The organism is Streptomyces sp. NPDC091292, assembly GCF_044757265.1.
Lineage (GTDB): Bacteria > Actinomycetota > Actinomycetes > Streptomycetales > Streptomycetaceae > Streptomyces.
The window spans coordinates 341,059-398,207 of record NZ_JBIVUQ010000008.1; the positions used below are offsets into that span (position 1 = coordinate 341,059).

At 71.1% G+C, this 57,149-nt stretch carries 49 protein-coding genes and 1 tRNA gene (1 of these 50 running past the window's edge); 19 read left to right on the forward strand and 31 right to left on the reverse strand.

The window, feature by feature from the left end; translation table 11 throughout:
- Window positions 1–1,175 carry the 5' portion of an MFS transporter gene (locus tag ACIQNU_RS23800; RefSeq protein ID WP_401369724.1) on the reverse strand. Its footprint begins 85 nt before the window's first position, so 1,175 of the gene's 1,260 nt are visible here — the first part of the coding sequence; the start codon lies at window positions 1,173–1,175; the stop codon falls past the left edge of the window.
- A gap of 224 nt (window positions 1,176–1,399) precedes the next feature.
- On the opposite strand from ACIQNU_RS23800, the gene ACIQNU_RS23805 reads away from it, so the two are divergent.
- Window positions 1,400–2,392 (forward strand): LacI family DNA-binding transcriptional regulator, encoded by a 993-nt coding sequence (locus ACIQNU_RS23805; protein WP_401369727.1) that lies wholly within the window; start codon window positions 1,400–1,402, stop codon window positions 2,390–2,392.
- Window positions 2,393–2,459: 67 nt separating this feature from the next.
- Here the strand turns inward: ACIQNU_RS23805 and prcA are convergent, their stop codons facing one another.
- From prcA to arc, 6 genes are all read right to left on the reverse strand, one after another.
- Complete coding sequence (gene prcA, locus ACIQNU_RS23810; RefSeq protein WP_401369729.1) at window positions 2,460–3,275, reverse strand: proteasome subunit alpha; 816 nt, start codon at window positions 3,273–3,275, stop codon at window positions 2,460–2,462.
- Between the two features lie 67 nt (window positions 3,276–3,342).
- The gene (gene prcB / locus ACIQNU_RS23815) at window positions 3,343–4,185 is read right to left on the reverse strand and encodes a proteasome subunit beta (RefSeq protein ID WP_401369732.1); all 843 of its coding nucleotides are present in this window, start codon (window positions 4,183–4,185) and stop codon (window positions 3,343–3,345) included.
- Window positions 4,137–4,811, reverse strand: a complete 675-nt coding sequence (locus ACIQNU_RS23820; protein ID WP_401369733.1) for an endonuclease VII domain-containing protein — start codon at window positions 4,809–4,811, stop codon at window positions 4,137–4,139. Before ACIQNU_RS23820 ends, prcB begins: the two co-directional genes overlap by 49 nt.
- The gene (locus ACIQNU_RS23825; RefSeq protein ID WP_401369735.1) at window positions 4,765–4,983 is read right to left on the reverse strand and encodes a ubiquitin-like protein Pup; all 219 of its coding nucleotides are present in this window, start codon (window positions 4,981–4,983) and stop codon (window positions 4,765–4,767) included. Before ACIQNU_RS23825 ends, ACIQNU_RS23820 begins: the two co-directional genes overlap by 47 nt.
- Before the next feature lie 145 nt (window positions 4,984–5,128).
- Window positions 5,129–6,640 carry a depupylase/deamidase Dop gene (gene dop, locus ACIQNU_RS23830; protein WP_401369738.1) on the reverse strand — a complete coding sequence of 504 codons (1,512 nt, stop codon included), beginning with the start codon at window positions 6,638–6,640 and terminating at the stop codon, window positions 5,129–5,131.
- 242 nt (window positions 6,641–6,882) lie between these two features.
- A complete protein-coding gene (gene arc / locus ACIQNU_RS23835; RefSeq protein ID WP_401369740.1) occupies window positions 6,883–8,649 on the reverse strand; it encodes a proteasome ATPase in 1,767 nt (588 codons plus the stop codon).
- Window positions 8,650–9,094: 445 nt separating this feature from the next.
- Between arc and ACIQNU_RS23840 the strand changes: the two genes are divergently transcribed.
- Entirely contained in the window at window positions 9,095–9,403 is a 309-nt protein-coding gene (locus ACIQNU_RS23840) for a ferredoxin (RefSeq protein ID WP_401369743.1), read from the forward strand.
- A 93-nt stretch (window positions 9,404–9,496) separates the two neighbouring features.
- Here ACIQNU_RS23840 and ACIQNU_RS23845 read toward each other — a convergent pair whose 3' ends face one another.
- From ACIQNU_RS23845 to ACIQNU_RS23855, 3 genes are all read right to left on the reverse strand, one after another.
- On the reverse strand, window positions 9,497–10,075 hold the full coding sequence (locus ACIQNU_RS23845) for a hypothetical protein (RefSeq protein ID WP_401369746.1): 579 nt from the start codon (window positions 10,073–10,075) through the stop codon (window positions 9,497–9,499).
- 168 nt (window positions 10,076–10,243) lie between these two features.
- Complete coding sequence (locus ACIQNU_RS23850; protein WP_401369749.1) at window positions 10,244–11,149, reverse strand: tRNA (adenine-N1)-methyltransferase; 906 nt, start codon at window positions 11,147–11,149, stop codon at window positions 10,244–10,246.
- Window positions 11,150–11,228: 79 nt separating this feature from the next.
- On the reverse strand, window positions 11,229–12,872 hold the full coding sequence (locus tag ACIQNU_RS23855; RefSeq protein ID WP_401369752.1) for a site-2 protease family protein: 1,644 nt from the start codon (window positions 12,870–12,872) through the stop codon (window positions 11,229–11,231).
- A 109-nt stretch (window positions 12,873–12,981) separates the two neighbouring features.
- Between ACIQNU_RS23855 and ACIQNU_RS23860 the strand changes: the two genes are divergently transcribed.
- Both ACIQNU_RS23860 and ACIQNU_RS23865 read left to right on the forward strand, forming a co-directional pair.
- The gene (locus tag ACIQNU_RS23860; RefSeq protein WP_401369755.1) at window positions 12,982–13,929 is read left to right on the forward strand and encodes a RecB family exonuclease; all 948 of its coding nucleotides are present in this window, start codon (window positions 12,982–12,984) and stop codon (window positions 13,927–13,929) included.
- A 176-nt stretch (window positions 13,930–14,105) separates the two neighbouring features.
- Window positions 14,106–14,777 carry a response regulator gene (locus ACIQNU_RS23865; RefSeq protein ID WP_401369758.1) on the forward strand — a complete coding sequence of 224 codons (672 nt, stop codon included), beginning with the start codon at window positions 14,106–14,108 and terminating at the stop codon, window positions 14,775–14,777.
- A gap of 81 nt (window positions 14,778–14,858) precedes the next feature.
- On the opposite strand, the gene ACIQNU_RS23870 is transcribed toward ACIQNU_RS23865, so the two are convergent.
- From ACIQNU_RS23870 to metH, 4 genes are all read right to left on the reverse strand, one after another.
- Window positions 14,859–16,439, reverse strand: coding sequence for an ABC transporter substrate-binding protein (locus tag ACIQNU_RS23870; protein ID WP_401369761.1), 1,581 nt, complete (start codon window positions 16,437–16,439; stop codon window positions 14,859–14,861).
- 37 nt (window positions 16,440–16,476) lie between these two features.
- The gene (locus tag ACIQNU_RS23875) at window positions 16,477–18,081 is read right to left on the reverse strand and encodes an ABC transporter substrate-binding protein (protein ID WP_401369764.1); all 1,605 of its coding nucleotides are present in this window, start codon (window positions 18,079–18,081) and stop codon (window positions 16,477–16,479) included.
- A gap of 438 nt (window positions 18,082–18,519) precedes the next feature.
- Window positions 18,520–19,218, reverse strand: coding sequence for an HAD family hydrolase (locus ACIQNU_RS23880; RefSeq protein WP_401369767.1), 699 nt, complete (start codon window positions 19,216–19,218; stop codon window positions 18,520–18,522).
- A 201-nt stretch (window positions 19,219–19,419) separates the two neighbouring features.
- Window positions 19,420–23,013 carry a methionine synthase gene (metH, locus tag ACIQNU_RS23885; RefSeq protein WP_401369770.1) on the reverse strand — a complete coding sequence of 1,198 codons (3,594 nt, stop codon included), beginning with the start codon at window positions 23,011–23,013 and terminating at the stop codon, window positions 19,420–19,422.
- A gap of 314 nt (window positions 23,014–23,327) precedes the next feature.
- Between metH and ACIQNU_RS23890 the strand changes: the two genes are divergently transcribed.
- The 6 genes from ACIQNU_RS23890 to ACIQNU_RS23915 all read left to right on the forward strand — a co-directional run bounded on the left by ACIQNU_RS23890 (window position 23,328) and on the right by ACIQNU_RS23915 (window position 30,632).
- Window positions 23,328–24,095, forward strand: a complete 768-nt coding sequence (locus ACIQNU_RS23890) for an IclR family transcriptional regulator (RefSeq protein WP_401369773.1) — start codon at window positions 23,328–23,330, stop codon at window positions 24,093–24,095.
- 89 nt (window positions 24,096–24,184) lie between these two features.
- On the forward strand, window positions 24,185–25,270 hold the full coding sequence (locus ACIQNU_RS23895) for an MIP/aquaporin family protein (RefSeq protein ID WP_401369776.1): 1,086 nt from the start codon (window positions 24,185–24,187) through the stop codon (window positions 25,268–25,270).
- A gap of 54 nt (window positions 25,271–25,324) precedes the next feature.
- On the forward strand, window positions 25,325–26,908 hold the full coding sequence (gene glpK / locus ACIQNU_RS23900) for a glycerol kinase GlpK (protein WP_401369779.1): 1,584 nt from the start codon (window positions 25,325–25,327) through the stop codon (window positions 26,906–26,908).
- A gap of 50 nt (window positions 26,909–26,958) precedes the next feature.
- The gene (locus tag ACIQNU_RS23905) at window positions 26,959–28,587 is read left to right on the forward strand and encodes an FAD-dependent oxidoreductase (protein ID WP_401369781.1); all 1,629 of its coding nucleotides are present in this window, start codon (window positions 26,959–26,961) and stop codon (window positions 28,585–28,587) included.
- A gap of 111 nt (window positions 28,588–28,698) precedes the next feature.
- Window positions 28,699–29,370: a FadR/GntR family transcriptional regulator gene (locus ACIQNU_RS23910; protein ID WP_401369784.1), complete on the forward strand. Its 672-nt coding sequence runs from the start codon at window positions 28,699–28,701 to the stop codon at window positions 29,368–29,370.
- Window positions 29,371–29,552: 182 nt separating this feature from the next.
- The gene (locus ACIQNU_RS23915; RefSeq protein ID WP_401369788.1) at window positions 29,553–30,632 is read left to right on the forward strand and encodes a PAC2 family protein; all 1,080 of its coding nucleotides are present in this window, start codon (window positions 29,553–29,555) and stop codon (window positions 30,630–30,632) included.
- A 21-nt stretch (window positions 30,633–30,653) separates the two neighbouring features.
- Here the strand turns inward: ACIQNU_RS23915 and ACIQNU_RS23920 are convergent, their stop codons facing one another.
- From ACIQNU_RS23920 to ACIQNU_RS23940, 5 genes are all read right to left on the reverse strand, one after another.
- A complete protein-coding gene (locus ACIQNU_RS23920) occupies window positions 30,654–31,634 on the reverse strand; it encodes an SMP-30/gluconolactonase/LRE family protein (RefSeq protein ID WP_401369791.1) in 981 nt (326 codons plus the stop codon).
- A gap of 95 nt (window positions 31,635–31,729) precedes the next feature.
- Window positions 31,730–32,959, reverse strand: a complete 1,230-nt coding sequence (gene mshC, locus ACIQNU_RS23925) for a cysteine--1-D-myo-inosityl 2-amino-2-deoxy-alpha-D-glucopyranoside ligase (RefSeq protein ID WP_401369794.1) — start codon at window positions 32,957–32,959, stop codon at window positions 31,730–31,732.
- A 130-nt stretch (window positions 32,960–33,089) separates the two neighbouring features.
- Window positions 33,090–33,908, reverse strand: coding sequence for an SCO1664 family protein (locus ACIQNU_RS23930; RefSeq protein ID WP_401369797.1), 819 nt, complete (start codon window positions 33,906–33,908; stop codon window positions 33,090–33,092).
- The gene (locus ACIQNU_RS23935; protein WP_401369799.1) at window positions 33,872–34,462 is read right to left on the reverse strand and encodes a DUF3090 domain-containing protein; all 591 of its coding nucleotides are present in this window, start codon (window positions 34,460–34,462) and stop codon (window positions 33,872–33,874) included. The genes ACIQNU_RS23930 and ACIQNU_RS23935 overlap by 37 nt, the downstream gene beginning before the upstream one ends.
- A 101-nt stretch (window positions 34,463–34,563) precedes the next feature.
- On the reverse strand, window positions 34,564–35,259 hold the full coding sequence (locus tag ACIQNU_RS23940) for a histidine phosphatase family protein (RefSeq protein ID WP_401369802.1): 696 nt from the start codon (window positions 35,257–35,259) through the stop codon (window positions 34,564–34,566).
- A 62-nt stretch (window positions 35,260–35,321) separates the two neighbouring features.
- On the opposite strand from ACIQNU_RS23940, the gene corA reads away from it, so the two are divergent.
- A complete protein-coding gene (gene corA / locus ACIQNU_RS23945) occupies window positions 35,322–36,320 on the forward strand; it encodes a magnesium/cobalt transporter CorA (protein ID WP_401369804.1) in 999 nt (332 codons plus the stop codon).
- Between the two features lie 50 nt (window positions 36,321–36,370).
- On the opposite strand, the gene ACIQNU_RS23950 is transcribed toward corA, so the two are convergent.
- Window positions 36,371–37,159 carry a ferritin-like domain-containing protein gene (locus tag ACIQNU_RS23950; protein ID WP_401369807.1) on the reverse strand — a complete coding sequence of 263 codons (789 nt, stop codon included), beginning with the start codon at window positions 37,157–37,159 and terminating at the stop codon, window positions 36,371–36,373.
- 253 nt (window positions 37,160–37,412) lie between these two features.
- Window positions 37,413–38,468, reverse strand: coding sequence for an LLM class F420-dependent oxidoreductase (locus tag ACIQNU_RS23955; RefSeq protein WP_401369810.1), 1,056 nt, complete (start codon window positions 38,466–38,468; stop codon window positions 37,413–37,415).
- A gap of 173 nt (window positions 38,469–38,641) precedes the next feature.
- On the opposite strand from ACIQNU_RS23955, the gene ACIQNU_RS23960 reads away from it, so the two are divergent.
- Together ACIQNU_RS23960 and ACIQNU_RS23965 are read left to right on the forward strand one after the other, a co-directional pair.
- Window positions 38,642–39,625, forward strand: a complete 984-nt coding sequence (locus ACIQNU_RS23960) for an aldo/keto reductase (RefSeq protein WP_401369813.1) — start codon at window positions 38,642–38,644, stop codon at window positions 39,623–39,625.
- Window positions 39,622–41,979 carry a helix-hairpin-helix domain-containing protein gene (locus ACIQNU_RS23965; protein ID WP_401369816.1) on the forward strand — a complete coding sequence of 786 codons (2,358 nt, stop codon included), beginning with the start codon at window positions 39,622–39,624 and terminating at the stop codon, window positions 41,977–41,979. Before ACIQNU_RS23960 ends, ACIQNU_RS23965 begins: the two co-directional genes overlap by 4 nt.
- A 98-nt stretch (window positions 41,980–42,077) precedes the next feature.
- Here ACIQNU_RS23965 and ACIQNU_RS23970 read toward each other — a convergent pair whose 3' ends face one another.
- The gene (locus tag ACIQNU_RS23970) at window positions 42,078–42,836 is read right to left on the reverse strand and encodes a hypothetical protein (protein ID WP_401369819.1); all 759 of its coding nucleotides are present in this window, start codon (window positions 42,834–42,836) and stop codon (window positions 42,078–42,080) included.
- 47 nt (window positions 42,837–42,883) lie between these two features.
- On the opposite strand from ACIQNU_RS23970, the gene ACIQNU_RS23975 reads away from it, so the two are divergent.
- Window positions 42,884–43,072: a DUF5703 family protein gene (locus ACIQNU_RS23975; RefSeq protein WP_401369822.1), complete on the forward strand. Its 189-nt coding sequence runs from the start codon at window positions 42,884–42,886 to the stop codon at window positions 43,070–43,072.
- Window positions 43,073–43,180: 108 nt separating this feature from the next.
- Here ACIQNU_RS23975 and ACIQNU_RS23980 read toward each other — a convergent pair whose 3' ends face one another.
- The 3 genes from ACIQNU_RS23980 to ACIQNU_RS23990 all read right to left on the reverse strand — a co-directional run bounded on the left by ACIQNU_RS23980 (window position 43,181) and on the right by ACIQNU_RS23990 (window position 45,883).
- Window positions 43,181–43,987, reverse strand: coding sequence for a chaplin family protein (locus ACIQNU_RS23980; RefSeq protein WP_401369824.1), 807 nt, complete (start codon window positions 43,985–43,987; stop codon window positions 43,181–43,183).
- Window positions 43,988–44,141: 154 nt separating this feature from the next.
- Window positions 44,142–44,375 carry a chaplin gene (locus ACIQNU_RS23985; protein ID WP_401369827.1) on the reverse strand — a complete coding sequence of 78 codons (234 nt, stop codon included), beginning with the start codon at window positions 44,373–44,375 and terminating at the stop codon, window positions 44,142–44,144.
- A 161-nt stretch (window positions 44,376–44,536) separates the two neighbouring features.
- Window positions 44,537–45,883: a M20/M25/M40 family metallo-hydrolase gene (locus tag ACIQNU_RS23990; RefSeq protein WP_401369829.1), complete on the reverse strand. Its 1,347-nt coding sequence runs from the start codon at window positions 45,881–45,883 to the stop codon at window positions 44,537–44,539.
- 182 nt (window positions 45,884–46,065) lie between these two features.
- Here ACIQNU_RS23990 and ACIQNU_RS23995 point away from each other — a divergent pair.
- Window positions 46,066–46,150: transfer RNA gene (locus tag ACIQNU_RS23995), tRNA-Leu, on the forward strand.
- Window positions 46,151–46,346: 196 nt separating this feature from the next.
- Here the strand turns inward: ACIQNU_RS23995 and ACIQNU_RS24000 are convergent.
- The 5 genes from ACIQNU_RS24000 to ACIQNU_RS24020 form a co-directional block, all read right to left on the reverse strand.
- Window positions 46,347–46,841, reverse strand: a complete 495-nt coding sequence (locus tag ACIQNU_RS24000) for a hypothetical protein (protein WP_401369831.1) — start codon at window positions 46,839–46,841, stop codon at window positions 46,347–46,349.
- A gap of 87 nt (window positions 46,842–46,928) precedes the next feature.
- A complete protein-coding gene (locus tag ACIQNU_RS24005) occupies window positions 46,929–48,164 on the reverse strand; it encodes an MDR family MFS transporter (RefSeq protein WP_401369960.1) in 1,236 nt (411 codons plus the stop codon).
- Entirely contained in the window at window positions 48,157–49,911 is a 1,755-nt protein-coding gene (locus ACIQNU_RS24010; RefSeq protein WP_401369834.1) for an ABC transporter permease subunit, read from the reverse strand. Before ACIQNU_RS24010 ends, ACIQNU_RS24005 begins: the two co-directional genes overlap by 8 nt.
- A 9-nt stretch (window positions 49,912–49,920) precedes the next feature.
- A complete protein-coding gene (locus ACIQNU_RS24015) occupies window positions 49,921–51,420 on the reverse strand; it encodes an ABC transporter substrate-binding protein (RefSeq protein WP_401369836.1) in 1,500 nt (499 codons plus the stop codon).
- Window positions 51,421–51,519: 99 nt separating this feature from the next.
- Entirely contained in the window at window positions 51,520–52,071 is a 552-nt protein-coding gene (locus tag ACIQNU_RS24020; protein ID WP_401369839.1) for a GNAT family N-acetyltransferase, read from the reverse strand.
- A gap of 162 nt (window positions 52,072–52,233) precedes the next feature.
- Here ACIQNU_RS24020 and ACIQNU_RS24025 point away from each other — a divergent pair, with 162 nt between their 5' ends.
- Window positions 52,234–53,061, forward strand: coding sequence for an alpha/beta fold hydrolase (locus ACIQNU_RS24025; protein ID WP_401369842.1), 828 nt, complete (start codon window positions 52,234–52,236; stop codon window positions 53,059–53,061).
- A 131-nt stretch (window positions 53,062–53,192) separates the two neighbouring features.
- Here ACIQNU_RS24025 and ACIQNU_RS24030 read toward each other — a convergent pair whose 3' ends face one another.
- Window positions 53,193–53,711, reverse strand: a complete 519-nt coding sequence (locus tag ACIQNU_RS24030) for an SMI1/KNR4 family protein (RefSeq protein WP_401369844.1) — start codon at window positions 53,709–53,711, stop codon at window positions 53,193–53,195.
- Window positions 53,712–54,109: 398 nt separating this feature from the next.
- Between ACIQNU_RS24030 and ACIQNU_RS24035 the strand changes: the two genes are divergently transcribed.
- From ACIQNU_RS24035 to ACIQNU_RS24045, 3 genes are read left to right on the forward strand one after another with little or no spacing between them, the layout of a single operon-like run.
- A complete protein-coding gene (locus ACIQNU_RS24035) occupies window positions 54,110–55,342 on the forward strand; it encodes an acyltransferase family protein (RefSeq protein WP_401369847.1) in 1,233 nt (410 codons plus the stop codon).
- A 49-nt stretch (window positions 55,343–55,391) separates the two neighbouring features.
- Window positions 55,392–56,093 (forward strand): class I SAM-dependent methyltransferase, encoded by a 702-nt coding sequence (locus ACIQNU_RS24040; protein ID WP_401369850.1) that lies wholly within the window; start codon window positions 55,392–55,394, stop codon window positions 56,091–56,093.
- Window positions 56,090–56,977 (forward strand): class I SAM-dependent methyltransferase, encoded by an 888-nt coding sequence (locus tag ACIQNU_RS24045; RefSeq protein WP_401369963.1) that lies wholly within the window; start codon window positions 56,090–56,092, stop codon window positions 56,975–56,977. The genes ACIQNU_RS24040 and ACIQNU_RS24045 overlap by 4 nt, the downstream gene beginning before the upstream one ends.
- Window positions 56,978–57,149 lie beyond the last annotated feature (172 nt).

Here is a 57,149-nt window from a genome sequence, read left to right on the forward strand (position 1 = left end):
CCGGTAGCTGCGAGGACCCGTCCGGTGGCCAGCAGAACGACCAGCGCGCCGCACCCCGCGAGGCCCGGAACGGCGAAGGCCCAGCGGGGGCCGCCCCACTCCACGACGGGCCCCGCGGCGGCCGTGCCGACCGACGCGCCGACCGTGAACATCGTCACCAGCCAGGAGAACGCCTCGGTGACCGTGCCGCGCGGCGCGTGCCGGTCGACGACGACGAACGCGCAGGCGATCGACGGCGCCAGGAACACGCCCGCGAGGGCCATCAGGCCCAGCATGGCGACCTCTCCCGGCATCACCACGAGCGGCACGTAACAGACCGCCAGAAGAGCCACCAGGACCCGCAGCCGCCGTTCGGGCGTTCCTGACCACTGCCGCCCCCCGTAGACCAGTCCACCGACGAGGGCGCCGAGGCCGATCGCCGCCATCATCCGGCCGTACGCGGCGTCACCGCCGTGCCCGTCCGCATAGGAGAGCGCGGCGACCGTGATGGAGCCGAGGGCCGTGCCGACGCACAGGAAGGCGGCGAGCAGCGCCAGCAGGCCCGGGGAGCGCAGGGCGCCCAGCCAGTGGGCCTCGCGGGGTGCCGAGCGCCACGCGCGCGAGGGCCGCGACACGACCACGGAGAGGGCGCCCACGACGCCGATCGCGTTGATCACCAGCAGGGCCGCCTGCGCGGACCACAAAGACACGCAGAGGGTCACCAGGAGCGGCCCGACGGTGAACATGACCTCCTGGGCGACGGCATCCATGGCGTACGCCGTGTGGACCCGGTCCTCACGCCGCAGCACGCTCGGCCACAGCGCCCGCAGACCGCCTTCCAGCGGCGGCGTGAAGAGGCCCGCGACACCCACCGCCAGATAGGACAGCGGAAGCGCCGAAGTGCCCGTGAAGGCGAACGCGACCATGCCGAGAGCCGAGACCAGCGCCGCGGGCAGTTGGACGCGCGGCTGCCCGTACAGGTCGACCAGGCGGCCGAGCACAGGCTGTCCCACGGCGTTCGACACGCCATACACCGCGGCCAGCACCCCGGCCAGGCTGAACGTGCCGCCCTCCGCACGGATGAACAGCACGATCGCGATCGGCGCCGTGGCGTTGGGAAGCCGGCCCACCAGGGTGCCGGTGAGCAGCCGCGCCGCGTAGCGCGTTCTGAGGATCTCCGCGTATCCCGCGGCCATGGGCGTGCCTGCCTTCGATCGGCCCTGCGTGGTGTTCCCGTGCTTCCCGTGTTCCCGGGGAGCACGGGAAGCAGTGTTACGTATAACTTCCGGGGTCATACGTACCATGGCCCCAGTCCGCCGGTCCACCTCACGGACGGATTCCAGCACTGCGGAGGGCACACGTGACGACCTCGGGGACGGCCTCGAAGGGGGCGGCGGCCGGCGGGAGCGGAGGCCGGGCGGTGACCAGCCGGGACGTGGCACGGGCCGCCGGAGTCTCACAGGCCGCCGTGTCGCTGGTCCTGGGCGACAAATGGCGCGGCCGGGTCGCCGAAGCCACCGCCCAACGAGTACGCACGGCCGCACGCGACCTCGGCTACCGGCCCAATCTCGCCGCCCGCAACCTACGGCTCGGCAGGACCCGCACCGCGCTGCTCGTCGTACCGGCACTGACCAACGAGTTCTTCGCCCGCGTCTACACCGGCGCGTCACGGGTCGCCGCCGAGCACGGCCTCGGCGTGGTCCTGTACCCCTCCCCCGAGGGCGTGGGGCCCGCCCGCGACCCGTTCGACTCGGCACGCGCCGCGCTCGACGGTGTCATCGCCTCATCCATGGCCTCGGACGCGCTCGCCACGATCCACGGCGACGAACTACCCCTCGTCATGCTCGACTCCGACCCGGCAGGCAGCCCCGGCGCGGCCGTCGTCAACCTCGACATCGCCGACGGCATGCGCCAGGTGACGGAACACCTGCTGACCCTCGGCCACCGCAACCTGCTGCACCTGGCATCCGCAGTGCCGTCCTGGACCTTCGACGAACGCGCCCGCGCCCTGACGGACACCACCCGCGGCACGGGCGTGTCGGTACGCAAGGTGGCGGCGCCCCTGACCGTGGAAGCCGCCCGGATGGCCACCGAGACGGCCCTCACCTCGGGCGGACCCCGGCCGACGGCGCTGGTCACCGACGACGACATGCTCGCCGCCGGCGCCTGCAAAGCCGCGCGCCGACTCGGGCTGCGAGTGCCGGAGGATCTGTCGGTCACCGGATTCGACGACCTCACCCTGGCGTCCGCGGTGGAACCGGAACTCACCACGGTCCGACTGCCCGCCGAAAATTTCGGCGAGCACGGCATGCGGGCCCTGCTGTCCGTACTCGACGGCCAGCGCCCCCCGCCCGTCGCCCTGCCGGTGACCCTGGTCGTACGCGGCTCCACGGCCCCACCACCGCCCCACTGAGCCCGGGAATGACCGAGCCCCGGCCGACAGAAGCCGACCGGGGCTCGGGAGGAACAGGGGGTACGCGCTAGTCGCCGTCGGAGCCGGACACCGAACCGGAACCGGAACCGGAGTCCTTACCCGAACCCGAGTCCGCGTCGTCGTCCGCCGCCGAGGACTCCTCGACCGCCGGAACAGCCGCCCCGTTCGCCTCCAGAAGACGCGAGAGCTGCGGGCCGACGATGCGCTTGAACTTCCGCTTCTGCGGGCGCGTACGGTCCAGGACGGCCACCTCAAGGCGCTCCGCGGGGATCTCCCGCTCACTCCCGTTGGTGTCCCGCGACAAGGCCTGCACGGCGAGCTTCAGCGCCGCCGACAGCGACATGCCGTCCTCGTGGCGCTGGTCCAGATACGTGCTGATCTGCTCCGCGTTCCCGCCGACCGCGACCGAACCGTGCTCATCGACGATCGAGCCGTCGTGCGGCAGCCGGTAGATCTGGTCACCCTCGGGACCGTCCCCGACCTCGGCGACGACCAACTCCACCTCGTACGGCTTCTCGGCGGAGCTGGAGAAAATGGTGCCGAGCGTCTGGGCGTAGACATTGGCCAGGCCGCGCGCCGTCACATCGTCACGGTCGTAGGTGTAGCCCCGCAGGTCGGCGTAGCGGACGCCGCCGATACGGAGGTTCTCGTACTCGTTGTACTTGCCGGCCGCGGCGAAACCGATGCGGTCGTAGATCTCGCTGAACTTGTGCAGCGCGCGGGACGGATTCTCACCGACGAACACGATGCCGTCGGTGTACTGGAGGACGACCAGGCTGCGGCCCCGGGCGATGCCCTTGCGCGCATACTCCGCCCGGTCGGCCATGGCCTGCTGGGGTGAGACATAGAACGGCGTCGACACCGGCTGTCCGTCCCTTTCTGTCAGTCGCGATTACGGTTTCGGGCCAGGGGGCCGGGAAGGCCAGGCGTCAGAGCAGCGCCGCGCGCGGGCCGTCGGGCTGCTCCAGGCGCCGTTCCAGAATCGAACGGGCGATCGCGGAGGACTCCTCCTCCGTCACCCTGCGGAAACCGTCGTCGGTGATCACGGTCACGATCGGATAGATCCGGCGGGCCACATCGGGACCACCGGTCGCCGAGTCCTCGTCCGCCGCGTCATAGAGCGCCTGGACGACGAGCGTCGTCGCCTGGTCCTCGGTCAGGTCCTCGCGATAGAGCTTCTTCATCGACCCACGCGCGAAGATCGAGCCGGAGCCGGTGGCCGCGAAGCCGTGCTCCTCGGACCGGCCGCCCGTCACGTCGTACGAGAAGATGCGGCCCTTGCCGCGGTCCACGTCATAGCCCGCGAACAGCGGGACCACGGCGAGACCCTGCATGGCCATACCGAGGTTGGAACGGATCATCGTGGACAGGCGGTTCGCCTTGCCCTCCAGGGAGAGCTGGGCGCCCTCCACCTTCTCGAAGTGCTCCAGCTCCAGCTGGAACAGCTTGACCATCTCCACGGCGAGACCGGCGGTGCCCGCGATACCCACCGCGGAGTACTCGTCCGCCGGGAAGACCTTCTCGATGTCGCGCTGGGCGATCATGTTGCCCATGGTCGCCCGCCGGTCGCCGGCGAGCACCACGCCACCCGGGAAGGTGGTCGCGACGATCGTCGTGCCGTGCGGCGCCTCGACGGCCCCCTTCACGGGCAACGCCCGCCCGCCCGGGAGCATTTCGGGCTGATGCGTGGAGAGAAAGTCCACGAAGGACGACGACCCTGGCGTCAGGAAGGCAGCCGGTAGACGCCCGGTGCTACGAGTGTTGGCTTCCACGCGTTTCCTTCCACGTATGCCGCAGCCCGCCTTATGGCCTCGGGCTGATCCTTGAACTGTCCCAGCGCAGCGTTACAGCTGAAGCACAGTACGCCACGGACCCTACCCGTCTTATGGCAGTGATCCACATGCGCGGCCGGAGCCGACAAACATATGCAGCAGACGCCACCTTGGGAAGCGATCAACCCATCGCGCTCCGCTTCGGTGATGCCGTACTGACGCTTCAGATGCCCCGCCCGCCCCTTGGTCGCCCGGCAAGCCTTGCAACTCGTCGACAAACCGTCGGAAGCGGAGGCGTTGCGATGCCACTCGCCGTGCGGCTTGACCTCTTTGCAGCTCCGGCAGAACTTGTGCCCTTCCGGGGTCTTCACCCGCGGTCGGACGTTCTTCCCCTTCGCCACCTGCCGGGCCTGGTGGTACTCCGCCCAGCACTCCCGGCAGTAGGCCTGAAGTCCATCGCGGGCCGCCTTGTTACTGGCGAACGCCGCCCGCGGCTTGGACTGCTTGCACCGCGAGCAACGCTTCGCCTCCTGCTCCACCACCGAACCCCCCGAACCTTCGAAACGAAGGAAAAACGACCTACTGACCACCCTTCTGAACGAAGGAACGCACGAAATCCTCGGCATTCTCCTCGAGGACATCGTCAATTTCGTCAAGAACCGAGTCGACGTCGTCGCTCAGCTTCTCCTGGCGTTCCTTGAGGTCGTCCGAGGCCTGCGCGTCCTGCGCCTGCTCCTCGACGTCCTCCGTCGTCCGCGTGGCCTTCTGCTGTCCGCCGCCGGTGTCCTTGGTCGCCATCACCCTCACCCCGCTCGGTTCGCCCGCTCAGTTCGATCGGTCAAGATCAGACCCTACAAGCAGGGTCCGACATCGGCCCCTGCGTTCCTACAACGTCCGGGGGCCACCACGATGATTCCCGGACGGGGCACCTTTCAGCCGCCGGTCAGCCTCCGGATAGAACCTTGACCAGATCCTCCGCCGTGCGGCACCGGTCGAGCAGCTCCTTCACGTGATTACGCGTTCCGCGAAGCGGCTCCAGCGTGGGCACCCGCTGGAGCGAGTCACGGCCCGGCAGATCGAAGATCACCGAGTCCCAGGAGGCCGCGGCCACGTCGTCCGCGTACTGCTCCAGGCACCGGCCGCGGAAGTACGCGCGGGTGTCCTCCGGAGGCTTCGTACGGGCCCGCTCGACGTCGGGCTCGTCCAGCAGCCGCTGCATCCTGCCGCGCGCCACGAGCCGGTTGTACAGGCCCTTCTCGGCCCGTACGTCGGCGTACTGGAGGTCGACCAGGTGCAGCCGGGCGGCGTCCCAGTCGAGGTCGTCACGGCGCCGGTAGCCCTCCATGAGTTCCCGTTTGGCGACCCAGTCCAGCTCCCCTGCCAGGCTCATCGGGTCGTTCTCCAGGCGGTTGAGGACGTCCTCCCAGCGGGTGAGGACGTCCTTGGTCTGGTCGTCGGCGTCCGCGCCGTACCGCTCCTCGACGTACTTCCTGGACAGCTCGAAGTACTCCATCTGGAGCTGTACGGCCGTCAGAGTGCGTCCGCTGCGGAGGGTGACGAGATGCTGGAGGGTGGGGTCGTGGGAGACCTGGTGGAGTGTGCGCACCGGCTGGTCGACCGCCAGGTCGACCGCGATGAAGCCGTCCTCGATCATGGACAGGACGAGTGAGGTGGTGCCCAGTTTGAGGTAGGTGGAGATTTCCGAGAGGTTGGCGTCGCCGATGATCACATGGAGGCGCCGATACCGCTCGGCGTCGGCGTGCGGCTCGTCCCGGGTGTTGATGATGGGCCGTTTGAGTGTGGTCTCCAGGCCGACCTCGACTTCGAAGTAGTCGGCGCGCTGGCTGAGCTGGAATCCGTGCTCGTGGCCGTCCTGGCCGATGCCGACGCGTCCGGCGCCGGTGACGACCTGGCGGGAGACGAAGAACGGTGTGAGGTGGCGCACGATGTCCGAGAACGCGGTTTCGCGCTTCATCAGGTAGTTCTCGTGCGTGCCGTAGGACGCGCCTTTGTTGTCGGTGTTGTTCTTGTAGAGGTGGATCGGCTGGGCGCCGGGCAGCTGGGCGGCCCGTTCGGCGGCCTCGGCCATGATCCGTTCGCCGGCCTTGTCCCAGAGGACGGCGTCCCGCGGATTGGTGACCTCGGGGGAGCTGTATTCGGGGTGGGCGTGGTCGACGTAGAGACGCGCACCGTTGGTGAGGATGACATTGGCGAGGCCGATGTCCTCGTCGGTGAGCTGGCTGGAGTCGGCGGCCTCGCGCGCGAGGTCGAAGCCTCGTGCGTCCCGCAGCGGGTTCTCCTCCTCGAAATCCCAGCGGGCGCGGCGCGCCCGGTGCATCGCCGCCGCGTAGGCGTTGACGATCTGGGACGAGGTGAGCATGGCATTGGCGTTGGGGTGGCCGGGGACGGAGATCCCGTACTCCGTCTCAATGCCCATTACTCGCCGTACGGTCATGCGGCCCTCCTTGCCCGGCGGCGCCCCCAGGCGGGGGCGGCGCTCAAGTACCGCTGGTGCTCCGGTGCGTGTGCGGTGCCCGTCCCCGCACTGCGCGACCCGGCGGTACGAAAGAGCCTAGAACGCCTTTGCGCTGGTGGGGAGATCATTTGCGTCATTGCTGGTCGGTGTCAGCCGATCGCACCCCCGCAAAGCAGTCGGCTGCGGGTACCCGTGAAGGAGACCCGCAGCCGTCCTGGCTTTTACAGGTACTGACCGGTATTCGCCACTGTGTCGATGGAGCGTCCGGTGTCGGCGCCCTGCTTTCCGGTGACAAGGGTGCGGATGTACACGATCCGCTCGCCCTTCTTTCCGGAGATCCGGGCCCAGTCGTCCGGGTTGGTGGTGTTCGGCAGGTCCTCGTTCTCCTTGAACTCGTCCACGCAGGCCTGGAGGAGGTGGGAGACCCTGAGGCCCTTCTGGTTCTGTTCGAGGAATGCCTTGATGGCTGCTTTCTTGGCGCGGCCGACAATGTTCTCGATCATGGCGCCGGAGTTGAAGTCCTTGAAGTAGAGGACTTCCTTGTCGCCGTTGGCGTACGTCACTTCGAGGAAGCGGTTTTCCTCGGTTTCGGCGTACATCTGCTCGACGGCTGTCTGAATCATGCCCTGGACGGTGACCGAGCGGTCGCCGCCGTGCTCGCCGAGGTCGTCCGCGTGGAGCGGGAGGCGTTCGGTGAGGTATTTGGCGAAGATGTCCTTCGCGGCCTCGGCGTCGGGCCGCTCGATCTTGATCTTCACGTCGAGCCGGCCGGGCCGCAGGATGGCGGGGTCGATCATGTCCTCGCGGTTCGAGGCGCCGATCACGACCACGTTTTCCAGGCCTTCCACGCCGTCGATCTCGGCGAGGAGCTGGGGGACGATGGTGTTCTCCACGTCCGAGCTGACGCCGGAGCCGCGGGTGCGGAAGAGGGATTCCATCTCGTCGAAGAAGACGATGACAGGGGTGCCCTCGCTGGCCTTCTCCCGGGCGCGCTGGAAGACGAGCCGGATCTGGCGCTCGGTCTCACCGACGTACTTGTTGAGGAGTTCGGGGCCCTTGATGTTGAGGAAGAAACTCTTTCCCGAGGCCTGTCCTGTGACCTCGGCGACCTTCTTCGCGAGGGAGTTGGCGACGGCCTTGGCGATGAGTGTCTTGCCACAGCCGGGAGGGCCGTAGAGCAGGACGCCCTTCGGGGGCCTCAGTTCGTGCTCCTTGAACAGGTCGGGGTAGAGGTAGGGCAGCTCGACCGCGTCCCGGATCAGTTCGATCTGGTTGCCCAGGCCGCCGATCTGTTCGTAGCCGATGTCCGGGACCTCTTCGAGGACCAGTTCCTCGACCTCGCTCTTGGGCACGACTTCGTAGACGTAGCCGGAGCGGGGTTCGAGCAGGAGGGCGTCGCCGGGGCGGATGGTGATGTCGAGGAGGGGTTCGGCGAGCCTGACGACCCGCTCCTCGTCGGTGTGGCCTACGACCAGGGCGCGCTCGCCGTCCTCCAGGATCTCCTTGAGGGTGACGATGTCGCCGTGCCGCTCGTACTCCATGGCCTCGACCACGTTGAGCGCTTCGTTGAGCATCACTTCCTGGCCGCGCCGCAGCTCGTCGAGGTCGACGCTGGGGCTGACGTTCACCCGGAGCTTCCTGCCTCCGGTGAAGATGTCGGCGGTGCCGTCTTCGTTCGCTTCCAGGAAGACGCCGAAGCCCGCGGGTGGCTGTGCCAGCCGGTCGACTTCTTCCTTGAGGGCCACGATCTGGTCGCGGGCCTCACGGAGCGTGTTCGCCAGTCTCTCGTTCTGAGCGGAGACGCCCGCCAGATTCGTCTGCAACTCGACGATTCGCTCTTCGAGAATCCTCGTGTGCCGCGGAGAGTCGGCGAGCTTGCGTCGCAGGACGGCGATCTCCTGCTCAAGATAGGCAATCTGACCGGCGGGGTCGTCGGACCCCCGACCCGGGCGGATGCCGCGGTTCATGTCGTCGTCGTGGGCTGCCACGGTCCTCACCTCCTCCAAGGGGAGCTGGACGCTTCCAGACCCTACCTGGGTGGGTGTCGATTGAAACCCCTAGATCACAAAGACGGTCGGGGTGTGTCCGATCTTCACCCTTGCGCTCTCCCTCACGCCAGTGGAATACCCATCCAACAACATCGGAAAGCGGGCCGGTATGCCCACGAACTGTTCAACACCCATCAGAGGACGGCCGACTTGTGCTCAAGGAGCACGGTTCGACCGGCCGGCCGGGGGCCCGGGGCGATCTTCCGCCCCGCGCGCGGGGCGCTTGTCCGCCGTGCGTTCCGGCCGACTCAGGGCGCGCGGGCGGCGACGCAGGGTGACCGTTACGGGTGCCTGGGGGATCCCGAGGTCGCCGCCGTCGCGAGTCGGGGGGCGGTTGTATCGTCGAACCGTCCAACACACGCGGGATACGGCAGGAGATACGACCGTGCAGCACGACGACCGGTCCGGCAGCCAGGGCAGTGACGATCTGGAGGTCTGGATCGACCAGGACCTGTGCACGGGCGACGGGATCTGTGTGCAGTACGCGCCGGAGGTCTTCGAGCTGGACATCGACGGTCTGGCGTATGTGAAGAGCGCGGAGGACGAGCTGCTCCAGACGCCGGGGGCCACGGCGCCGGTTCCGCTGCCGCTGCTGCGTGATGTCGCGGACTCCGCGAAGGAGTGTCCTGGCGACTGCATCCATGTCCGGCGCGCTTCGGACAAGGTCGAGGTTTACGGGCCCGACGCGGCGTAACCGCACGCTGCACGAAGCGTCACCATACGAACACGCCACGTCACGAAGGGCCGTCGGGTACGGCGGTCTCCCGGCCGGTCCGCCCGACCCGCCTCAGACGCTGCGGGCCTCGGACGGTGTCGAGCGGACGAACGCGCCGTTCTTCCACTGCCACTTGACCTTCTCCTGCTCGTCGGGGCAGCAGTTGGGCACCTCGGGCGACGAGTAGCCGAGGAGGGTGGCGGTGACGGCGCCGGAGCGGACGGTGAAGTCGGTGACGTTGTACCGGTCCTTCGGGTCGACCAGGGTGGCGACGACGCGGGGCGGTGCGGTGGTGTCGGTGCCGCGGGTGATCACGTAGAGGCCGCTGGGCGGGGTGCCCATGCCGGCGTCGCAGCGGACCACGGCGACGGTTTCGGGGCGGCCGTCCCCGTCGAGGTCACCGGACGCCTTCTCCAGGACGACGGGTTCCACCGGGCCGCAGTCGAGCGGGAAGGTGACGTCTGCCGGGTCGGGTGCCGGTCCCGTGGCGGCTCTGGAGTGGGTCTTCGGGCCGTTCTGGGCGGCGGTGGCGGCGTCGGGCTGGAGGAAGGACGTGCCCGCGACGACGGCGGCCAGGGCGGCGGCCGTGGCGACCCAGTGGATGGGGCCTGTCTGCGTGTGCGCGAGTTCCGGAACAACGGATTGCTGCACGAGGAGTGTCTCCTGTGAGGGCTGTGCCGGTGGGGGTGGCCAGCATCGTGCCACACGTCACGGCGTCGCGGAACGCCGGGGGCCACCGCGCCCTTCAAGGAGACGGAAGTGCGGGTGAGTTCCCCATGGGAACCGGGAACTCACCCGCACCACCCAGCCGTTGACCGGTTACGTCGTCGGTACGCCGCCGTCGGCGTTGGGACCGGAGTAGTCCTCCCCGTAGGCGCCCTTCGCCGGGCGGCGGCGGCGCATCGGGGGTTCGACACCGTCGGCGAGGCGGCGGGCGGTGAGGAGGAAGCCGGTGTGGCCGATCATGCGGTGGTCGGGGCGGACGGCGAGGCCTTCGATGTGCCAGTTGCGGACCATCGATTCCCACGCGGTCGGCTCGTTGAAGCCGCCGATCTCGCGGATGGATTCGACGGTGCGGGCGAGCTGCGTGGTCGTGGCGACGTAGCAGCAGAGGATGCCGCCGGGCACCAGCGCCTTGGAGACGGCCTCCAGGCACTCCCAGGGGGCGAGCATGTCCAGGATGACGCGGTCGATCTCGGTGTCGGACAGGTTGTCCTGGAGGTCGCCGACGGTGAGCTGCCAGGCGGGGTGGGGGGAGCCGAAGTAGCGCTCCACGTTCTGCCGGGCGATGTCCGCGAAGTCCTCACGGCGCTCGTAGGAGTGCAGCATGCCCTGGTCGCCGACGGCCCGGAGCAGGAAGCTGCTCAGGGAGCCGGAGCCGACGCCCGCCTCGACGACGCGCGCGCCGGGGAAGATGTCGGCGAACGAGAGGATCTGCCCCGCGTCCTTGGGGTAGACCACGGCGGCGCCGCGGGGCATGGACAGGACATAGTCGGGGAGCAGGGGGCGCAGTGCCAGATAGGCGACGTTTCCCGTGGTGCGGACAACGCTGCCCTCGGGAGCGCCGATCAGCTCGTCGTGCGGGAAGGAACCCTTGTGGGTGTGGAAATTCTTCCCTGCTTCGAGCGTGAACGTGTAGTGGCGGCCCTTGGGGTCGGTCAGCTGAACCTGGTCCCCGACCTTGAAGGGCCCGCGGCGGCGGGCGGCACCGGTCGGTTCGGACATGTGACCAGCCTACCGGGCGTCACAGGGCCGGAGGACCACGGCCGGACGTCCCGGGCGCGGGGCGGGTGGGGCGGGTGGGTCAGTTGGGGCGGGCCATCGCCTTGACGAAGGCGCGCTCGACGTCGGCCGCCGACAGGACCCCGTAGATCTCCCCGGACTCCTCCACGACGAGGTATTCGGTGGCGGGGGTCGCGCGCAGGACGTCGAGAAGTTCCTCGCCCGCGAGTTCGGCGGAGACCCGCATGCCGTCGGTGAGGTCCTGTGCGAGGCCGCTGACGGCGACCCAGGGGCGGCGGTGTTCGGGGACGCCGACGATGGCGGCCTCGCGCACCACGGCGAGGGGTTCGCCGTCGGGCGCGACGACGACGAGGGCGCGGGCGCCCGCGTCGTTGGCGCGGCGCAGGGCCTCCGAGAGCGGTGTGCTGGTCTCGACGGGGACCGCGCGGCGGGTCAGTGTGCGGGCCCGCAGGTCGGGCAGGTGTTCGCGCAGTCGTGCCATGCGGAGGCTGTTGCCGGCGCCGGTCCAGATGATCGCGGCGAGGATCGCGGCGAGCAGGGCGTCCGTGACGGTGTCCATGCCGCCCATGTTCTGGCTGGTGGGGCCGAGGGCGCCGGACTGGGTGAGCAGGGGAAGGCCGATGAGGACGGAGACGGCGAGCGCGCGGCCGACCCAGGCGGCGGCGACGGTGCCGCTCATGGGCCTGCCGGTGATCTTCCAGACGACGGCCCGCAGCATCCGGCCGCCGTCCAGGGGCAGGCCGGGGAGCAGGTTGAAGGCGGCCACGATCAGGTTGGAGATCATCAGCCCGGCGAGCAGCACTCCGGGGACCGTGCCGGGTTCGACGGCCTGCATGGAGGCGTAGAACACTCCGGCGAGTACGAGGGAGAGCAGCGGTCCGACGAAGGCGAGGACGAATTCGCGGCCGGGTGTCTCGGCCTCCTTCTCGATCTCCGAGACCCCGCCGAAGAACTGGAGCTGGATGCGGCGTACGGGGAGCTTGAAGCGGAGGGCGGCGACGGTGTGGGCGAGTTCGTGGATGAGGACGGAGCCGTAGAACGCGACGGCGAAGAACAGGGCGACGAGATAGCGGGCGGCGCCCAATTCGGGCAGGACGCGGTCGAGCTGGCCGCCGAACACCCAGGTGATCAGGGCGGCGACGAGGAACCAGCTCGGGGCGACGTACACGGGGACGCCGAAGGGGCGGCCCATGAGGATGCCGCCGCCGGGTTCGCGGGCCCGCTGGGGCTTGCCCTGGTCCTGCCCCGGCCCCTGTCCGAGCCCGGGGCCCTGGTGGTGCTGTCCCCGGCCCGAACCGTGTCCCTGGCCGTGTCCCTGGTTCTGGGGTCCGTCGTGGTGGTCGGTGTGCGCCACGGGGTAGCCGGGCGCCCTGTCGCGTGGGTCGGCCGGACGGTGGGCGTGCTCGTGCCCGTCGCCCTGCGCCCGGGTGTGGTCGGGCCGGGCCGCCGCGTCCGGTCCGGCCGTTTCGGGCTTCTTGTGCAGGTCGGGCGGGCCCGGGGCCGGGTCCGGAGGTGTGGACGGTGTCGTCCGTTCCGGGGCCGGGGGCTCGGGCGTGCCGGGGGGCGGGCCGTCGGCCGGGTTGTGCTCCGGGCGGTCCGTGGTCGGCGTGTCGTCCGGGTCGCCGGGGCGCGGGCGGACCTCGCGGTGGTCGTCCGCGTCGCTGCTGCCCGGTTGCGGCTGCCCGCTCCCGCCGCTCTCGTTCACGATGTCCCCTCGTTCGATGCGTCCCTCACTCCCGATCATGCAGGGCGGGAGGGTCTGCCGTCGATGGTATGCGTCGGGGTGTCAGTGACGGGCCGTAGGGTCTGTCTCCATGGAAACCAGCATCGGCGATCCGGGGACCCCCGCGCGCCCGGCGTCGTTGTCGCCTTCGCGCGCGAGCGACTTCATGCAGTGCCCGCTGCTGTACCGGTTCCGGGTGATCGACAGGCTGCCGGAGAAGCCGAGCCCGGCGGCGACGCGGGGCACGCTGGTGCACGCGGTCCTGGAGCGCCTTTTCGACGCGCCGGCCGCCGAGCGGACCGCCCCGCGCGCGAAGGCGCTGATCCCGGGCCAGTGGGACCGGCTGCGGGAGGCGAGGCCGGAGCTGGCGGAGCTGTTCGCCGACGCCCCGGAGCAGGCGGACGGCGCGGATACGGAGGCACCGGGTGCCGGTAAGACAGGCGAGGCGGGCGAGTCGGGCGCCGTGCGTCTGGAGCGCTGGCTCGCGGAGGCCGGTCAACTCGTCGAGCGCTGGTTCACTCTGGAGGACCCGACCCGGCTGGAGCCCGCCGAGCGTGAGCTGTTCGTGGAGACCGAGCTGCCGTCGGGTCTGCGGCTGCGCGGCATCATCGACCGGGTGGACGTGGCGCCGACGGGCGAGGTCCGCATCGTCGACTACAAGACGGGCAAGGCCCCCCGCCCGGAGTACGCGGACGGCGCCCTGTTCCAGATGAAGTTCTACGCCCTGGTGGTCTGGCGGCTGAAGGGCGTCGTCCCGCGCCGGCTCCAGCTCGTCTATCTGGGCAGCGGCGACGTCCTGACGTACGACCCGGTGGTGGCGGATCTGGAGCGGGTCGAGCGGAAGCTGCACGCCCTGTGGGACGCGATCCGGGAGGCCACCGACACCGGGGAGTGGCGGCCCCGGCAGACCAAGCTGTGCGGCTGGTGCGACCACCGGGACCGCTGTCCGGAATTCGGCGGCACTCCCCCGCCGTATCCCCTGCCGGTCAGGGCGCCCGAGTCGGCCGGCACCGAGCAGGGCAGAATGGGGCCGGACTAGGGCCTCTCGTTTGGATCATGCCGGGCTCGCGGGCCCTGGCACCGCACCTCGCCGCGTTGTCGTCGGTCGCCAGGGCGCCGCCCTGACTCCCTCCTCCGCCTTGCGATGCACGGCACCAGACCCCGCTCCCTGATCCGACCTGATCCAAACGAAAGACCCTAGCGAAGGAGATCTACGTGGCCATCCGCGTCCTACTGGTCGACGACCAGCCGCTGCTGCGCACCGGCTTCCGGATGATTCTGGAGGCGGAGGCGGACCTGGCGGTCGTCGGCGAGGCCGGAGACGGCCTCCAAGCTCTCGACCAGGTGCGGGCGCTCCAGCCCGATGTGGTCCTCATGGACATCCGTATGCCGCGTATGGACGGCGTCGAGGCGACCCGGCAGATCACCGGGCCCGGCAAGGACGGTCCGGCGAAGGTTCTGGTGCTGACCACGTTCGATCTCGACGAGTACGTGGTGGAGGCGCTGCGGGCGGGCGCGAGCGGCTTTCTGCTCAAGGACGCGCCGGCCAATGAGCTGGTCCAGGCGATCCGGGTGGTGGCCGCGGGCGAGGCGATGCTCGCGCCGAGCATCACGCGGCGGCTGCTCGACAAGTACGCCGACCATCTGCCGTCGGGCGACGACCCGGTGCCGGACACCCTGCACACCCTCACCGAGCGTGAGGTAGAGGTGCTGAAGCTGGTGGCGCGCGGGCTGTCGAACGCGGAGATCGCGGCGGACCTCTTCGTGAGCGAGACGACCGTGAAGACGCATGTCGGCCATGTGCTGACGAAGCTGGGGCTGCGCGACCGGGTGCAGGCGGCGGTGTACGCGTACGAGAGCGGGCTGGTGCGGCCGGGCGCCCAGTAGGCCACCAGGGCACGCAGTCACCCCGGGACATACGGAACGGCCGCCCCCGCAAGGGCGGCCGTTCTTCGTACGTGGGCCGGGTCAGCCCTTGCTGATCTCCCAGAACCGGAACACCGTCGACGCGTCGAGGCAGTTCTCCAGGCCGTACACGCTGTCGCCGACGACGGCGTACTGCTTGGCCTGCCAGAGCGGGATGATCGGGATGTCCCGGGCGACGAGCCGCTGGAGGCGGTCGTAGTCCTCGCCGGTGGCGCCGCGGTCGCTCTCGGCGGCGGTGGCCGGGATGATGTCGTGGGTGATGGTCCGGTTCTCGTAGTTGTTGCCGAGGACATTGCCCTCGCCGAAGAACGGGGCGGTGAAGTTGTCCGGGTCCGGGTAGTCCGGCACCCAGCCCTTCACGTACACGCCGTACTTGCCGTTGTGGACGTCCCGCTCGTACTGGCTGAAGTCGACGGACTTCACCTTGGCGTCGAACAGGCCGCTGGCGTTGAGCTGCTTGGCCATCGTCTCGAACTCCTGGTCCGTGCTGGGGCCGTAGCGCGACGGCGTGGACCAGAGGGTGAGTTCGACCTTCTCGGTGATGCCTTCGGCGCGCAGCGCGGCCTCGGCCTTGGCGCGCTGGGGGCGGGCGCCGTAGAGGTCGAAGAAGGCCGTGTTGTGGCCGCTGATGCCCGCCGGGATGATCGAGTACAGCGGTTGGGCGGTGCTGTCGTAGACCTCCTGGACGACGGCTTCGCGGTCGATCAGATAGGCCATCGCCTTGCGGACGCCGAGTTTGCCGACGACGGGGTCCTTCATGTTGAAGACCAGGTGCTGCACCTCGGCGCTGGTGCCCTCGACGATGTCGATGCCCTGGCTGGTGCTGGTGTCCCGCTCGATGTCGGCGATGTCCTTGGCGGCGAGTCCGCGGTAGGCGACGTCGACGTCCTTGCCGAGGAGCGCCTTCTTGAGGGCGCTCTGGTCGCCGTGGAAGAACCGGAGGGTGACCCCGGAGTTCTTGACGTGGGCGGTGCCCTTGTAGTCCGGGTTGACGGAGAAGACGGCGCGGTTCTTGTCGAAGGAGTCGAGCTTGTACGGGCCCGAGCCGACTGCTTTGCCGTCGGTGCGCAGCTTGCCCGCGGGGTAGTCACGGCGGTTGACGATCGATCCGGCGCCGGAGGCTATTTTGCTGGGGAAGGTGGCGTCGGGGACGTTGAGTTTGAAGACGACGGTCTTGGCGTCCGGGGTTTCGACCTTGTCCAGCATCGGGAACATGATGGCCGGTCCGGCGTCGTCGTTGATCTTCATCATGCGGTCGAAGGAGAACTTCACGTCGGCCGATGTGAGGGGGTCGCCGTTGCTGAAGGTGAGGCCGTCGCGGAGGGTGCAGCTGAAGACCTTGGTCTTCGTGTCCGTGAACCCGCACTGCTTCGCGGCCTCCGGTTCAGGTTCCACTCCGGCGATCGGGAAGCTCAGCAGCGACTGGAAGACGTTGTTGAACAGCAGCCAGGAGCCGGGGTCGTAGCCGGAGGCGGGGTCGGTCGCCTGGACGTCGTCGGACATGCCGACGACGATCCCCTTGCCTCCGGAGCCGCCCTGCTCGGAACCGCATCCGGTCAGCGTGGCCGCGGCCAGCCCTGCCACGACGGACAGGACCGGCCACGGGGTGGTGCGAAGTTTCACGATCTGCCTTGTCGGTACAAGGGGCAGCAGCCGGGCATCAGCCCTTCACGCCTCGGCTCAGCTCCCACAGCTGAAGGTTCGACGAGGAGTCGAGCGCCCACTCGACCCCCTGGATGTCGTCGCGTGCGGCGACGTACTGCTTGCCCTGCCACAGCGGCAGCACGGGTACGTCGTCGGCGACGATGCTCTGGATCTTCTCCAGGCTCTTCGACGCCGTCAACCGGTCGGCCTCTCGGCGCGACTCCGGAATCAGTTCGTTACGAATCTTGCTGTTCGCGTAGGGCGAGGCGAGGAAGTTGCCCTCGTCGAGGAAGGGGGCGACGAAGTTGTCGGCGTCGGGGAAGTCCGGGAACCAGCCGAGGCCGTAGACGGCGTACTTGCCTTCCAGCTCGTTGGGCCGGAACTCGGCCCACTTGGTGCCCTTGATGTCCACCTGGAAGAGGCCGCTGGCGTTGAGCTGCTTCTGAAGGTGCTCGAACTCCTTCTTGGTGCCCTCGCCGTAGTGGTCGGTGGTGTAGTTGAGCGTGAGCTTGACCGGCGTGGTGACGGCGGCCTGCTCCAGGATCTGCTTCGCCTTGTCGACGCTCGGGTCGCCGTACTTGTTGAAGAAGGAGTTGGCGTGCCCGGTGATGGTGGCCGGGACCAGCGAGTAGAGCGGTTCGGCCATCGAGCCGTAGACGCTGGAGGCGAGTTCACCGCGGTTGACGAGCTGGGCCATCGCCTGGCGGACGGCCTTGGTGCGGGCGCCGGGGGCGTCGGTGTTGAAGCCGAGGTAGCGGATCTCCAGACCGGGCGTCTCGATCAGGTTGATGTTCTTGCCCGGGTCGTCCGACAGCTTCTGGATCTGGGCCGGTGACATGGTGCGCGTCATCATGTCGATGTCGCCCTTGTCGAGGGCGGTGCCCATGTCGTCGGCGTCCAGGAAGGAGCGGAGTTCGACCTTGCCGTTCTTCGGGTTCAACTGGCCCTTGTAGTTCGTGTTCTTGGTGAACACGACCTTGACGACGACATCGTCCTTGACCTGCGCGGACGCCTTGTAGGGGCCCGAGCCGTCGATGTCGAAGCCGTTGCGCAGCTTCGACTTGGAGTAGTCGGCGGGGTGCACGATGCCGGCGACGGGGGTTGCCAGCTTGAACGGGAACGTCGCGTCGGCCGTCTTGAGGTGGAAGACGACCTTGCTCTCGCCCTGGGTCTCGACGGTGTCGATGTTGGCGAGGAGGCCGGAGACTCCGCTGTCCGCGTTGATGGCGCGCACCCGGTCGATGGAGTACTTCACATCGGCCGCGGTGACGGCGTCGCCGCCGGAGAACTTGAGGCCGTCGCGCAGGGTGCACTCGTAGCGCTCGTTGCCCGTGTCGGTGAAGCCGCACTGACGGGCGGCCTCCGGTACGGGCTCGCCGCCGCCGCGGGGCAGCGCCATGAGCGTCTGGATGGTCTGCCGCAGGACGTTCCACGATCCGGCGTCGTACGCGTATGCCGGGTCGAAGGGGGCCGGAGCCTTCTTGGACGCCGCGAACTGGTCGGTGGTGCCGACGACGATGGCGCTGTCGCCGTTGCTGCCGCTGTCGGTACCGCCACACGCTGCGAGGACCGGGGCCAGCAGGCCGATGACGGCCGGCAGCACCAAACTCTTGCGGTTCATGCTCGACGTTCTCCAGAGCTGTCGATCCCGCAACCCGGCAACGGGGGTGTGGTGACGGGACACGGGGGTTACGGCGATGTTCTCGCGACGACATTAGTGCGACCGGCCACGGCCGCCCCACGGGACCGGAGTTGGCTGCGGGCGGCTGTTCATCACGCAGTGAAACCGGGTGTGGACACACCGAAAACCCGACAGTGGAAGGTTTCGTGCACCTTCTCATCAATCAGGACACAAAGGCACACGGAATGCCCCCACACCGGGGCCGACGGCACAGGATCACCCCTCTGTCGAGACTCCGCAACGTGGGAAAGGTCACACGTTCAACTTCATTGCCCGGAAAGGCAATTCGCCCGGACCGATGCCCATTGCATGCAATGGCCCGGTCGGGCGGGGCCTGAACAGGGTTCGACGCGGGATGGGGGCGGGATCGGGGCGAGGTCAGGAAAGGGGCACCAGACCCCGGAGGAAGGGCAGATCGACCTCTTCGAGCGAGGTCACCACGGTCCGCCCGGCCGCCGCCGCGATCGGTGCGACCGACGGCACCACCACGACCCGGCAGCCGGCCGCCTCGGCGGCGGCGACACCCGTCGCGGTGTCCTCGACGACGGCGCACCGTGCGGGGTCCGCGCCGAGCCCGGCGGCGGCGATCAGATACGGGTCGGGGTACGGCTTGGTGCGCTCCACCTCGTCACCGGCGACGGTCAGTGCGAAGTTCGCGTGGCCCAGCGAGTGCAGCACCCGGTCGATGATGCGGCGGTGCGAGGCGGACACCAGGGCGGTCGGCACCTCGTGGGCGGCCAGCTCGGCGAGGAGGCGGGCGGCGCCCGGCATGAGGGGCAGCGAGCCGTTGATGCGGTGCTCGAACCCCTCGTTCAGGAGGAGGGTCAGCTCGGGGATCGTGATGTCGGCGCCGGTCGCCTCGATGAGGAAACAGGCGCTGCGGGTCATGGGCCCGCCGACGACGACGTCCCGCCACGACTCGTCCAGGGCGTGCCCGAGGCCGGCGAACACCTCGACCTCGGCGTCCCACCAGAACCCCTCGGTGTCGACCAGGGTGCCGTCCATGTCGAGGAGCACGGCCTGCAGCGCTGAGCCTTCGGCCGTTCGGGTACCGAGAGCGGGGACCGTACTGGTCATCCGGGCACACCTCCATGAGGGACGAGAAGGCCGGCCGCCACTCCACGGGAGAAGGCAACCGGCCTGCACTGGACCGACAAGTGTACGACGTGTGCCGGTGAACGCGCGTTGAACGCTTCCCGGCGGGGCCCCGGCAGGCCCCCGCCGGGCCCCACGGGGTCGCCACGGGGTCCCGCGGGCCTCAGCGGGCCCTCTCGGGCCTCAGCGGGCGTTGAAGTACTTGGCCTCGGGGTGGTGGATCACGAGGGCGTCCGTGGACTGCTCGGGGTGCAGCTGGAACTCCTCCGAGAGCACCACGCCGATCCGCTCCGGCTCCAGGAGCCGCGCGATCTTCGCCCGGTCGGCCAGCTCGGGGCACGCTCCGTAACCGAGTGAGAACCGGGCGCCGCGGTACTTCAGGGCGAACATGTCCTCGATCTCGGTGGGGTCCTCGCCCGCGAAGCCCAGCTCGGAGCGGACCCGTGCGTGCCAGTACTCGGCGAGGGCCTCGGCGAGCTGGACGGACAGGCCGTGCAGCTCCAGGTAGTCCCGGTAGGCGTTGGCCTCGAACAGCTCGGCGGTGGCCTCGCCGATCCGTGAGCCGACGGTGACGACCTGGAGGCCCACGACGTCGGTCTCGCCGGACTCCTCCGGGCGGAAGAAGTCGGCCAGGCAGAGGCGCCGGCCCCGGCGCTGGCGCGGGAAGGTGAAGCGGGTGCGCTCGTTGCCCTGCTCGTCCAGGAGGATCAGGTCGTCGCCCTTGGAGACGCACGGGAAGTAGCCGTAGACGACGGCGGCCTCCAGCAGGTTCTCCGTCTGGAGCTTGTCCAGCCAGCCGCGCAGCCGGGGCCGGCCCTCGGTCTCGACCAGCTCCTCGTACGTGGGTCCGTCGCCCGCGCGGCTCTGCTTGAGGCCCCACTGCCCCTTGAACAGGGCGCCCTCGTCCAGCCAGGACGCGTACTCCTTGAGCTGGATGCCCTTGATCACGCGGGTGCCGAGGAACGGCGGGGTCGGCAGCGGGTTGTCCACGGCGACGTCTGAGCGGACCGCGCCCTCCTCGGGGCGCTCCTCGACGGCGGTGGCGGCGGCCCGTACGCGGCGCTGCTTCAGCTCGGGCAGTGCGGCGCCCGGGACGCCCCGCTTGACGGCGATCAGGGCGTCCATGAGGCGCAGGCCCTCGAAGGCGTCACGGGCGTAGCGAACCTCGCCCTGGTAGATCTCGTGCAGGTCCTGCTCGACGTAGGCCCTGGTCAGGGCGGCGCCGCCGAGGATGACCGGATACTCGGCGGAGAGTCCGCGCTGGTTCAGCTCCTCCAGGTTCTCCTTCATGATCACCGTGGACTTGACCAGGAGGCCCGACATGCCGATGACGTCGGCGCTGTGTTCCTCGGCGGCCTCCAGGATCGCGGAGACGGGCTGCTTGATGCCGAGGTTGACCACGTTGTAGCCGTTGTTCGACAGGATGATGTCGACCAGGTTCTTGCCGATGTCGTGGACGTCGCCGCGCACGGTCGCGAGGACGATCGTGCCCTTGCCCTCGGAGTCGGACTTCTCCATGTGCGGTTCGAGGTGGGCGACGGCCTTCTTCATGACCTCGGCGGACTGGAGCACGAACGGCAACTGCATCTGGCCGGAGCCGAAGAGTTCCCCGACGACCTTCATACCGTCCAGGAGGGTGTCGTTGACGATGTCCAGGGCGGGGCGCTCGGTGAGGGCGGCGTCGAGGTCGGCTTCGAGGCCGTTCTTCTCGCCGTCGATGATGCGGCGCTTGAGGCGCTCGTCCAGGGGCAGGGCGGCGAGTTCCTCGGCCTTGCCCTCCTTCATCGACTTCATGTTGACGCCCTCGAACAGCTCCATGAGCTTCTGGAGGGGGTCGTAGCCCTCGGCGCGCCGGTCGTAGATCAGGTCGAGCGCGGTCGTGACCTGCTCCTCTTCGAGGCGCGCGATCGGCAGGATCTTGGAGGCGTGGACGATCGCCGAGTCCAGGCCCGCCTTGACGCACTCGTCGAGGAACACGGAGTTGAGGACGACACGGGCGGCCGGGTTGAGGCCGAAGGAGATGTTGGAGAGGCCGAGCGTGGTCTGCACGTCGGGGTGGCGGCGCTTGAGTTCGCGGATCGCCTCGATGGTGGCGATGCCGTCCCCCCGGGACTCCTCCTGACCGGTGCAGATGGTGAACGTGAGGGTGTCGATGAGGAGGTCGGACTCGTGGATGCCCCAGGTGCCGGTGAGGTCGCCGATGAGGCGTTCGGCGATGGCGACCTTGTGTGCGGCGGTGCGGGCCTGGCCCTCCTCGTCGATGGTGAGGGCGATCAGGGCGGCGCCGTGCTCCTTGGCGAGCGCGGTGACCTTGGTGAAGCGGGACTCGGGGCCGTCTCCGTCCTCGTAGTTCACGGAGTTGATGACGGCGCGTCCGCCGAGCTTCTCCAGGCCCGCGCGCAGCACGTCGATCTCGGTGGAGTCCAGGACGATCGGCAGCGTGGACGCGGTGGCGAAGCGCCCGGCGAGTTCCTCCATGTCGGCGACGCCGTCCCGGCCGACGTAGTCGACGCACAGGTCGAGCATGTGCGCGCCTTCGCGGATCTGGTCGCGGGCCATCTCGACGCAGTCGTCCCACCGGCCGTCGAGCATGGCCGTACGGAACTTCTTGGAGCCGTTGGCGTTGGTCCGCTCACCGATCGCGAGGTAGGAGGTGTCCTGGCGGAACGGCACCGTCTGGTAGAGCGAGGCGGCGCCGGGCTCGGGGCGCGGGGAGCGCTCGGGCGGCGTGACACCGCGGACCCGCTCCACGACCTGGCGCAGATGCTCGGGCGTCGTACCGCAGCAGCCGCCGACCAGGGACAGGCCGTACTCGCGGACGAACGTCTCCTGGGCGTCGGCCAGCTCGGGCGCGGTGAGCGGGTAGTGGGCGCCGTCCTTGCCGAGGACGGGCAGACCGGCGTTCGGCATGCACGACAGGGGGACGCGCGCGTGCCGGGCGAGATAGCGCAGGTGCTCGCTCATCTCGGCGGGTCCGGTGGCGCAGTTCAGCCCGATCATGTCGATGCCGAGCGGTTCCAGGGCAGTCAGGGCCGCGCCGATCTCGGAGCCGAGGAGCATGGTGCCGGTGGTCTCGACGGTGACGGAGCAGATCAGCGGCAGGTCGGTGCCGGTGAGGTCGAGGGCGCGGCGGGCGCCGAGGAGGGCGGCCTTGGTCTGGAGGAGGTCCTGCGTGGTCTCGACGATCAGCGCGTCGGCGCCGCCTTCGATCATGCCTTCGGCGTTCTGCTGGTAGGCGTCGCGCAGGGCGCCGTACGGGGCGTGGCCGAGGGTGGGGAGCTTGGTGCCGGGGCCCATGGAGCCGAGGACCCAGCGCTGCTGTCCGGTGGCGGCGGTGAACTCGTCGGCGACCTCGCGGGCGATCCGGGCGCCGGCCTCGGAGAGTTCGTGTACGCGACCGGGGATGTCGTACTCGCCGAGTGCGGAGAGGTTGGCGCCGAAGGTGTTGGTCTCGACGCAGTCGACGCCCACGGAGAAGTACGCCTCGTGGACCGAGCGGACGATGTCGGGGCGCGTGACGTTGAGGATCTCGTTGCAACCCTCTAGGTTCTCGAAGTCGTCGAGAGTGGGGTCCTGCGCCTGGAGCATGGTGCCCATCGCACCGTCGGCCACCACCACGCGGCTCGCGAGCGCGGCGCGGAGGGCGTCCGTCCGGGTCCGGCTCGCGGCTGCCGCGGTCGGCGCGGAGGGGCCGGCGGACGGGGCGGAGGGGGCGGCGGACGCGGGGCTCGCGGTGGGCGCGGGGGACGGAGTCGAAGGGGTCGGCGACGAGGCCATGAAGAAGCTCCCAGGAGTGCGACGGCTGTCGGCTTTGCGGCTTCCGGTGGAAGGCGCACCCCGCCAGAGTAGCCGGGACCGGCGCTGCGGGGCGGAAGCGTCCAGGACGCGGGACGGCGGTGAGGGGTGGTGAAGGGGGCGGCGACCTGGGCGGTGGCGGAGTGCGGCACGGGTCGAACGCAGGGCTTCCGCCCATTGGCGGAGGGTCGGCAACGACCGATACTGTTCAGCATTGCCGAACGCCCCTTCCGGGCCGTGTTCGGAGCCGCACAGCGGGGCGGCACCATTCCACGAGGACGGAGGAGGGAGCCGCGATGGCACGGAACATCCAGTCGCTGGAACGGGCGGCGGCCATGCTGCGCCTCCTCGCGGGCGGCGAGCGCCGGCTCGGCCTCTCCGACATCGCCTCCTCGCTCGACCTGGCGAAAGGCACGGCGCACGGCATCCTGCGCACCCTCCAGGCGGAGGGCTTCGTCGAGCAGGACCCCGCGTCGGGCCGCTATCAGCTGGGCGCCGAGCTGCTGCGCCTGGGCAACAGCTACCTCGACGTGCACGAACTGCGGGCCCGCGCCCTGGTGTGGACCGACGACCTGGCCCGGTCCAGCGGCGAGAGCGTGTACCTGGGCGTTCTGCACCAGCACGGCGTCCTGATCGTCCACCACGTCTTCCGGCCCGACGACAGCCGCCAGGTCCTGGAGGTCGGGGCGATGCAGCCGCTGCACTCCACGGCGCTCGGCAAGGTGCTCGCCGCATACGACCCGGTGGCGCACAGCCAGGCCCTGGAGGTCGAGCGGAAGTCGTTCACGGCGCACACCGTGACCGGCCTGGACGACTTCGAGGGCGTCCTCGGCCTGACCCGCGCGCGGGGTTACGCGGCGGACATAGAGGAGACCTGGGAAGGCGTCGCCTCGGTGGCGGCGCCCATTCACGACCGGCGGCGGATGCCGGTCGGCGCGGTCGGGGTCACCGGCGCCGTGGAGCGGGTCTGCAGGGACGACGGCGACCTGCGGCCCGAGCTGATCGCGGCGGTACGGGACTGTGCGCGCGCCGTGTCACGGGATCTGGGCGCCAGCCGGTTCTGAGGGCCGCAGCGCGACGCTTCTGAGGGCCACGGCCCCCCTGAAGGCGCCGCTCGTTTCTTCATGGCACCCGTCCGTCTCCGGGCTCACCCATGTCCCGTAACCGATCGCCGTCGCCGATCGCGCTCACCAATCACCGTCACCGATCGCCTTTCCCGATCAATAACGATCGCGTTTTCGATAACTGCACCCTTGACGCGCCCGCGACCCCACAGCAAGACTCCCGTCCACCGGTCGGCATTGTCGAACAGCTAACGGCAATACGCGCTAGGGTGTGGCAACGCCAAGGGCCGGCAACGATCCCTGGACGAAGGACAAAGGAGTCGCGGGTGTCCAGCTCCGACATCTTCATCGGCGAGACCATAGGAACCGCCGTACTCATCCTGTTGGGCGGTGGTGTGTGCGCCGCCGTCACGCTGAAGCGTTCGAAGGCGCGCGACGCCGGCTGGCTCGCCATCGCCTTCGGGTGGGGCTTCGGCGTACTGACCGCCGCCTATCTGGCCGGCGGGGTGTCCGGCGCCCACCTCAACCCGGCGGTCACGCTCGGTCTCGCCATCGAGGGCGGCACCAAGTGGAGCGACGTACCGCTCTACCTCGCCTCGCAGCTCCTCGGCGCCATGATCGGCGCCGTACTGGTCTGGCTGACCTACTACGGCCAGTTCCAGGCCCATCTCACCGACCGCGAGATCGTCGGCGGCCCCGGCGCGCAGGACACCCTCGCGCCCGCCACGCAGAACTCCACGCAGACTTCCGCGCAGACCTCCGCGCAGACCTCCGCGCTGAAGTCGTCCCGGAGCGGCCCCGGCCCCGTCCTCGGCATCTTCTCGACCGCGCCGGAGATCCGGAACGCCGTCCAGAACCTCACCACCGAGATCATCGCGACCGTCGTCCTGGTCCTCGCCATCCTCACCCAGGGCCTCAACGACGAGGGCAACGGCCTCGGAGTGCTCGGCGCCCTGGTGACCGCGCTGGTGGTGGTCGGTATCGGCCTCTCGCTCGGCGGCCCGACGGGGTACGCCATCAACCCGGTGCGCGACCTCGGACCGCGCATTGTGCATGCGCTTCTGCCGCTTCCGAACAAGGGTGGGTCCGACTGGGCCTACGCATGGGTCCCGGTGGCGGGTCCGCTGATTGGCGGCGCCATCGCGGGCGGTATCTACAACATCGCCTTCAAGTAGGAGTAGGCCGCCCCGTTCCGACCCGGACGACACCCGAGAAACCAGGAGCACATCGTGACCGACGCACCCCACGCGAACACCTCGGCCGAAGCGGGCAGTCACTCGCATGGCGCAGGCCCCTTCATCGCGGCGATCGACCAGGGCACCACGTCCAGCCGCTGCATCGTCTTCGACCGCGACGGGCGCATCGTCGCCGTCGACCAGAAGGAGCACGAGCAGATCTTCCCCAGGCCGGGCTGGGTCGAGCACGACGCCACCGAGATCTGGGCGAACGTCCAGACCGTGGTCGCCGGGGCCATCTCCAAGGCGGGCATCACCCGCGACGACATCAAGGCGATCGGCATCACCAACCAGCGTGAGACGACGCTGCTGTGGGACAAGAACACCGGCCTCCCGGTGCACAACGCCATCGTCTGGCAGGACACCCGTACGGACGCGCTCGTCCGGGAGCTGGGCCGCAACGTCGGCCAGGACCGGTTCCGCCGCGAGACCGGTCTGCCGCTGTCCACCTACTTCGCGGGGCCCAAGGCGCGGTGGCTCCTCGACAACGTCGAGGGCCTGAAGGAGCGCGCCGAGGCCGGGGACATCCTCTTCGGCACCATGGACACCTGGGTCATCTGGAACCTGACCGGCGGGGTCAATGGCGGCCACCACGTCACCGACGTCACCAACGCGTCCCGCACCATGCTGATGAACCTGCACACCATGGCGTGGGACCCGAAGATCGCCTCCTCCATCGGCGTACCGATGGCGATGCTCCCGGAGATCCGCTCGTCGTCCGAGGTGTACGGCGAGGTCACCGGCGGCCCGCTCGGCGACCTCATCGGCGGTATCCCGGTCGCGTCGGCGCTCGGCGACCAGCAGGCCGCCCTGTTCGGCCAGACCTGTTTCAGCGAGGGCGAGGCCAAGTCCACGTACGGCACCGGCACCTTCATGCTGATGAACACCGGTGGCAAGATCATCAACTCGTACTCGGGTCTGCTGACCACCGTCGGCTACCGCATCGGCGACCAGCCGCCCGTGTACGCGCTCGAAGGGTCCATCGCCGTCACCGGCGCCCTCGTGCAGTGGATGCGCGACCAGATGGGCCTGATCAACTCGGCCGCCGAGATCGAGACCCTGGCGTCGTCGGTCGACGACAACGGCGGGGCGTACTTCGTGCCGGCGTTCTCGGGTCTGTTCGCGCCGTACTGGCGCTCCGACGCGCGCGGGGTGATCGCCGGTCTCACCCGGTACGTCACGAAGGCGCACATCGCGCGGGCCGTCCTGGAGGCGACCGCGTGGCAGACCCGGGAGATCGCCGACGCGATGACGAAGGACTCCGGCGTCGAACTGACCACGCTGAAGGTCGACGGCGGCATGACGTCCAACAACCTGCTGATGCAGACCCTCGCGGACTTCCTGGACGCGCCGGTGGTGCGGCCCATGGTCGCCGAGACGACGTGCCTCGGCGCGGCGTACGCGGCGGGTCTGGCCGTCGGCTTCTGGCCGGACACCGACACGCTGCGGGCCAACTGGCGGCGGGCCGCCGAGTGGACCCCGCACATGGACGCGGACAAGCGGGAGCGCGAGTACAAGGACTGGCTCAAGGCCGTGCAGCGGACCATGGGCTGGCTCGAAGAAGAAGACGAGAGCTGAGGGCGCGGCCGGGACCCCGGCCGTACCCCGCTGACGAGGAGCACCACGCGATGACCACCCTGCCCACCCTCCAGAACGGCCCCGCCTACCCGGCGCTCGGGCTGCACCCCTTGGCCGGCTCCCACCCGAGCCGGGCCGAGACCCGGGAACAGCTGTCGAAGGCGACATACGACCTCCTGGTGATCGGCGGCGGCATCCTGGGTATCTCCACGGCCTGGCACGCCGCCCAGTCGGGTCTGCGGGTGGCCCTGGTGGACGCCGGAGACTTCGCCGGAGCCACCTCGTCGGCCTCGTCCAAGCTGCTGCACGGCGGTCTGCGCTACCTCCAGACCGGCGCCGTGAAGCTGGTGGCCGAGAACCACTTCGAGCGCCGTGCGGTGTCCACCCAGGTGGCACCGCACCTGGCGAACCCGCTCACGTTCTACCTGCCGGTGTACAAGGGCGGGCCGCACGGCGCGGCGAAGCTCGGGGCGGGCGTCTTCGCGTACTCCGCGCTCTCCGCGTTCGGTGACGGCGTCGGCCATCTGCTGTCCCCCGCGCGCGCCGTGCGGGACGTGCCGGAGCTGCGGACCGAGAACCTGAAGGCCGTCGCGGTGTACGGGGACGGCCAGATGAACGACTCCCGGATGGCGCTGATGACGGTCCGCGCGGCCGTCGAGGCGGGCGCGGCCGTCCTCAACCACGCCGAGGTCACCGGGCTGCGCTTCACCCGGGGCCGGGTCACGGGGGCGGACCTCAAGGACCGCGGGGACGGTACGGAGTTCGGGATATCCGCGCGGCTCGTGCTGAACGCGACGGGGCCGTGGGTCGACCATCTGCGCCGGATGGAGGACCCGGGAGCGGCGCCGTCGATCCGACTGTCCAAGGGGGTGCACCTGGTGCTGCGGCGGACCTCGCCGTGGAAGGCGGCGCTGGCGACCCCGATCGACAAGTACCGCATCACCTTCGCCCTCCCCTGGGAGGACATGCTGCTGCTCGGCACCACCGACGAGGAGTTCGACGGCGATCCGTCGGAGGTGACCGTGACCGAACGGGACACCGCGCAGATCCTCGGCGAGGCCGCCCACTCGGTGCGGGACCAGCAGCTCTCCCGGGACCTCGTCACCTACTCCTTCGCCGGTCTCAGGGTGCTGCCCGGCGGGCCCGGGGACACCTCGAAGGCGAAGCGCGAGACGGTCGTCAGCGAGGGCCGGGGCGGGATGCTGTCCGTCGCCGGCGGCAAGTGGACGACCTTCCGGCACATCGGCCGTACGGTCATGAACAAGCTGGCGGCCCTGCCGGGGCAGCCGCTCGCCGACGACATGGAACCCATGTCACGGCTGCCCAGGCGGCTGCCGCTGCCCGGTGTCGCCAACCCGCGCGCGGTCGCGCACCGGCTCCTCGTGGACGGCGGAACGCCCGGCCCGCGCATGGCCGCCGACACCGCGAAGCACCTGGCCACGCACTACGGTTCGCTCGCCTTCGACATCGCGCGCCTCGCCAACGAGAACCCGGCGCTCGGCGAGCGCGTGCACCCCGACGCCCCCGAGATCTGGGCGCAGGTCGTCTACGCCCGCGACCACGAGTGGGCGGCCACCGCTGACGACGTCCTGCGCCGCCGCACCACCCTGACGATCCGCGGCCTGGACACCGACGAGGTGCGGGCGAGGGTACGGGACGTACTGGACGGCACGCCCTGAGAGGGGACCCCGCGTCCGGACCATCCGGACCCCCGTATCCAAGGGACTCGGCAGGCGTCATAATCGTCCGATACATCGGATGTATCGGACGAATGGCGAGGCGAGGTCCCCATGGCTGTCACCGACGAGGCCATCGAGAAGATCAAGGGCATGATCGTCTCCGGCGCGCTCCGGCCCGGCGACCGGCTCCCCAAGGAGAGTGAGCTGGCGGCCGAGCTGGGGCTGTCCCGCAACTCCCTGCGGGAGGCGGTGCGCGCGCTGTCCCTGATCCGCATCCTGGACGTACGGCAGGGTGACGGCACGTACGTCACGAGCCTCGATCCCCAACTCCTCCTGGAGGCGCTGAGTTTCGTCGTCGACTTCCACCGGGACGACACGGTCCTGGAGTTCCTGGCCGTACGCCGCATCCTGGAGCCGGCCGCGACGGCGATGGCGAGTACGCGGATCGGCGAGGCCGAGATCGACGCGCTGGCCGCGCAGTTGGACGCGCTCGGGGCGGCACCGTCCGTCGAGGAACTGGTCGCGTGCGACCTGGAGTTCCACCGGGGCATCGTGCAGTCCTCCGGGAACTCGGTGCTCTGCTCGCTCCTGGACGGCCTGTCGGGGCCCACGACCAGGGCCCGGATCTGGCGCGGGCTCACCCAGGAGGACGCGGTCAGCCGGACCCTGCACGAGCACCGCGCGATCCTGACGGCGCTGCGGGACCGGGACGCCGAGGCCGCGCGGTCCTGGGCGACCGTGCACATCGCCAGCGTCGAACAGTGGCTGCGTTCGACCCTCTGAGCGGCGTCCCCCGAGGTCAGGGCCGACCCGTACCCCGTACAGCTCGGGTGACTGTTCGGGGTGTTCCGGGCGCTCCACCGGGGCAGAGTCCGGTCATTGCCCCAGCGAGGGGGCTGCGGCGGCACCCCGCCGGAGTCGTAAGGTTGGGGCGTACGTGAGGGCAGATCCGAAGGAGGCAGTGGGTGATCGAGCTGGAGGGGGTTCCCGAGCTGATCGACCCGGTCATGGTGGCCGCGTTCGAGGGCTGGAACGATGCCGGCGACGCCGCCTCCACTGCCGTCGCGCATCTGGACCGGGAGTGGAAGGGCGAGGTCTTCGCCGCGCTGGACGCGGAGGACTACTACGACTTCCAGGTCAACCGGCCGACGGTCTGGCTGGACAACGGTGTCCGGAAGATCACCTGGCCCACGACCCGGCTCTCGGTGGTCCGGGTCGGCGGTGAGAAGCCGCGCGACCTGGTGCTGGTGCGCGGTATCGAACCGTCGATGCGGTGGCGCTCGTTCTGCAACGAGCTGCTGGGCTTCGCACACGAACTGGGCGTCGAGCTGGTGGTCGTCCTGGGCGCCCTGCTCGGTGACACCCCGCACACCCGTCCGGTCCCGGTCAGCGGGGTCACGTCCGATCCGGACCTGGCCCGCACCATGGACCTGGAGGAGACCAAGTACGAGGGTCCGACGGGCATCGTCGGCATCCTCCAGGAGGCGTGCACCCACGCCGGGGTCCCGGCCGTCTCGCTGTGGGCGGCCGTCCCGCACTATGTGTCGCAGCCGCCGAACCCGAAGGCGACGCTGGCGCTGCTGAACCGTCTTGAAGACCTCATCGACCTGCGGATTCCGCTCGGTGAGCTGCCGGAGGACGCACGGGCCTGGCAGGTGGGCGTGGACCAGCTCGCGGCCGAGGACAGCGAGGTCGCCGAGTACGTCCAGACGCTGGAGGAGGCCCGGGACACCGCCGAGCTGCCGGAGGCGTCGGGCGAGGCCATCGCGCGTGAGTTCGAGCGGTACCTGCGGCGCAGGGACGGCGGCCCCGCGGGGCCCGGGGCGGCCGGGCCGCTCGCCACGGACGGCGGCGACACGGCGGCGTATCTGCGGGACGCCCCGAGCGGCCAGGCCAGGCCCGCGAAGCCGTCCCGTCCGGAGACGGAGACGGACGACGGGGGCCCGGCCAGGGCGAGCGAGGACGATACGGGGGCCGACGCGGACGCCGACTCCGACTCCGATTCCGGCACCGACCGGAAGCCGGACGACGACGCGGACGACTGAGACGGAACGGGGCGACCGGCGTCAGACCCGGTCCACCCCATCCACCCGGTCCACCGCCACCGCGTCGTAGTCCGTCGTGGGCGTCGGCGGAGTGCCGAAGCGCGCGTTCGGCAGATACAGCCGGTCGCCCCAGGCCGCCACGGTCGTCGGGATCCGGAACCGCGGGTCGGTGATGCGGGTGAGCAAGGTGCCCCGCGTGCCGGTGGCGTTCAGACGGAACACGTCGATCGCGTTCTGCCGCTGCTGCACGCAGTACAGGGTGCGGCCGAGCAGCAGGAGCCCGTCACCGTTGGGCAGCAGGGACCCGCCGAGATCGACGGTGCGGGCCACTCCCGTACGCGGGTCGACGCGCATCAGTCCGCCGCCGCCCACGAATTGATTGACCACCAGCAGTGCGCCGCCGTCCGGGGTGCGGGCGATGCCGTTGGCCGTGAAGGCGGCGCCCTGTTGCCAGTCGCCGGTGAGCGGCACGGTCCGTACCGCGCCGGGTGCGCCGTGCCGGTCGAGCGAGAGCCGGTAGAGCTGGGGCGCGAACGAGTCCGTGAACCAGGCGGCGCCGGGCGTGAGCACCACGTCGTTGACAAAGGTGCCGTCGGAGCCGACCGTTCGGATGTCCTCGATCCGTCCGGTGCGCCGGTCGACCGTACGTAATTCGCGGCTGGCCCCGCCGCACAGGAACAGGCGGTCGCGGCCGTCGGACTTGAGCCCGATCACCGGGTGCGCCGGGCCGAGCCCCGCGCTGACGACGCCGCCCCGGCCGGTGGCGAGGGAGGCGCGGTAGACGTCACCGTTCGCGATCGAGCCGAAGTAGGCGTACGGGCCGGGGCCGATGGTGACGCCCTCGGGCTGGAAGCCGTCGGGGAGCGGGAACTGGCGGGGCCAGGCGCCGTCGTCGGAACCGGCCGCGCGGGCGGATGGTGCGAGGGAGCCCGCGAGGCCGAGGCCGACGACGGCGGCGGCCGAGGCCCCGAGCAGATCACGACGTGCGAAGGAACGGGTCATGGTGCGTCCTTCCACGGAGGCCGGCGAACCGCCGGCCAGAGGGTCAACTGACCCTCCTACCTCACCACATGACCCGTTCCCCGGGGGCGGTCGCGCTACAACGCGACTCCGAGGAGCGCGTCGACGGTGCGGGAGACCACGCCGGGCGCCCCCTCGTCGGTGCCGCCGCGCTCCTCCTGGAGCGCGGCCCAGCGATCCACGGCGGCGAGGGCGGCCGGGGCGTCGAGGTCGTGTGCGAGGGCGGTACGGACCTCGTCGACCAGCGGCTCGGCGTCCGGGCCGTCCGGGCGGGAGACGGCGGCGCGCCAGCGTCCGAGGCGCGCGACCGCGTCGTCGAGGACGGTGTCCGTCCACTCCCAGTCGGACCGGTAGTGGTGCGCGAGGAGCGCGAGCCGGATGGCCGCCGGGTCGACACCGGCCCGGCGCAGCGCCGACACGAACACGAGGTTGCCCTTGGACTTGGACATCTTCTCGCCGTCGAGCGCGACCATGCCCGCGTGCACGTACGCCTTGGCCATCGGGAACTCGCCGGTCAGGACCTGGGCGTGCGAGGCGCCCATCTCGTGGTGCGGGAAGGCGAGATCGGAGCCGCCGCCCTGGACGTCGAAGCCCATGCCGAGGTGGTCGAGGGCGATGGCCACGCACTCGATGTGCCAGCCGGGCCTGCCGTGGCCGAGGGAGCCGCCGTCCCAACTCGGCTCTCCGTCACGGGCGGCCATCCACAGCATCGGGTCGAGCGGGTTCTTCTTGCCCGCCCGGTCCGGGTCGCCGCCGCGCTCGGCGGACAGCAGACGCATCGCGGCGGCGTCCAGGCGCGACACCGAACCGAAGTGCGGGTCGGCCTCGACGGAGAAGTAGATGTCGCCTTCGAGTTCGTAGGCGGCGCCGGCGTCCCGCAGCCGCTCCACGAGCGGCACGATGCCCGGTATGGCCTCGACGGCACCGATGTAGTGGCGCGGCGGCAGCATCCGCAGGGCCGTCATGTCCTCGCGGAACAGGACGGTCTCGCGCTCGGCGAGCGCGACCCAGTCGAGCCCGTCGCGGACGGCGCGCTCCAGGAGCGGATCGTCCACGTCGGTCACGTTCTGCACGTAGTGCACCTGCCGCTTGGTGTCCAGCCAGACGCGCTGTACGAGATCGAACGCGTTGTAGGTCGCCGCGTGCCCCATGTGGGTGGCGTCGTAGGGCGTGATGCCGCAGACGTAGATACGGGCGACGGGACCGGGGTCGAGGGTGACAAGACCCCCGGTCGCGGTGTCGTGGATCCGGAGGTCGCGGCCCCGTCCGGGCAGGGCGGGAACCTCAGAAGCGGGCCAGGCATACATGTCATGAGCGTAACCGGACGTTGCTTCCGGATACGAACCGGACCTGGTCCGAACGGCCCGAAACGGTCGTGGTACACGGAGGCGGGTCGGGGGGCGGGGTCGGGGGCGGAGCGGGGGCCGAACGCCCGTGCTACACCGGCGGCCAGGGGATGGCCGGCCACTCTCCGGACGGCTCGGGGTGCTTCCCGGTGGCGAGCAGGGCGTCCACGCGCGCGAGGGTGGCGTCGACCTCCACCGGGGTGATCAGCTCCGCGAGGCGCAGGGCGAGCGGCGCGCCGGGCTCCAGGGCCGCGCGCAGCGCCCCGAGCGCCTCCACCGCCTCCGGGGTCAGCGGCTCCCCCGCCCAGCCCCACAGGAGGGTGCGCAGCTTGTTCTCGGCGTTGAAGGAGACCCCGTGGTCGATGCCGTACAGGCGGCCGTCGGCGTCGGGCAGGAGATGGCCGCCCTTGCGGTCCGCGTTGTTGATCACGGCGTCGAAGACGGCGAGCCGGCGCAGTCGCGCGTCGTCGGCGTGCACGAGCAGTGCGGTACGGCCTTCGCCGACGTCGGCGAAGCCGATGGCCTTCCAGCCGGGCTCCGGCTCCTCGCCGTCGACCAGGGCCAGCAGCTCCGCGTCGGACGACGCCTCGATCCAGCGCTGGCACATGCCTTCGCCGTAGGGCCCGTCGCGGAGCACGGTCGGCGGTACGAGCCCCCAGCCGAGCGCTTCGGACACCTCGTACGCGGCGACCTCGCGCTGGGCGAGCGTGCCGTCGGGGAAGTCCCACAGGGGCCGCTCCCCGGCGACCGGCTTGTACACGCACTCGGCCCGCTCGCCGTCGTGGGCGACGGCGCAGAACAGGACCGCGTTCGACGCCTCGCGGATGCGTCCGCGTACCGTCAGCTCGCCGCGGCTGAGCAGGTCGGTGGCGGTCACGCTCCGCGGCGGTATCCGTTCTGGCGCGGACATACGTGTCCTTCCGGGTCGAGCGGCAGACTGCACAGGGGGCACGGCGGGCGGCCCGCGTTGACGACGTCCAGGGCGCGTTTGGCGAAGGCTCTCGCCTGGGCGCCGCTGAGCCGGACGCGGAGCATCGGGGGGCCGTTCTCCTCGTCCTGGAGGAGCCGTTCCTCGGCCTCCGCGAGGTCCTCGTCGGACTCGGCGTCCAGTTCGACCAGCGCCTGGGCCTCGACGATCATGCGCTGTTCGTCGCCGTCCCAGGCCAGTGCCATGGTGCCGACGCGGAACTCCTCCTCGACGGGTGTGTCGAGGGGCGCGGTGTCCGCCACCTCGGTCGGCACGACCGCGGGGACCGCCGCGCTGCCGCCGCTGCGCCGGACGACCTCGTCGAGGAGTTCGTCCATCCGCTCGGCCAGCGCGGCCACTTGGGTCTTCTCCAGGGCCACGCTCGTCACCCGCGGACCGGAGGAAGCCTGGAGGAAGAACGTACGGCGTCCGGGGAGTCCGACCGTGCCGGCCACGAACCGCTCCGGGGGGTCGTAGAGGAACACCTGACGGGACACGTCCTGTCTCCCTTGGGAATCGAGTGCGGGATCGGCTGCCGGATGGCGACCGTGACGGCAACTGGCCTACTCCGACCGCTTCACCCTACTGCGGCCGACGATCACGGTGCGCCCGCACCGCCTCCCACGGTTCCTTCCCCGGCGGAGGTGTCCTGCGGGTTCTCGCGCGGCATCAGCGACGCGAAGTCCCCGGTGTCCCCGAGGCGTACGAGGAAGGGGCGCAGGCGCGTGTAGTGGATGACGGTGACGGAGCACGGTTCCACGGACACCCGCTGGAACTGGTCGAGGTGCAGTCCGAGCGCGTCGGCGACGAGCGCCTTGATGATGTCGCCGTGCGAGCACATCAGGTAGGTGGCGTCGGCGCCGTTCTCGTCGGCCACGCGCGCGTTCCACTCGCGGACGGCCTCGGCGGCGCGGGTGGCCATCGCGCGCATCGACTCGCCGCCGGGGAAGGCGGCGGCGGACGGGTGCTGCTGGACGACCTGCATCAGCGGCTCGTCGTTCAGCTCGGCGAGTTTGCGGCCGGACCAGTCGCCGTAGTCGCATTCGCCGATCCGGTCCTCGGTGTGCACCGGGGTGCCGGGGCGGGCCGCGAGGAGCGGTGCGACGGTCTCCTGGCAGCGTTGCAGGGGGCTGGTGACGACCTGGGCGACGGGCACGCCGTCGAGCCGGGCCGGCAGCGCGGCGGCCTGTGCGGCGCCCCGCTCGTCCAGGGCGACGCCGGGCGTCCACCCGGCGAGCAGGCCCGCGGTGTTGGCGGTGGAGCGTCCGTGCCGGACGAGAATCAGCGTGGGCATGACGCCAGGGTAGGCGGACGGGGCGGGTGTGCCGTCGGCGGGCTTCGGGAACACGTCGCTGCGTGATTGTCGACAGTGCCATCTACCGGGACGGGCGCCGCACCGACGGGCCCGCCGACTTCTCCGACGCCCTGGACGAGGCGCGGGCCACCGGTGACGCGTTTCTCTGGCTCGGGCTGCACGAGCCGACGCCGGCCGAGTTCGCGCACGTCAGGGAGGAGTTCGGGCTGCATCCGCTGGCGGTCGAGGACGCCCTGAACGCGCACCAGCGGCCGAAGCTGGAGGTGTACGACGACTCACTGTTCGTGGTGCTCAAGCCGGTGGTGTACGAGCCGGAGGGCGACACGGTGTCGTCCGGCGAGGTGATGCTCTTCCTCGGCGACTCCTTCGTGGTGACCGTGCGGCACGGTGGCGGAGCGCCGCTCGGGGAGGTGCGTCACCGGCTGGAGGCGGAGCCGGGGCTGCTGAGCAACGGCCCCACGTCCGCGCTGTACGCGATCGCGGACGCGATCGTCGACCACTACCTGGACGTGGCGTCGGAGCTGCAGACGGACCTGGAGGAGCTGGAGGCGGAGGTGTTCTCGCCCGACGGTGGAGGCTCGGCGGCCACGGCGTCGCGGATCTACACCTTCAAGCGGCAGATCCTGGCGTTCCGGCGGGCGACGGGGCCGCTGGCCGCGCCGCTCGGGCGGCTCGCGGGGCTGGGTCCCTTCGAGACACCCGTGCCGTTCGTGAGCGACACCGCGCGGCCGTTCTTCCGCGATGTCAGCGACCATCTGACCCGGGTCAACGAATCGGTCGAGGGTCTTGACCGGCTGGTGTCGGACATCCTGTCGGCGCATCTCGCGCAGATCAGCGTCCGGCAGAACGACGACATGCGGAAGATCTCCTCGTGGGCCGCCATGGCCGCCGTGCCCACGCTGATCGCCGGGATCTACGGCATGAACTTCGACCACATGCCGGAGCTGCACTGGGTGGTGTCGTATCCGGCGGTGATCCTGCTGATGGTGCTCCTGGAGATCGGCCTGTACCGCCTCTTCAAGCGGAACGGCTGGCTCTGAGGCTGTTGCGTCACGCGCGCGGGGTTGTGCCGTGATCTACGCGCGCGGGGTCACGCGATGTCGGCCATGGTGGTCGCCGGGCCGCCCAGCGCGTCGCGCCGCTCGGGCATCCGCAGGGACACCATCCGCCGCCAGCCGACGGCCCGCTCGTACGCGTACACGGCGTGGATGCCGGCGGCGAGCAGCGCGGACTTGGCCCGGGTCCAGCCCAGGAGGCGTCCCATGTGGTCCATGACGGCGAGGCTGACGTCGCGGTAGATCCGGATCTCGGCGAGTGCGCAGGTCCGCAGGGTCCGCTGGATGGCCTGCCCGTGCCCGGCGTACGCGAAGCGCAGCAGCTCCTCGTGGCAGTACGCGAGGTGGTTGTCCTCGTCCTGGGAGATCATCCTGACCGCGCGGCCGATGTCGGGGTGGTCGGCGAAGTATCTGCGCAGCAGGTCCATCTGCTCCGACGCGCGCTGTTCGGTGACCCGGCTGTGTGCGAGGTAGGTGACGATGTCCTGGACGCCGAGCGGCTGGTCGCGCCTGAGCTGATCGTGGGCGAGTCCGATGCCGTGCTTCTCCAGGAGCATCGTGTAGTCGGTCTCGTGGGGGATGTCGACGGGGGTGAGGCCGCGCTTCTTCATCAGTGCGTGGAAGATGCGTCCGTGCTTGTCCTCGTCGGCGCCGTGCCGGGCCACCTTGGGGGCCAGGGTCCGCTCGCTCTCGGGGACGAGCGCCGCGATCCGGCCGTTCTCCCAGCCGCCCTGGGACTCACCGCTCGCCGCGATGGAGCAGAACAGCCGGAACGACTCGTCGTCGTGGAGGATCTCCTCGAACAGGCTCTTTGCCGAAAGCATCTCTGCCACCTCCCTGCGGTGTCCCGCAAGGACCGAGTCAAATGCGGGACACCGGCGACGGCAACAGCACTGTGCCCGCGCTCCGCCAAATGAACGAAGCGCCACGCGCGCGAAGGGGCGTAACCGGGCGGGTGGTGGCGCGTTGTTCTCCCTGACGGCCGTGGCGGGGAAGACCCCCGAGCCCCCACCACGGCCGCGGAAACCACCGGTCCCCCGCCTTGAGCGTTCGCAGCGCGTCGGGCGGGTCGGCGTATCAGGCGAGGCCCGCCCGTTCCAGGGCGTCGGAGCCCGCCCGCAGGGAAGCGATCCGGTCGTCGAGGGTCAGCCCCGCGGGTGCCAGCGTGAGCGTGGTGACCCCGGCCGCCGCGTACGCCTTCATCCGGTCCGCGATGCGGTCCACGGAGCCGAGCAGCGTCGTCGAGTCGATCAGCTCGTGCGGTACGGCGGCGGCGGCGCCGTTCTTGTCGCCGTCCAGGTACTTGTCCTGGATCTCGGCGGCCTCCCGCTCGTAGCCCATGCGCTGGGCGAGCTGGTTGTAGAAGTTCTGCTTGCGGCTGCCCATGCCGCCGACGTACAGGGCGGTGTACGGGCGGAACATGTCGGCGAGCGCGGGCACGTCCTTGTCGTCGCCGAGGGCCAGCGGCAGCGTCGGGACGACGTCGAAGCCGTCCATCGTCCTCCCGGCCTTCTCGCGGCCCGCGCGGAGGTGGCGCAGCGCGGTCTCCTCCAGGTGCTCGGCGGCCGGGAAGATCAGCAGGGCGCCGTCGGCGATCTCGCCGGTCTGCTCCAGGTTCTTCGGGCCGATCGCGGCGATGTACAGCGGGATGTGCTCGCGCTCCGGGTGCACGGTCAGCTTCAGCGGCTTGCCGGGGCCGCCGGGCAGCGGCAGCGTCCAGTGGGCACCGTCGTACGACAGGCGCTCGCGGGTCATGGCCTTGCGGACGATCTCGACGTACTCCCGCGTGCGGGCGAGCGGCTTGTCGAACCGGACGCCGTACCAGCCTTCGGAGACCTGCGGGCCCGAGACGCCGATGCCGAGGCGGAACCGGCCGCCGGAGAGCGAGTCGAGGGTCGCGGCGGTCATCGCGGTCATCGCGGGCTGGCGCGCGGGGATCTGGAAGATGGCGGAGCCGATGTCGATGCGTTCGGTCTGCGCGGCGACCCAGGACAGCACGGTCGCGGCGTCGGAGCCGTACGCCTCGGCGGCCCAGCAGACCGCGTAGCCGAGCCGGTCGGCCTCCTTGGCGACGGCGAGATTGTCCGCGTCCATCCCGGCGCCCCAGTAGCCGAGGTTGATCCCGAGCTGCATGGCCGATCCCCTTACTCGTCAGTAACGTCCCTTGCGGCAGACCCTAGCGCGGTCCCGCCGGATCCGTCAGGGCAGGATCGGCGCCACTCGCACAGGGGGTTCCCGTACGGGTTCGGCGTGGGTTGTCCACAGGCTCCGCGTCCTGGGACATCCGGCCAGTAATCTCAGCGCCCATGGAGCAGAGGCATCTCGGCCGTACCGGCCTGCGTGTGTCCCGGATCGGGCTCGGCACCCTGACCTGGGGCCGTGACACCGACGAGAACGACGCCGCGGACCTGTTGAAGGTCTTCTGGGAAGCGGGCGGCACCCTTGTCGACACGGCCGATGTGTACGGCGACGGCGAGGCGGAGTATCTGCTCGGACGGCTCATAGAACGGCTCGTGCCGCGCCGGGACCTGGTCATCGCGACCAAGGCGGGCAGTGTGCCGGACCCGGACCGCAGGTTCGACGGTTCGCGCGGCCATCTGCTGAGCGCGCTCGACGCCTCGCTGGCCCGGCTCGGCACGGACCATGTCGACCTCTGGCAGCTGCACGCCTTCGACCAGGCGACCCCGCTGGACGAGACGCTCCAGGCCCTGGACATCGCGGTGGGCAGCGGACGCGCGCGGTATGCGGGCGTGTCCAACTTCTGTGGCTGGCAGCTCGCGAAGGCGGCCACCTGGCAGCTCGCCGGGACCGGTGCGCGCTCCCCGCTCGCCAGTACGCAGATGGAGTACTCGCTGCTCCAGCGCGGTGTCGAGCGCGAGGTGCTGCCCGCCGCCCTTGACCTCGGTGTCGGGCTGCTGCCGTCGTCGCCGCTGGGCCGCGGGGTGCTGACCGGCAAGTACCGGCACAGCACACCGGCCGACTCGCGCGGCGCGTCCGAGCACATGGCGCCGTTCGTGGCGCCGTATCTGGACGACGCGGCGAGCAGGATCGTGGACGCCGTGGCGACCGCCGCCGACGGTCTCGCGGCGACCCCGCTCCAGGTGGCCCTGGCGTGGGTGCGCGACCGGCCGGGCGTGGTCGCCCCGATCGTGGGCGCGCGCACGGCGCAGCAGCTCACGGCCGCGTTGTCAGTGGAGAGCCTTAGTCTTCCTGACGAGATCCGCGGTGCGCTCGACGATGTGTCGGCGCCCGTGCACCACTACCCCGACCAGGACTGGAGCACGCTGTGAGTACGGAGTCCGCCGCCGCCGCTGAGGGACCGGATGCGACCGGCGCGGGGGCCGAGGAGGTCGAGGGAGCCGAAGGGGCCGACGTGGGCGAGACGGATGACGCGGCCGAGGAGGCCAAAGAGGCCGACGGGTCCAGTGACGCCGTGGAGGGTGCCGGCGGAGCGGGGGCGGCCGGTGGTGAGGTGTCCGAGGCCGAGGCCGAGCTGGCGGCGCAGCGGGAGATCCGGGAGCGGATCGAGCAGCGGAAGGCCGAGAAGAAGGGCCCCATCGACAGCGGCGCCAAACTGAGCGGCACGGCGGCCGATCTGCTGGCCGCCGTCCGCGCGGTCGAGAGCGGCGAGAAGCCCGCCGCCAGCTTCGCCGAGCCGACGGCCGCCCCGCGCAGGCCCGCCCCGGCGCCCGCGCCCGCCCCGAGGCCCGTCGCGGCGGCGCACACCGGCGCCGCCGCGCCCGTACCCGAAGCGGTCGAAGCCGTGCGGGCCGTCCTGGCGGCGGGCGGTGCCCCCGAGGCGCTGGCCCTGCCGGCCGCCGCGGCGCTCGGCGAGGGAGCGGAAGACCTGCTGCGTGAGGACCCCTGGCAGTTGCTGCGGGTGCCGGGGGTGCGCCCCGAGCAGGCCGACGGGTTCGCCCGCGCGCTCCTCGGCGCGGAGTGCGGCCCGGACGACGAGCGGCGCGGCCGTGCCCTCACGGTCTGGCTCCTGGAACAGGCCGCGCTCACCGGACACACGGCACTGGAGGCGCCCGCGCTCGCTTCCGCGCTCACCCGGCGTTCGGTGCCCGACCCGGAGGCGGCCGTGCAGAGTGCGGTCGCGGAGGGTGAAGTCCTGGTGTTCCAGGACGCGTTGGACACCGAACCGGGCGCGCCTGCCGCGACTTCTGGCTCAGCGGCGGCAGCGGTGGCGGCTGCGGCCGAGACGGACGGGGCGGACGACGCCGGCGGGGCGGAGGGGACGGATGAGGCGGAGCCCGAGCGTCCGGTGCGGGTCCTGGTCGGCCTGGAGCGTTACGCGCTCGCGGAGGAGAGCCTCGCCGACGGCCTCGCGCGCGTGGTCAACTCGCTGTCCAAGGAGAGCGGTTCCGAGGCGGCGGACTGGGAGTCGGCTGCCTCCGGTTCCGGTTCGGGATCGCGGTCCGGCTCGCGCGCGGGTTCCGGCTCGGCGGGCGAGCTGATCCGGGCCTGCGGTGGGCACGGGCTGGTGCTGCACACCGGGGGCGAGGCGGCCAGGGCCGAGCCCGCCGCGCTGGTCACGGCGGCGCACGGCCTGGGGCTGCGAGTCCTCGCGGCCACGCACACGGCGGACGGCAGGCGGCGTTTCGCGGCCCTCCTGGAGGCCGTGCCCGAGGCGACGGAAGGTTCCGTTCCCAATTCCGTACCGGCCGGTTCCGTACCGGCCGATGCCGTCGTGACCGTGCCGGGGCTGCTGTCCGGCGCCGAGGGCCCGGGGCGCGATGCCGAAGGCGCGCTCCTGACCGACCTGCTCGTGGTCCTCGACGCGCCCCAACTGGACGTCGAGACCGCCGCGATGCTGGTCGAGTCGCTGCCGGACGGCGCACGGCTCGTGCTCAGCGGCGACCCGGCGGTGCTCTGGTCGGCGGGCCCTGGCCGGGTCTTCGCCGATCTGCTCGCGGCCCGCGTCTGCCCCCAGATCGCCTCCCGCACCCCGGACCCCGGACCCGTCGGCGAACTGGTCTCGGGCATCGGGATCGGCGAGCTGAACCAGGTCGAGGCCCCGGGCAAAGAGGTCGTGATCGTCCCCGTGCGGGACGCGGGCGAGGCCGTCCACCGTACGGTCCAGCTCGTCGCGGACTCGGTGCCGAGGGCCATCGGCGTACCCCCCGAGCGCACCCAGGTGATCACGCCGGGGCACGGGGGCGCGGCGGGCACGCGCGCGTTGAACGCGGCGCTGAAGGAGCGGCTGAACCCGGGCCCCGGCCGGTTCGGCGGCTTCGACCCGGGCGACCGGATCGCGTACGCCCCCGCGCCGGGCCGTGCGGTGCCGGGGCGAGTCGTGAAGGCCGACGCGGACGGCCTGCACCTGGAGTGCGACGGCGGGCCCGTCGTCGTACCGAAGGAGCGGGTCGAGCAGACCGTGCGGCACGGGTGGGCGCTCACCGCGCATCAGGCGGTGGGGCAGCGGTGGCCCGCCGTGGTGGTGGTGCTGCCCGGTGACGCGGCGCAGGTGCTGACCAGACCCTGGGTGTACACGGCCTTCGGGCGAGGTGAGCGGCATCTGTCCGTGGTGCACGGCGTGGAGCAGGCGCTGCCGCGCGCGGTCGCGGAGGCCCTGCCCGCACCACGGGTGACCCGGCTGCCGGTGCTGCTGCGGACACAGGTACCGACGACGGGGCAGTAGCGCGGGCGGCGGCCCGGACGGCAACGCGAAGGTGCCCGTCCCCCGGAGTACGCGGGTACGGGCACCTCGTGTGTCACCGGCGCCGCCGGCGGCGGGGGTCAGCGGTCGGCGTCGAGGCGCTCCAGGCCCTCGTCGTCGACCTCGGTGTCGAGGTCCGCGTCCACATCGGCGTCGAGATCCGGATCCCGGTCCGGGCGTGCGCGCGGGCCGACATCGGTGTCGAGATCCGTGTCGAGGTCGTCGTCGGCTTCGTCGTCGAAGACCGCGCTGACGTCGAAGCGGCACACCACGTGCTGCGGGTCGGCCTGGTCGAAGGGGTTCTCCAGCCACTCCCCCGGCTCGGCGGGCTCGTCGGCCGCGGTCACCCACAGCGTCGAGTCGCCCTCCTCCAGACCGAACTCCTTGTGCCGTGAGGCGATCTCGTCCGGCTCGAACTCGCCGAACAGGACCCCGAGCGCCCCGTGCACGGTGGACCCGGCCACGTCGGACAGGCCGGCCCCCTCGGTCTCGGCCGCCTCCACGCGCTGTGCCTGTGCCAGCAGCCGCTGCGGCTCCACCACCGCGTAGTCGCGGCGGATGAGCACGCTGAGCGCGTTCGGCTCCTCGGGTCCCGTGTACGGCGGCAGCGCGTCCTCGGTGCCCGGGATCTCGAAGGGGGTGACCTCGTCGTAGCGGTCGTAGAGGAGTTCGTCGTACTCCTCGGCCGCGACTGCCAGCTCGTTGAACGCCTCGTAGACGGTCGGGTCGTCCTCACCCGACCGCCGCTCGACCGCCGCAAGGTGGCGGTCGAGTGCGGCCTTGACCGCCTCGGCGGCGGCGCGTACCTCGGCAGCCGTGGGCTGCGCAGCATCAGACATAGTGCAGACGCTATCCGTACCGGGCCCGTGCCCGCACAATAGATGCGATGCCGGAATACGAATTTGTCGACGTGTACGTCCCGCGCGGAGTGTCCCGTAAGGACACGACGCGCCTGCTGACCGACCATGCGGAGTACGGACACTGGGAGTTGGACCGTCTCAGACTGCACCCTGACGGCAGCCGCAGGGTGCGTCTGCGCCGGCGGATCATCCGCCAGGCGCGCGCCACCTGGTGACGGAAAGAGGCTGAAACGGATCGGGCCCCGCGCATGCGGGGCCCCTCCGTTTTCACCGACGGTGACCGTGTGCGTGCGTCACGCGAGCATCATGCGTGGCGCCGTGGGTCAGGCGTGCGCGCGGGCCCTGCGGTAGAGCACCGCACCGCCGAGCACCGCGCCCGCGGCGAGCGGCAGCGCACCACCCAGCGGAAGGCCGCTGCCGGTGTGCGCGAGCTGGTCCGTGGCCCGGGGCTGCGTGACGGTGTGGGTGCCCGGGTGGTTGGGGCTGCCGGGACCGACGGAACCGCCTGCCGGGAGATGTCCGGCGGGGGTGGTGGGGGTGCCGGGGTTACCGGGCTCTCCCGACCCTCCAGGCTTACCGGGTTCCCCCGGCTTACTCGGCTCCCCCGGCTTACCGGGTTCCCCCGGCTTACTCGGCTCCCCCGGCTTACCGGGCTCCCCCGGCTTACCGGGCTTCCCCGGCGGGTTCGACGGCCCCCCGCCTCCCTCACCGCACTCGTTGCCCGTGACCGCGTTGCCGAGGCCGCCGATGGTGACGGCGTTCCCGCAGATGTTCACCGGTACGTCGATCGGGACCTGGACGTGGTTGCCCGAGCCCACGCCGGGCGAACCACTGGCGTGGCCGCCCGTCTGGGAACCGCCGGACGGCTTGTGCGAATGCCGGCCGCCGGAGGTGTTGGCGCACTTGTTGCCCATCGCCGGGTTGAGGAGCCCGACGACATTGACCGTGTTGCCGCACGCGTTGACCGGGACGTGCACCGGGACCTGCACGGTGTTCCCGGACAGGACGCCGGGAGAGCCCGACGTCGCGCCCTTCGCGCCGGAGTCCGCGTGCGCGTAGCCACCGGTCACGGCGAGCACGCCCGTCGCAGCCGCCACGGTGATCAGGCCCTTGCGGGTGCCCTGTCGCATTGCTTTCCCTGCCTTGTCGCCTTGTCGCTTCCGAAAACGCGTACGCGCTCCGTCACACGTACGCGGAGAACTCACGGGGAGAACCGGCGGCCCCGGAGTGCATGGCACGCACTCCGGGGCCAGGAGCCAGAGCCTCACCGAGTGAGGCGCGGCGTCACTTGTTGACGCACACGTTGCCGAAGGCGGGGTTCAGCAGCCCGATCACGGAAACCGTGTTGCCGCACAGGTTCACCGGCACGTGGATGGGCGCCTGGATGACGTTGCCCGAGAGCACGCCGGGAGACTTCACGGCGGCACCCTGGGCACCGGCGTCGGCAGCGGCGATGCCCGCACCCGCGAGAACGAGTCCACCGGTGGCAACCGCTGCGGCGACGACCTTCTTGATCATTATTCCTCCTTGTTGGCAATGCGGTCCCAAGCCTCGGACCGCACCACCTGTAACGAGGAAGGAGTAATGGAGCTACGAGCGTATGGTCGCATTCACCCTTTCAAGGCGGTTCCGTACGTACAGCCGATTATTGGAGTGTCGTTTCAGCGCACCATTCAGGGTCAGGAGGCGTCGATGAAACGGTCGAGTACCCGGACGCCGAACTGGAGCCCGTCGACCGGCACGCGCTCGTCGACCCCGTGGAACATGCCCGCGAAGTCCAGCTCCGGCGGCAGCTTGAGCGGCGCGAAGCCGAAGCAGCGGATGCCGAGGTCGTCGAAGGACTTGGCGTCGGTGCCGCCGGAGAGCATGTACGGCACGGCGCGCGCGATCGGGTCCTCGGCCTGGAGGGCGGTCTGCATGGCGTCCACGAGGTCGCCGTCGAAGCTGGTCTCCAGGGCCTTGTCCTCGTGCACGTCCTCACGCTTGACGCGCGGGCCGAGGATGCGGTCGAGGTCGGCGAGGAACTCCTCCTCGTACCCCGGCAGGAAGCGGCCGTCGACGTGGGCGGTGGCCTCGCCGGGGATGACGTTCACCTTGTAGCCCGCGCCGAGCATCGTCGGGGCCGCCGAGTTGCGGAGGGTGGCGCCGACCATCTTGGCGATGCCGCCGAGCTTGGCGAGCGTGGCCTCCATGTCCTCCGGGTCGAGGGGGGTGCCGAGCGCGTCCGACAGCTCGTCCAGGAAGGACCGTACGGTCTTGGTGACGCGTACCGGCCACTGGTGGCGGCCGAGGCGGCCGACGGCCTCGCACAGCTCGGTGATCGCGTTGTCGTTGTTCGTCATGGAGCCGTGGCCCGCCGTGCCCTCGACGGTGAGCCGCATCCAGTGCATGCCCTTCTGCGCGGTCTCCACGAGGTACAGCCGCAGCTTCTCGTTGACCGTGAAGGAGAATCCGCCGACCTCGCCGATCGCCTCGGTGACGCCGTCGAACAGCTCCGGCTGCGTGTCGACCAGGTGCCGCGCCCCGTACAGACCGCCGGCCTCCTCGTCCGCGAGGAAGGCGAGGACGATGTCGCGCGGGGGCTTGCGACCGCTGCGCAGCCGGTCGCGGACGACCGCGAGGGTCATCGCGTCCATGTCCTTCATGTCGACGGCGCCCCGGCCCCACACACAGCCGTCGGCGATCTCGCCGGAGAACGGGTGGTGCGTCCAGTCCGCCGCGTTCGCCGGTACGACGTCGGTGTGGCCGTGGATGAGGAGCGCGGGGCGGGACGGGTCCTCGCCCTCGATCCGGGCGACCGTGGACGCGCGGCCCGGGTGGGACTCGAAGATCTTCGGCTCCAGGCCGACCTCGGCGAGCTTCTCGGCGATGTACTCGGCCGCCTTGCGCTCACCCGGTCCCGAGTGGTCGCCGTAGTTGCTCGTGTCGATCTGGATCAGTTCGCGGCAGAGGTCGACGACCTCGTCCTCGCCGGAGACGGACCTGGCGACGGGCCCGGACTCGCCGGCCCTGCTCGACTCACTCACGTTGGTTTCCTCCCGCTGTCGCCGCTGGTGGTTCCCCATATCCTCCCTCGCCGACCGCCCGCGCCCAAGGCCGGTCCCGGCCCGTCATGCGCTGTTTACGCCCGGCCCGGCGGGGTGATCAGGGCCGTCCGATTCTTTGCTATGGTTTCCCCGTCGCCGAGGCCAGCCCCGGCGCACCACCGGTCCGGGTGGCGGAATGGCAGACGCGCTAGCTTGAGGTGCTAGTGCCCTTTATCGGGCGTGGGGGTTCAAGTCCCCCCTCGGACACTTCTTCTCCTTCACACAACGGCGCTGACCGAGCTTCGGTCGGCGCCGTTTCCGTGTCCGGGGTCGGGTTGGCCGGCTCGCCGGCCACCGCACCGCACCGCACCGCGCATGCGTCGCGTCGCGCATCGCGGCCGTCAGCTCGGCGAAGCCCTCCAAGGCCACCGCTCCGACTGTCTCCGGGCATCGGGCAGGCCCGTCACAATTGTTCGCCGCACCAAGGGCAGTAACGGGCTTCCGCTTCTGCTCTCATGGCGCCGCAGGCCGGACATACCCGGTCCAGGGCGCACGCCGCCTCGCCGCCCTCCGCCTCGGCGCTCCGCGAGGCGGTGCTTCCGCCGATGCTCAGCCCCGGACGTCGTCGGTGAGCCGTCAGATACACCAGGCCGTCCGGGCCCGCCGACAGGGCGCGGTGGCTCGTCCTCGGGAGCCATGCCACGGCACCGGGCCTCAGCGTCTGCGCGTCGGCTCCGTTGTCGAGCCGTCCCTCGCCCGCGACGACAACCAGCAGGACGTCCAGATCGGTTTCCGCGTGCCCGGTCACCGCCGCGCCCGCGGGCAGCCTCACCAGGTTGGCGTCGAGTTGCCGGCCCTGTTCCGTCAGGCGCCACAGCGCGCCGCGCTCCGCCTCCGGCGCGGCGGCCACGCGCGCGTCGATCTCGACCAGCACCCGGGACGTCTCGTGTGCGGACAACGTGCCTCCCTCGGACGTACGACGGACGCGCCCGTCACCTGATCCGGCCGGCCGCTCCACGTCCCATCGTCCCACCGCCTCAGCGCCTCACCGCCGGGTGTGCGGCAGTAGTGCGATCGACGCGAGCGGGACCACGGCGAGCGCGAGCCAGGGCACGGCCGGCGGGAGGCCGGTGTCCAGGAGGGAACCGGCGCCCGCGCTGCCCGCGAGCACGATCAGGCCCGAGACGGACGACAGGGCGCCCGTGTAGAGGCCGAGTCTGCCGTCCTCGGCGAGGTCGGGGACCCAGGCGCGGGCGGCGGGCGCGACGAGCATCTGGCCGAGGGTGAGCAGGACGACGAAGCCCGCCGAAGGCATCAGCCCCGGTACGCCCGTCCACGCGGCGGGCCGCGCCACCGCGACCACGACGAATCCCGCCGCGATGAGCAGCAGCCCGGCGGCCATGCAGCGGCGCAGGTCGAGGCGGTCCGACGCCCAGCGCGTGACCGGCAGTTGGGCGGCGACGACCAGCAGCGAGGACAGCGCGAAGAGCCAGGCGAGCGGCGCCTGCGAGCCCGCCGCGCGCTCCACCTCGCCCGGCAGGACGAGATAAAGCTGGTTGTACGCGAGCAGATAGGCGCCGTACGCACAGCACAGGGCCAGGAATCGGCGGTTGCGCAGCAGGTATCGGAGGCCGCCGCGCTGTCTCGTCGGCGGCCGGCCCGGGATGTGGCGCGGCAGCAGGCGGGCGTGGCCCGCGAGGACGAGGACGAAGACGGCGGCGCCTGCGAGGCAGACGGTTCGGAAGTCCACGGCGAGCAGCAGTGCGCCGATGAGGGGTCCGACGAAGGCGCCGGCCTGGCCCGCGACGGTGAACAGCGCCAGTACCCGCGTACGGGAGCCGTGGCCCGCCTTCTCCCAGCACACCGCCTGCCGCGCCACCTCGGACTCCACGGCGGGTGAGAACAGGGCTGCCGCGAAGCCGATCAGGAGCACGGCTGCGACGACCGTCGCCGGGCTCCCGGCGTATCCGAGCCAGACGAACCCGGCGATGCGCAGCGCGCAGCCCGTGAGCACCACAGGCCGTACCCCGTACCGGTCCGCCAGCGCGCCACCGACCACGAAGAACCCCTGCTGGCTGAAGGTCCGCAGCCCGAGCACCAGGCCGACGAGCCAGCCCGCCAGCCCGATGGCGGTGGCGAGGTGGCCCGCGAGGAACGGCAGCACGGCGAAGAAGCCGATGTTGAAGGCGCCTTGAGTGAGGATCAGCAGCCGCAGGAGGGGCGAGAGGTGGCGCCAGGTCCGCTCGCGCGGGGCGCTCCTCCGCCGGGCGCCCTCACGCACCGGGGTCACGTCGCGGCCTTCGGAGGCTGGTCGCTGTCACGGCCAGTGCGCCTACGACGGCGAGGACGGCGGCCGGGGTGAGGACGGCCCAGGGGGCGCGTTCGGCGTACGGCTGGTTCTCGGCGAGGAGCAGGCCCCATTCGGGGGACGGCGGCTGGCTGCCCAGGCCGAGGAAGCCGAGGGCGGCGAGGGCGAGGGCGACGGCGGGGAGCCGCAGCAGGGCGTGGCGGGTGACGGCCGGCACGACGGCGGGCAGCAGGGTGCGGCGCAGCACGTGGCGGCGGCCGGCGCCGAGTGCCCGGGTGGCGAGTACGTGGGTGGTGGCCCGTTCCTGGTGGAGCAGGGCCGCCGTGTGGGCGGCGAGGGGTGCCCAGGCGACGGCGGCCACGGCGAGCGCCGGTGTCCAGGGCCCGCTGCCCGCGACGGCGGTGACGAGGAGGGCGACGAGTACGGGAGGCAGGGCGTTGACCGTGTCGACGAGGGGGCCGGAGAAGCGCGGGAGCAGGCCGAGGAGCACCCCGGTGAGCAGGGCGGTGGCGCTGATCGCGAGGGCCAGGGCGAGGGTGTCGAAGGCGCCGTGCGCGATCCGGGCGAGGAGGTCGCGGCCGAGGGCGTCGGTGCCGAACGGGTGGGCCCAGGACGGGGGTTGGAGCCGGTCGGAGGTGTCGAGGGCCAGGGGGTCGCGGGGGAGGCCGCACGCGATGACGGCGAGCAACACGGCGGCGTAGAACAGGGCGGGCAGGGCGCGGCCGGGTGCCGTGGGTGCGGGTCGGTGGAGGGTCGGCAGGGCGCCGTCCCGCAGGGCGGGGCCGGTGAGGAGGCGGGCGGCGAGGCGGGCGGCCCCGCCCGTGACCGCCGCGAGCAGGAGCAGTGCGAGGGTGCCGGTCTGGAGGACGGGCAGGTCCTGGGCGAGGGCGGCCTGGAGGGTGGTCCTGCCGAGTCCGGGGATGTCGAAGATCTGCTCGACGGCGACCGCGCCGCCGGTGAGTCCGACGACGAACAGGCCGAGGTTCGGCAGCAGTCCGGGGACGGAGCGCCGCAGCGCCTGGTAGGCGATGCGGCGGCCCGGCAGGCCGCGGGCGGTGGCGGAGCGGGCCCATGGCTCGGCGTAGGCGCCGGGCAGCAGGTCGTCGAGGAGGCGGCCGAGCAGGGCCCCGGCGGGCAGGCCGAGGGCGAGTGCGGGCAGCACGATCCAGCGCGGCCCGTACCAGCCGAGGGCCGGCAGCCAGCCGAGGTGGACGCCCACCACGGTGGCCAGGACCGACGCGGTCAGGAACTCGGGCAGTGCGGCGAGCAGCGCGGCCCCGCCACGGGACCGGTGCCCGTGCGGCTTGCGCCGCGCTCCCGCCCGCAGCGTGCGCGCGCACAGCGCCCCCGCCACCGTGACGGCGACCACGAGCGCCCCGCCCATCAGCAGCAGCGAGGCGCCGGTCGCGCGGGTGACGGCGGGCAGGACGTCGGCGCCGGAGATCCAGGAGCGCCCCGCGTCACCGTCCGCGAGCCCGCCGAGCCACCGTCCGAGCAGCCGCAGCGGCCCCGCGTCCAGGCCGAGTTCGGCGCGGACGGCGGCCAGCACCTCGGGGGTCGGTTCGCGCTCCGCCGATCGCGCCTTGAGGACGGTGAGCGCCGGGTCGGTACGGGACAGCCAGGGCAGCAGGCCGATTCCGCAGAGCAGGAGCGCGGTGAGGGCGGTGCGCCAGAGCAGGGTGGGTCCGGCGCCCCACACGGCGGTACGGCGTATGTGCATGGTGGCGGCTCAGCGCCGGGTCGCGGTGCCGACCAGGGCCCGCTCGTACGGGTCGAGGCGCACGCCCCGCACCGAGGTGCCGACGCCGGTGACGATGCGCTGGTGGACCAGCGGGACGACGGCGTCGGTGCCCAGGATCGCGGCCTCGGCGGTCATCGCCGCGGCCCGCCGCTTCCCGGTGTCGGTCTCGCTCTCGGCCCGGACGACGGCCCGGTCGACGTCCTTGTCGCAGAGCAGGGCGAGGTTGTAGCCGCCGTCGCAGGTGTAGTCGCTGGAGAGGATCGACACGGGGTCGCCGGTGTCGAGCATGGTGTTGCGGGCGGAGACGAACGCGTCGAACTTCCCGGCCAGGACATCGCTTTCGAGCCGCGCGTACTCGCGGACCTCCAGCTCGACCCGGAATCCGGCCTTCTTCAGTTGCTGCGCCAGCACCTGGGCGACCTCGGGCAGTTCGGGCCGGTTGTCGTACGTGGCGAGGGTGACCGTCGACGCGGGGGCGTCCGCCGCCTTCGCCCGTCCGGTCGGTGCGGTGCGCTTGTCGGCGGCCCAGGTCAGGGCGGGGCCGTAGATACCGGCGCCGGGGTCGGCGTGGCCTTCGTACACGTCACGTGCCAGCGAGGACGTGTCGACCGCGGCGCGGGCGGCGGCCCGTACCGAGGCGTCCTTGAACGGGCCTGTCCGGGTGTTGAGGAAGAGGCTCGTGGTGCGGGTCGTGGCCGTCTCGCGGGCGGTTCCCCGGTCGAGCGAGGCGGACTGCGACACGGGGATCGCCTCGGCGATGTCGACCTCGCCGGTCCGCAGGGCGTTGGCGCGGGCGGTGCCGTCGGCTATGAAGCGGGCGTCGATGCCGGTGGCGCGGGCGGGTCCGGCCCAGTGATCGGCGAAGCGGTCGAGGGTCGCCGTGGTCGTGCCGCCGGTCCTCGTGAGGGTGAAGGGCCCGGTGGCGGTGCCGACCGGGCTGACGGCGCCCGTCTTCCCGTACGCCTTCGGTGCGAGCACGGCGAGGCCGGGGCCGGCCAGGCGCAGCGGCAGGACGGAGTCGGGCCGGGCGGTGGTGACCCGTACGCGACGGTCGCCCGCGGCCTCGGCGGTGAGGCGGACCCCGGAGAGGGCGGCGGGGGCGACCTTCGCCCTGGTGGCGTGGGTGAGGGCGGCGGCGACCGCGGACGGGGTCACCTCGGTGCCGTCCTGGAAGGTCGCCTCGCGCAGCGTGAACAGCCAGGCGCGGTCGTTCTCGCGGGTCCAGGACGCGGCGAGTGCGGGTGCGGCGGTGCCGTCGGTGTCCAGCCTGGTCAGCCCTTCCGTGACACCGAGGCGGCTGAGGAGGGTGGCGTCGGCGCCGTACGGGGAGTAGTTCTCGGCCGGCGGGAAGGCCAGCGCGACCCGGAGCCGTGAACCGGCCGCCGATTCGGACGAGGACGTGCCGCCGCCGGAGGCGAAGCAGCCGGTGACGAGCGGGGCGAGTAGCAGGCCGGCGGCGAGCCGACGGCGGCGGCGGACAGAGCGCATGGTCCTCGTTCTTCCCAGGTGGTGCGGGGGTACCGGCGAGAGATTACATGACAATCATTTCCATCAACGGGTGGGGGTGCCTGGGCCAGGGGTAGCCGTTCAGGGCAGGGGCACCTCGACGTGCACGATCCCCTGGCCGCCGCCCGGCTCCGCACGCTCGTCGCACACGACCTTGCCCAGCGACCGCCAGAACGCCTCCGCGCCGGGCACCGCCGGGTCGGTGTGGAGATACGCGGCGTCGTAGCCGCCGTCGGCGACCGCGAAGTCCAGCAACTCGCCGACCAGACGCCGGGCCAGACCGCGCCGGCGGCTCTCGGGGCGCACGTACACGCGGCGCAGTTGCGCGGTGCTGCCCGACGGGTAGCGGTCGGCGAGCCATCGCGGGTTGGGCGGGTGGGCCGGACCCCGGGAGTCCAGCGCGGCCGTCGCGACGACCGTGCCGCCCCGCCCCTCCCCGCTCCGGTCGACCTCGACCGCCACGAGCAGCGTGTGCCGTACGGGATCCAGATAGGCGCCCCGCGGATCGATGATGTCGCTGTGCCAGCGCGGCACGTACCCCGTACCGAAGTCGCGGTACACGGTGTCGAGCATCACGGCACGGGCGCCGTCCAGGTCGTCGGGGGTCGCGGTTCTGATGCGGTACTCAGGCACTTGCGCATCATAGGCAACAAGAGTCCGGCGTCGACCGGAGGTACGTCCGCGATGAGTTTTCCCGGCGGCGGGAGTCCCCCCTGCGTCCCCGTGATCACGGCCTATTGCTCGCGGCCCATTGCTCACGGACTCACGAACGACCTCTCAGGAAGGACGACCGTCATGACCACCCACACCCTCGCCGTCCCGGGCGCGCGCCTGCACTACGAAGTCCGGGGCGCGGGACCTGTGCTGCTCATCACGGGAGCACCCATGGACGCGTCGGCGTTCGCCCCGCTCGCCGAGGCGCTCGCGACCGACCACACCGTCGTCACGCACGACCCGCGCGGCATCTCGGGCAGCGCGCTCGACGACCCCGAGCAGGAGTCGACCCCCGAGCTGCGCGCGGACGACGCCGCCGCGATCCTGGCGGCGCTCGGCGCGGAGTCCGCCGACGTGTTCGGCAGCAGCGGCGGCGCGGTGACCGGGCTCGCGCTGGTCGCACGGCACCCCGGCCGGGTCCGTACGCTCGTCGCGCACGAGCCTCCGTTGCTGGAGCTGCTGCCCGACGCCGCCGAGCAGCGTGCCGCGACCGAGGGCATCATCGCGACCTTCCACCGGGACGGGATCGGGGCGGCGTGGGGGGCGTTCATGGCCAACGCGGGGTTCGATGTCGGTGGCGGTGAGGGTGGCGCTGCCGGTCCGCCGCCCGGGGAGCCCTCGGCGCCCTCGGAACAGGACATCGCCAACAGCACCCGCTTCTTCGCCCATGAACTGCGCGGCACCGCCCGCCACGTACCCGACATCACCGCGCTGACGACCGGCCCGACCCGAGTCGTCGTCGGCCTCGGCGTGGACTCGGCCGCCCTGGTCACCCACCGGACCTCCGTCGCCCTGGCCGAACAGCTCGGCACCGAACCGACCATGTTCCCCGGCGACCACGGCGGCTTCATGGGCGACCCCAAGGGGTTCGCCGAGAGGCTTCGGGAGGTGCTGAAGGGGGGCGGGTGAGGGGTGACCGGTGATGCGACCCCGAGCTTCGCGGACACGCGGGCGAGTCCGCCAAGGAACACTCCGCCCCGACATGAGAGGGAAGCCGGGGGCTGTAATGGATTGAGGCCGGCGACAAGCGCATGGCGTAGTCAATGACCAGCACGGGCACGCCTACTCGGGCAGTTCTCCTCGTGTATGCGGAACTGAGAGTAGGGTCCGGGCTGTATCCAGCCTTCCAGCCATCCGATAAGCCACTGTGCGAGCGACAGTGTGGTCGGGACCAGAACACAGCAGTCGTTGGGATCCCAATCCCAGATGTGTCCTTCTGGAGTTTCGAAGTCGACCAACGTCCACATGGCGCAGCCACGATCCATGAGCGGGACAACCCCCGATGGCAGTACAGGATTCATGGACGAAGCCCAACTGCGGTGAACCTCGATGATGTCCTGTTCGTCGCTGTACCACTCACCGTTGTCAGTCAACGACACGCACGGCCAGATGCCGAATCCGCCGTCGGCAACCTCAAGATACAAGCGCCGCAACAAGCGGGGGAACGCATGACTGATGGCTGCCTCCGCTCTCGCAACGTCTGCGGGTGTGGCCGGTGGGGGCAGGCCCCGGTCAGAGACGGCTGCACGGACCGCCTCGATGAGCTCGTCTTCAGTCATGTCCTGGCCCCCTGTGCAGCGATCTCCGGATACAAGCCCCTTCGCAACGGTTGCGAAGCCTAGCTACGGAGGAGAAAGGGCCGTGTCCCGGCGTGCCACTCTCGTGCCGGAACAGGCGGGAACTCTGCCCGAGGTACGGAATCCGCGGGTCACGCGCGCGGTCGCCCGATCTCGCTTTCGCAGTCACTCAAAAACCGTAAGAGAGCCGCCGCTGACCCGGCTCCCGTCAAGTGAAGTCTCGGCGAACGCTCTTCATCGACGGGAAGATGCTTGGCGCAACTGTGCGGCGTAATTGTGTGGAATATCGACCTTCTGTCCCCCTGAGGCGGTTGAGGCTGTCGTAGCGTCGGCTGGTCTGCTTGCCGTGTGGAAGCGGTTTCTCTTCTGGGGGTGTCGACATGCGTGTGCCGGTGCGGGGCTCGGAAGGTGGTGCGCCGGAGGCGGGCCCGATACCGAGGCGGGTGGTGGGCGCGGCACGGCAGCCGCTGCCGCCACTCGCCGCCTCCGAACAGCCGCCGCGCCCGGCCCGGACGACGGCGCGGAACGCCTCCGTCCGCGGGCGCGAGGGGCGTCGGCTGTACGCCATCGACGGCATCCGTCTGATCGCCGCGCTGATGGTGGCCGTGCACCATTACGCCGGGACGAGCCGGGTCGACCAGCCGGGCAACCTGATCTGGGACCGGCCGGTCTCCGACATCATGCCGACCGTGTTCCGGTTCGCCACCTACGGCTGGATCGGCGTCGAGATCTTCTTCGTGATCAGCGGCTTCGTGATCTGCATGTCGTGCTGGGGCCGTACCCCACGGCAGTTCTTCGTCTCGCGGGTGATCCGCCTCTACCCGGCGTACTGGTTCGCCATCGTCCTCACCACGGCCGTCCTGGTGGCGCTGCCCGGCGTGTGGGAGCGGCAGCCGCTGCGCGAGATCCTGCTCAACTTCACGATGCTCCAGTCCGGTTCGGGTGTGGCGAACGTCGACGGCGTGTACTGGACCCTCTGGTCGGAGCTGCGTTTCTATCTGCTCTTCCTGCTGGTCGTCGCCACCGGACTCACGTACCGGAAGGTCGTCGTGTTCTGCTGTGTGTGGGGCGCCGCGGCGATGCTCGCGCCGGTGTCGCAGTTCGAGTTGCTGACGCTGGTCGCGAACCCGTCGGGCGCCTGGTACTTCATCGCCGGGCTCGCGCTGTATCTGATGCACCGGTTCGGCCAGGACCTGCTGCTGTGGGGCATCCTCGGGATGGCGTGGCTGATGGGGCAACTGGAGCTGGGGCACCGTATCGACGAGGTCGAGCATGTCTCCGGCTGGCGCGGGAGCGTCCTCATCTTCACGGTGTTCCTGCTGGTCATGGTGGCGATCGCGCTCGGGTTCACGGACCGGATCCGCTGGAAGTGGCTGGTCACGGCCGGGGCCCTGACGTATCCGCTCTATCTGATGCACTACGTGGCCGGTACGACGCTGATCCACCACCTCCGGGACAGCATGGACGCACGGCTGCTGGTCGCGGCGGTGATCGGCGGCTTCTGCGTCGCGAGCTGGCTGGTCCACCGGTTCGTGGAGCGGCCGGTGTCGCGGATTCTGAAGAGGGGCCTGGACACGTCATTCGCGCGACTGCGCAACGCCGGGAACCGGTAACCGCCGGAAGGGAGTGGCCGTCCCGGAAGGTAGGCAGGATGCTGGGCTGATGTCTTCCGGGAACGCGTACCACGGTGAGGTCGGCGATCACTTCGCCCGGATCGCCGACACCAGCCCCTACAACGCCTTCACCGACCGGCCCGCCGTGCTGGACCTGGTGGGTGAGGTCGCGGGGGCGCGGGTGCTGGACGTCGGTTGCGGCGCCGGGCACTACGCCGAGGCGCTGGTGGAGCGGGGAGCCGTCGTCACCGCGGTCGACGGGAGCGCGACGCTGCTGCGGCACGCCCGCGAGCGGGTGGGCGACCGGGCCGAACTGCGCCCGCACGACCTGGAGACACCGCTCGACTTCGCCGCTGACGGCGCCTTCGACGTGGCCGTGTGCGCGCTCGTCCACCACCACCTCGCGGCACGGGAGCAACTGCTCGCCGAGCTGCTGCGCGTACTGCGGCCCGGCGGACGGCTCGTCCTGTCGACCACGCACCCCACGGCCGAGTGGCTGCACCACGGCGGTTCCTATTACGACGAGAGCTGGGTGGAACACCGGCTCCCCGACCCGTCGTTGAGCATCCGCTACCGGCGCCTGCCCCTGGAAACCCTCGTGAACGAGTGGCTGGCGGCCGGCTTCACCCTGGAACGCCTCGTCGAGCCCCGCCCGCTGCCCGAGCTGCGCGACGTCGACGCGGCCCGGTACGAGAAGCTGTGCGCCGAACCGGCCTTCCTCGCCGCACGGCTGCGCCGCCCGCCGTCGTGATCGGCGACTGGGAGTGGGACGACACGCTGTTCGCGGGCGCGGCTCCCTACTACCGGCGCGGAAGACTCCCGTACGCACCCGGACTCGCCGACACACTCGCGGACGCACTCGCGGAGGCCCTGCGTGTCGACGGCGAGGGGCGGCTGCTCGACGTGGGGTGCGGACCGGGGACGGTGGCGCTCACGCTGGCGCCCCTGTTCCATGAGGTCGTCGGCGTGGACCCGGACGGCGGGATGCTGGCCGAGGCGGGGCGGGCAGCCGCCGCTGCGGGGGTCACCGGGAAGACGCGGTGGGTACGGGTGCGGGCCGAGGAACTGCCCGCGGGGCTGGGGACGTTCACCGTGGCGACCTTCGCACAGTCCTTCCACTGGATGGACCGCGACCTGGTGGCGGCGACCGTGCGGGACATGCTCCGGCCGGGCGGGGTGCTGGTGCACGTCTCGGATCTGAAGACGGAGCACCGGGGAGAGGAGGAGTTGAGGGCGTTGCGCCGGGCCCTCGACCCGCTTCCGTATCCGGCGGTGCCCCACGCGGCGATGGACGTGCTCGTCAGGCGCCGTCTGGGTCCCGTCCGGCGCGCCGGGCGCGGGGTGCTGCCGCACGGCACGCCCGGCGGCGAGGCCGCGGTGCTCACCCGGGCGGGATTCTCCGGCCCCCGGCGTCTGGTCGTGCCCGGCGGGCAGCCGCTGGAACGCACGGCGGACGACGTCGTCGCGGGGGTGTTCTCGCTGTCGTCGTCGGCCCCGCACCTGTTCGGCGCGGCGCGCGACGCCTTCGAGGCGGAGCTGCGCGGGCTGCTGCGGGAGGCGTCCCCGGCGGGCCGGTTCTCGGAACTCCAGCCCGGTACGGAGGTCTTCGTCTGGGGGAAGCCGCCCGCCGGTTGAGCGCGACCGGGGATGCCCGTCGAGCCGGGCCGGCGGTGTCCGTGGCGACCTGGGCACCTCCCTGGACAGTCGTGCGGGCGGTGCCCCGAGTTCCCGGGGCGCGGCGCGAGAATCCTCACGTGTGCGCGGGACCCGATACGGGGACGCCGGAGCGCTTCCGCGTGCCAGCATG

Coding starts and splice junctions, on each gene's coding strand:
- ACIQNU_RS23820 (WP_401369733.1), bottom strand. CDS start 4,811: ATGCCGAGGATTTCGTGCGTTCCTTCGTTCAGAAGGGTGGTCAGTAGG.
- ACIQNU_RS23825 (WP_401369735.1), bottom strand. CDS start 4,983: ATGGCGACCAAGGACACCGGCGGCGGACAGCAGAAGGCCACGCGGACG.
- dop (WP_401369738.1), bottom strand. CDS start 6,640: ATGACCGTACGGCGAGTAATGGGCATTGAGACGGAGTACGGGATCTCC.
- ACIQNU_RS23850 (WP_401369749.1), bottom strand. CDS start 11,149: ATGTCCGAACCGACCGGTGCCGCCCGCCGCCGCGGGCCCTTCAAGGTC.
- ACIQNU_RS23860 (WP_401369755.1), top strand. CDS start 12,982: ATGGAAACCAGCATCGGCGATCCGGGGACCCCCGCGCGCCCGGCGTCG.
- ACIQNU_RS23875 (WP_401369764.1), bottom strand. CDS start 18,081: ATGAACCGCAAGAGTTTGGTGCTGCCGGCCGTCATCGGCCTGCTGGCC.
- ACIQNU_RS23880 (WP_401369767.1), bottom strand. CDS start 19,218: ATGACCAGTACGGTCCCCGCTCTCGGTACCCGAACGGCCGAAGGCTCA.
- metH (WP_401369770.1), bottom strand. CDS start 23,013: ATGGCCTCGTCGCCGACCCCTTCGACTCCGTCCCCCGCGCCCACCGCG.
- ACIQNU_RS23890 (WP_401369773.1), top strand. CDS start 23,328: ATGGCACGGAACATCCAGTCGCTGGAACGGGCGGCGGCCATGCTGCGC.
- ACIQNU_RS23895 (WP_401369776.1), top strand. CDS start 24,185: ATGTCCCGTAACCGATCGCCGTCGCCGATCGCGCTCACCAATCACCGT.
- ACIQNU_RS23905 (WP_401369781.1), top strand. CDS start 26,959: ATGACCACCCTGCCCACCCTCCAGAACGGCCCCGCCTACCCGGCGCTC.
- ACIQNU_RS23910 (WP_401369784.1), top strand. CDS start 28,699: ATGGCTGTCACCGACGAGGCCATCGAGAAGATCAAGGGCATGATCGTC.
- ACIQNU_RS23920 (WP_401369791.1), bottom strand. CDS start 31,634: ATGACCCGTTCCTTCGCACGTCGTGATCTGCTCGGGGCCTCGGCCGCC.
- mshC (WP_401369794.1), bottom strand. CDS start 32,959: ATGTATGCCTGGCCCGCTTCTGAGGTTCCCGCCCTGCCCGGACGGGGC.
- ACIQNU_RS23930 (WP_401369797.1), bottom strand. CDS start 33,908: ATGTCCGCGCCAGAACGGATACCGCCGCGGAGCGTGACCGCCACCGAC.
- ACIQNU_RS23940 (WP_401369802.1), bottom strand. CDS start 35,259: ATGCCCACGCTGATTCTCGTCCGGCACGGACGCTCCACCGCCAACACC.
- ACIQNU_RS23950 (WP_401369807.1), bottom strand. CDS start 37,159: ATGCTTTCGGCAAAGAGCCTGTTCGAGGAGATCCTCCACGACGACGAG.
- ACIQNU_RS23955 (WP_401369810.1), bottom strand. CDS start 38,468: ATGCAGCTCGGGATCAACCTCGGCTACTGGGGCGCCGGGATGGACGCG.
- ACIQNU_RS23960 (WP_401369813.1), top strand. CDS start 38,642: ATGGAGCAGAGGCATCTCGGCCGTACCGGCCTGCGTGTGTCCCGGATC.
- ACIQNU_RS23970 (WP_401369819.1), bottom strand. CDS start 42,836: ATGTCTGATGCTGCGCAGCCCACGGCTGCCGAGGTACGCGCCGCCGCC.
- ACIQNU_RS23975 (WP_401369822.1), top strand. CDS start 42,884: ATGCCGGAATACGAATTTGTCGACGTGTACGTCCCGCGCGGAGTGTCC.
- ACIQNU_RS23980 (WP_401369824.1), bottom strand. CDS start 43,987: ATGCGACAGGGCACCCGCAAGGGCCTGATCACCGTGGCGGCTGCGACG.
- ACIQNU_RS23985 (WP_401369827.1), bottom strand. CDS start 44,375: ATGATCAAGAAGGTCGTCGCCGCAGCGGTTGCCACCGGTGGACTCGTT.
- ACIQNU_RS24010 (WP_401369834.1), bottom strand. CDS start 49,911: ATGCACATACGCCGTACCGCCGTGTGGGGCGCCGGACCCACCCTGCTC.
- ACIQNU_RS24015 (WP_401369836.1), bottom strand. CDS start 51,420: ATGCGCTCTGTCCGCCGCCGCCGTCGGCTCGCCGCCGGCCTGCTACTC.
- ACIQNU_RS24025 (WP_401369842.1), top strand. CDS start 52,234: ATGACCACCCACACCCTCGCCGTCCCGGGCGCGCGCCTGCACTACGAA.
- ACIQNU_RS24030 (WP_401369844.1), bottom strand. CDS start 53,711: ATGACTGAAGACGAGCTCATCGAGGCGGTCCGTGCAGCCGTCTCTGAC.
- ACIQNU_RS24035 (WP_401369847.1), top strand. CDS start 54,110: ATGCGTGTGCCGGTGCGGGGCTCGGAAGGTGGTGCGCCGGAGGCGGGC.
- ACIQNU_RS24040 (WP_401369850.1), top strand. CDS start 55,392: ATGTCTTCCGGGAACGCGTACCACGGTGAGGTCGGCGATCACTTCGCC.